At 73.5% G+C, this 56,049-nt stretch carries 49 protein-coding genes, 1 pseudogene and 1 riboswitch (1 of these 51 running past the window's edge); of the genes and pseudogenes, 18 read left to right on the forward strand and 32 right to left on the reverse strand.

Features of this window, described 5'->3' with window-relative positions; genetic code table 11:
• A riboswitch (cyclic di-AMP (ydaO/yuaA leader) is annotated at positions 1-84 on the reverse strand; it reaches 75 nt to the left of the window's first position.
• Positions 85-509: 425 nt separating this feature from the next.
• Positions 510-1,322, forward strand: coding sequence for a tyrosine-protein phosphatase (locus ACZ42X_RS02535; protein ID WP_468283460.1), 813 nt, complete (start codon positions 510-512; stop codon positions 1,320-1,322).
• Positions 1,323-1,346: 24 nt separating this feature from the next.
• Here ACZ42X_RS02535 and ACZ42X_RS02540 read toward each other — a convergent pair whose 3' ends face one another.
• From ACZ42X_RS02540 to ACZ42X_RS02625, 18 genes are all read right to left on the reverse strand, one after another.
• Positions 1,347-1,463, reverse strand: coding sequence for a DUF6126 family protein (locus ACZ42X_RS02540; RefSeq protein ID WP_361415316.1), 117 nt, complete (start codon positions 1,461-1,463; stop codon positions 1,347-1,349).
• Between the two features lie 25 nt (positions 1,464-1,488).
• On the reverse strand, positions 1,489-2,121 hold the full coding sequence (locus ACZ42X_RS02545; RefSeq protein ID WP_468283463.1) for a helix-turn-helix domain-containing protein: 633 nt from the start codon (positions 2,119-2,121) through the stop codon (positions 1,489-1,491).
• A gap of 60 nt (positions 2,122-2,181) precedes the next feature.
• Complete coding sequence (locus ACZ42X_RS02550) at positions 2,182-3,567, reverse strand: aspartate aminotransferase family protein (protein ID WP_468283465.1); 1,386 nt, start codon at positions 3,565-3,567, stop codon at positions 2,182-2,184.
• On the reverse strand, positions 3,564-5,468 hold the full coding sequence (gene dxs, locus ACZ42X_RS02555; RefSeq protein ID WP_468283467.1) for a 1-deoxy-D-xylulose-5-phosphate synthase: 1,905 nt from the start codon (positions 5,466-5,468) through the stop codon (positions 3,564-3,566). Before dxs ends, ACZ42X_RS02550 begins: the two co-directional genes overlap by 4 nt.
• Positions 5,469-5,528: 60 nt before the next feature.
• Complete coding sequence (gene hpnH / locus ACZ42X_RS02560; RefSeq protein ID WP_361415324.1) at positions 5,529-6,551, reverse strand: adenosyl-hopene transferase HpnH; 1,023 nt, start codon at positions 6,549-6,551, stop codon at positions 5,529-5,531.
• 5 nt (positions 6,552-6,556) lie between these two features.
• Positions 6,557-7,249: a 5'-methylthioadenosine/S-adenosylhomocysteine nucleosidase family protein gene (locus ACZ42X_RS02565; RefSeq protein WP_468283469.1), complete on the reverse strand. Its 693-nt coding sequence runs from the start codon at positions 7,247-7,249 to the stop codon at positions 6,557-6,559.
• A complete protein-coding gene (shc, locus tag ACZ42X_RS02570; protein WP_468283471.1) occupies positions 7,249-9,291 on the reverse strand; it encodes a squalene--hopene cyclase in 2,043 nt (680 codons plus the stop codon). Before shc ends, ACZ42X_RS02565 begins: the two co-directional genes overlap by 1 nt.
• Before the next feature lie 155 nt (positions 9,292-9,446).
• Positions 9,447-10,547 carry a polyprenyl synthetase family protein gene (locus ACZ42X_RS02575; RefSeq protein ID WP_468283473.1) on the reverse strand — a complete coding sequence of 367 codons (1,101 nt, stop codon included), beginning with the start codon at positions 10,545-10,547 and terminating at the stop codon, positions 9,447-9,449.
• Positions 10,544-12,061, reverse strand: coding sequence for a hydroxysqualene dehydroxylase HpnE (hpnE, locus tag ACZ42X_RS02580; protein ID WP_468283475.1), 1,518 nt, complete (start codon positions 12,059-12,061; stop codon positions 10,544-10,546). The genes ACZ42X_RS02575 and hpnE overlap by 4 nt, the downstream gene beginning before the upstream one ends.
• 22 nt (positions 12,062-12,083) lie before the next feature.
• Positions 12,084-13,022: a presqualene diphosphate synthase HpnD gene (gene hpnD, locus ACZ42X_RS02585; RefSeq protein ID WP_468283477.1), complete on the reverse strand. Its 939-nt coding sequence runs from the start codon at positions 13,020-13,022 to the stop codon at positions 12,084-12,086.
• Positions 13,023-13,030: 8 nt separating this feature from the next.
• Positions 13,031-13,936, reverse strand: a complete 906-nt coding sequence (gene hpnC, locus ACZ42X_RS02590) for a squalene synthase HpnC (protein WP_468283479.1) — start codon at positions 13,934-13,936, stop codon at positions 13,031-13,033.
• 317 nt (positions 13,937-14,253) lie between these two features.
• Positions 14,254-15,072: an ABC transporter ATP-binding protein gene (locus ACZ42X_RS02595; protein ID WP_468283481.1), complete on the reverse strand. Its 819-nt coding sequence runs from the start codon at positions 15,070-15,072 to the stop codon at positions 14,254-14,256.
• Positions 15,065-16,003: an ABC transporter permease gene (locus tag ACZ42X_RS02600; protein WP_468283484.1), complete on the reverse strand. Its 939-nt coding sequence runs from the start codon at positions 16,001-16,003 to the stop codon at positions 15,065-15,067. Before ACZ42X_RS02600 ends, ACZ42X_RS02595 begins: the two co-directional genes overlap by 8 nt.
• A 96-nt stretch (positions 16,004-16,099) precedes the next feature.
• Positions 16,100-16,972, reverse strand: coding sequence for a glycosyltransferase family 2 protein (locus ACZ42X_RS02605; RefSeq protein ID WP_468284104.1), 873 nt, complete (start codon positions 16,970-16,972; stop codon positions 16,100-16,102).
• Between the two features lie 14 nt (positions 16,973-16,986).
• Entirely contained in the window at positions 16,987-17,766 is a 780-nt protein-coding gene (locus tag ACZ42X_RS02610; RefSeq protein ID WP_361415341.1) for a CDP-alcohol phosphatidyltransferase family protein, read from the reverse strand.
• On the reverse strand, positions 17,744-18,805 hold the full coding sequence (locus tag ACZ42X_RS02615) for an iron-containing alcohol dehydrogenase family protein (RefSeq protein WP_468283487.1): 1,062 nt from the start codon (positions 18,803-18,805) through the stop codon (positions 17,744-17,746). Before ACZ42X_RS02615 ends, ACZ42X_RS02610 begins: the two co-directional genes overlap by 23 nt.
• On the reverse strand, positions 18,793-19,542 hold the full coding sequence (locus tag ACZ42X_RS02620; protein WP_361415344.1) for a phosphocholine cytidylyltransferase family protein: 750 nt from the start codon (positions 19,540-19,542) through the stop codon (positions 18,793-18,795). The genes ACZ42X_RS02615 and ACZ42X_RS02620 overlap by 13 nt, the downstream gene beginning before the upstream one ends.
• Positions 19,539-21,476, reverse strand: a complete 1,938-nt coding sequence (locus tag ACZ42X_RS02625; protein WP_468284106.1) for a DUF5941 domain-containing protein — start codon at positions 21,474-21,476, stop codon at positions 19,539-19,541. Before ACZ42X_RS02625 ends, ACZ42X_RS02620 begins: the two co-directional genes overlap by 4 nt.
• 309 nt (positions 21,477-21,785) lie before the next feature.
• On the opposite strand from ACZ42X_RS02625, the gene galE reads away from it, so the two are divergent.
• The 4 genes and pseudogenes from galE (at position 21,786) to idi (ending at position 25,817) form a co-directional block, all read left to right on the forward strand.
• Positions 21,786-22,769: a UDP-glucose 4-epimerase GalE gene (gene galE, locus ACZ42X_RS02630; RefSeq protein WP_468283490.1), complete on the forward strand. Its 984-nt coding sequence runs from the start codon at positions 21,786-21,788 to the stop codon at positions 22,767-22,769.
• Positions 22,770-22,929: 160 nt separating this feature from the next.
• Positions 22,930-23,871 carry a cation diffusion facilitator family transporter gene (locus tag ACZ42X_RS02635; protein WP_468283492.1) on the forward strand — a complete coding sequence of 314 codons (942 nt, stop codon included), beginning with the start codon at positions 22,930-22,932 and terminating at the stop codon, positions 23,869-23,871.
• Positions 23,872-24,020: 149 nt separating this feature from the next.
• Positions 24,021-25,152, forward strand: a pseudogene (locus tag ACZ42X_RS02640) (methyltransferase domain-containing protein).
• Between the two features lie 71 nt (positions 25,153-25,223).
• The gene (idi, locus tag ACZ42X_RS02645) at positions 25,224-25,817 is read left to right on the forward strand and encodes an isopentenyl-diphosphate Delta-isomerase (RefSeq protein ID WP_355355111.1); all 594 of its coding nucleotides are present in this window, start codon (positions 25,224-25,226) and stop codon (positions 25,815-25,817) included.
• Between the two features lie 21 nt (positions 25,818-25,838).
• Here the strand turns inward: idi and ACZ42X_RS02650 are convergent, their stop codons facing one another.
• Entirely contained in the window at positions 25,839-27,818 is a 1,980-nt protein-coding gene (locus tag ACZ42X_RS02650; RefSeq protein ID WP_468283494.1) for an AfsR/SARP family transcriptional regulator, read from the reverse strand.
• 285 nt (positions 27,819-28,103) lie between these two features.
• Here ACZ42X_RS02650 and ACZ42X_RS02655 point away from each other — a divergent pair, with 285 nt between their 5' ends.
• From ACZ42X_RS02655 to ACZ42X_RS02680, 6 genes are all read left to right on the forward strand, one after another.
• The gene (locus ACZ42X_RS02655; protein ID WP_468283496.1) at positions 28,104-28,718 is read left to right on the forward strand and encodes a D-sedoheptulose-7-phosphate isomerase; all 615 of its coding nucleotides are present in this window, start codon (positions 28,104-28,106) and stop codon (positions 28,716-28,718) included.
• 167 nt (positions 28,719-28,885) lie between these two features.
• Complete coding sequence (locus tag ACZ42X_RS02660; protein WP_468283498.1) at positions 28,886-30,304, forward strand: trehalose-6-phosphate synthase; 1,419 nt, start codon at positions 28,886-28,888, stop codon at positions 30,302-30,304.
• Positions 30,301-31,080, forward strand: a complete 780-nt coding sequence (locus ACZ42X_RS02665; protein WP_468283500.1) for an HAD family hydrolase — start codon at positions 30,301-30,303, stop codon at positions 31,078-31,080. Before ACZ42X_RS02660 ends, ACZ42X_RS02665 begins: the two co-directional genes overlap by 4 nt.
• On the forward strand, positions 31,067-32,119 hold the full coding sequence (locus ACZ42X_RS02670; RefSeq protein WP_468283502.1) for an NAD-dependent epimerase/dehydratase family protein: 1,053 nt from the start codon (positions 31,067-31,069) through the stop codon (positions 32,117-32,119). Before ACZ42X_RS02665 ends, ACZ42X_RS02670 begins: the two co-directional genes overlap by 14 nt.
• Entirely contained in the window at positions 32,116-33,375 is a 1,260-nt protein-coding gene (locus tag ACZ42X_RS02675; protein WP_468283504.1) for an MFS transporter, read from the forward strand. Before ACZ42X_RS02670 ends, ACZ42X_RS02675 begins: the two co-directional genes overlap by 4 nt.
• Positions 33,372-34,403, forward strand: a complete 1,032-nt coding sequence (locus ACZ42X_RS02680; protein ID WP_468283507.1) for a Gfo/Idh/MocA family protein — start codon at positions 33,372-33,374, stop codon at positions 34,401-34,403. The genes ACZ42X_RS02675 and ACZ42X_RS02680 overlap by 4 nt, the downstream gene beginning before the upstream one ends.
• A 113-nt stretch (positions 34,404-34,516) precedes the next feature.
• On the opposite strand, the gene ACZ42X_RS02685 is transcribed toward ACZ42X_RS02680, so the two are convergent.
• The gene (locus tag ACZ42X_RS02685; protein WP_361415356.1) at positions 34,517-35,257 is read right to left on the reverse strand and encodes a class I SAM-dependent methyltransferase; all 741 of its coding nucleotides are present in this window, start codon (positions 35,255-35,257) and stop codon (positions 34,517-34,519) included.
• A gap of 190 nt (positions 35,258-35,447) precedes the next feature.
• Positions 35,448-35,948 carry an ATP-binding protein gene (locus ACZ42X_RS02690; protein WP_468284108.1) on the reverse strand — a complete coding sequence of 167 codons (501 nt, stop codon included), beginning with the start codon at positions 35,946-35,948 and terminating at the stop codon, positions 35,448-35,450.
• 198 nt (positions 35,949-36,146) lie between these two features.
• On the opposite strand from ACZ42X_RS02690, the gene ACZ42X_RS02695 reads away from it, so the two are divergent.
• Together ACZ42X_RS02695 and ACZ42X_RS02700 are read left to right on the forward strand one after the other, a co-directional pair.
• Entirely contained in the window at positions 36,147-36,896 is a 750-nt protein-coding gene (locus ACZ42X_RS02695; RefSeq protein ID WP_468283509.1) for an enoyl-CoA hydratase/isomerase family protein, read from the forward strand.
• Between the two features lies 1 nt (position 36,897).
• Positions 36,898-38,379 carry a PE-PGRS family protein gene (locus tag ACZ42X_RS02700; RefSeq protein WP_468283511.1) on the forward strand — a complete coding sequence of 494 codons (1,482 nt, stop codon included), beginning with the start codon at positions 36,898-36,900 and terminating at the stop codon, positions 38,377-38,379.
• Between the two features lie 28 nt (positions 38,380-38,407).
• Here the strand turns inward: ACZ42X_RS02700 and ACZ42X_RS02705 are convergent, their stop codons facing one another.
• Together ACZ42X_RS02705 and ACZ42X_RS02710 are read right to left on the reverse strand one after the other, a co-directional pair.
• Positions 38,408-39,058 (reverse strand): DJ-1/PfpI family protein, encoded by a 651-nt coding sequence (locus ACZ42X_RS02705; RefSeq protein ID WP_468283513.1) that lies wholly within the window; start codon positions 39,056-39,058, stop codon positions 38,408-38,410.
• A 5-nt stretch (positions 39,059-39,063) separates the two neighbouring features.
• Positions 39,064-40,044, reverse strand: coding sequence for a GlxA family transcriptional regulator (locus ACZ42X_RS02710; protein ID WP_468283515.1), 981 nt, complete (start codon positions 40,042-40,044; stop codon positions 39,064-39,066).
• A 100-nt stretch (positions 40,045-40,144) separates the two neighbouring features.
• Between ACZ42X_RS02710 and ACZ42X_RS02715 the strand changes: the two genes are divergently transcribed.
• Positions 40,145-41,359: a glycosyltransferase gene (locus tag ACZ42X_RS02715; protein ID WP_468283517.1), complete on the forward strand. Its 1,215-nt coding sequence runs from the start codon at positions 40,145-40,147 to the stop codon at positions 41,357-41,359.
• Between the two features lie 163 nt (positions 41,360-41,522).
• On the opposite strand, the gene ACZ42X_RS02720 is transcribed toward ACZ42X_RS02715, so the two are convergent.
• The 3 genes from ACZ42X_RS02720 to ACZ42X_RS02730 form a co-directional block, all read right to left on the reverse strand.
• A complete protein-coding gene (locus ACZ42X_RS02720; RefSeq protein WP_468283519.1) occupies positions 41,523-41,906 on the reverse strand; it encodes a DUF6069 family protein in 384 nt (127 codons plus the stop codon).
• 23 nt (positions 41,907-41,929) lie between these two features.
• The gene (locus ACZ42X_RS02725; RefSeq protein WP_468283521.1) at positions 41,930-42,541 is read right to left on the reverse strand and encodes a TetR/AcrR family transcriptional regulator; all 612 of its coding nucleotides are present in this window, start codon (positions 42,539-42,541) and stop codon (positions 41,930-41,932) included.
• Between the two features lie 123 nt (positions 42,542-42,664).
• Positions 42,665-43,387 carry a VOC family protein gene (locus tag ACZ42X_RS02730; protein WP_468283523.1) on the reverse strand — a complete coding sequence of 241 codons (723 nt, stop codon included), beginning with the start codon at positions 43,385-43,387 and terminating at the stop codon, positions 42,665-42,667.
• 173 nt (positions 43,388-43,560) lie between these two features.
• Between ACZ42X_RS02730 and ACZ42X_RS02735 the strand changes: the two genes are divergently transcribed.
• The 4 genes from ACZ42X_RS02735 (at position 43,561) to ACZ42X_RS02750 (ending at position 47,365) form a co-directional block, all read left to right on the forward strand.
• On the forward strand, positions 43,561-44,424 hold the full coding sequence (locus ACZ42X_RS02735) for an SCO6745 family protein (RefSeq protein ID WP_468283525.1): 864 nt from the start codon (positions 43,561-43,563) through the stop codon (positions 44,422-44,424).
• Between the two features lie 76 nt (positions 44,425-44,500).
• Complete coding sequence (locus ACZ42X_RS02740) at positions 44,501-44,632, forward strand: LPFR motif small protein (RefSeq protein ID WP_260604312.1); 132 nt, start codon at positions 44,501-44,503, stop codon at positions 44,630-44,632.
• An 85-nt stretch (positions 44,633-44,717) separates the two neighbouring features.
• Positions 44,718-47,102: a Tex family protein gene (locus ACZ42X_RS02745; RefSeq protein WP_468283528.1), complete on the forward strand. Its 2,385-nt coding sequence runs from the start codon at positions 44,718-44,720 to the stop codon at positions 47,100-47,102.
• 83 nt (positions 47,103-47,185) lie between these two features.
• Entirely contained in the window at positions 47,186-47,365 is a 180-nt protein-coding gene (locus tag ACZ42X_RS02750; RefSeq protein ID WP_468283530.1) for a hypothetical protein, read from the forward strand.
• 11 nt (positions 47,366-47,376) lie between these two features.
• Here ACZ42X_RS02750 and ACZ42X_RS02755 read toward each other — a convergent pair whose 3' ends face one another.
• The 6 genes from ACZ42X_RS02755 to ACZ42X_RS02780 all read right to left on the reverse strand — a co-directional run bounded on the left by ACZ42X_RS02755 (position 47,377) and on the right by ACZ42X_RS02780 (position 55,930).
• Positions 47,377-49,017, reverse strand: a complete 1,641-nt coding sequence (locus ACZ42X_RS02755) for an ABC-F family ATP-binding cassette domain-containing protein (protein ID WP_468283532.1) — start codon at positions 49,015-49,017, stop codon at positions 47,377-47,379.
• A complete protein-coding gene (locus tag ACZ42X_RS02760; protein ID WP_468283534.1) occupies positions 49,014-50,147 on the reverse strand; it encodes an oxidoreductase in 1,134 nt (377 codons plus the stop codon). The genes ACZ42X_RS02755 and ACZ42X_RS02760 overlap by 4 nt, the downstream gene beginning before the upstream one ends.
• A gap of 222 nt (positions 50,148-50,369) precedes the next feature.
• On the reverse strand, positions 50,370-50,663 hold the full coding sequence (locus ACZ42X_RS02765; RefSeq protein ID WP_468283536.1) for a hypothetical protein: 294 nt from the start codon (positions 50,661-50,663) through the stop codon (positions 50,370-50,372).
• Positions 50,664-50,744: 81 nt separating this feature from the next.
• Positions 50,745-52,532, reverse strand: coding sequence for a BCCT family transporter (locus tag ACZ42X_RS02770; protein WP_468283538.1), 1,788 nt, complete (start codon positions 52,530-52,532; stop codon positions 50,745-50,747).
• Positions 52,533-52,601: 69 nt separating this feature from the next.
• The gene (locus ACZ42X_RS02775) at positions 52,602-53,900 is read right to left on the reverse strand and encodes a M14 family metallopeptidase (protein ID WP_468283540.1); all 1,299 of its coding nucleotides are present in this window, start codon (positions 53,898-53,900) and stop codon (positions 52,602-52,604) included.
• Positions 53,897-55,930, reverse strand: a complete 2,034-nt coding sequence (locus tag ACZ42X_RS02780; protein ID WP_468283542.1) for a Xaa-Pro dipeptidyl-peptidase — start codon at positions 55,928-55,930, stop codon at positions 53,897-53,899. The genes ACZ42X_RS02775 and ACZ42X_RS02780 overlap by 4 nt, the downstream gene beginning before the upstream one ends.
• Positions 55,931-56,049 lie beyond the last annotated feature (119 nt).

The following is a 56,049-nucleotide window of genomic DNA, read 5'->3' on the forward strand; positions in this document are numbered from 1 at the left end:
AACCCCGAGCCGGTCCCGGAATTCCGGGCTCGGCGGACTTACCTTGGGTCCCCCGCTCCTGCCACACGTGGGTGGGTGCTGAATTCCGGGCCGGCGGCAGGATTCGGCGGTCCGGCCGGATTGCGGTGACCGTAGGACAGCCGGGTCGGCGCGAACAAGCCGCCGCTTTCCCGCGTGCATTCCTTTGCGCCGTACCGCTACGGAATACCGGTCACCCTCCGTGGATTACGGATCATGAATTCCCGCCGGGTGCAGGGGAATTGTGGAAGAAGCCCGGCCACGGACGGTCACTTTTATGACGCTGCTCACGTGCCGGGGCCCATCTCCCTTTCTATCGGGGCACGTTATGCCGAACATCCCAATACGGACAGAAGCGTCATACCTCGACGAGCCGTCGCGGCGGCCGCGGCCACGGCCGCGCGGATGATTGCCCTGGGAACCCAATGTCGTATCGTCGGATCGCGACATCGTCGGCGGCCGGCGCCGACGTCAGACGCGGAGGAGTCCCCGTGACGCAGCAGGTGCCGCAGGCCCCGTCGAGCGAGCCCGATCTGTCCGGTGTGCGCAATTTCCGGGACGTGGGCGGGCTGCCGACGGTGGACGGGCTCCGCGTCCGGCACGGGCGGCTCTATCGCAGCGGGCACCTGGCGCACGCCACCGGTGAGGACGCCGTGTTCCTCGGCTCCCTCGGGCTGCACACGATCTTCGACTTCCGCAACGCCGCCGACCAGAAGCTCGAAGGCCCCGACATCGAGCTCCCCGGCGTCCGGAACGTGAACATCCCGCTCACCGACCCGGCCGACGGCGCCGAGTTCTGGCGGATGGTTCGCGACGGCGACCTCGACCAGCTGCGCTCCATCCTCGCGGACGGCCAGGCGGCGGCGCGGATGTCGGAGTCGTACCGCATGATCATCAAGGAGCGCACGGCGGAGCACAGCCGCGTGCTGCACGCCCTCGCCGAGGACAGCGTCCCGGCGCTGATGCACTGCGCGGCGGGCAAGGACCGGGCGGGGCTGTCGATCGCGGTGACGCTGCTCGCGGTCGGCGTGGAGCGGGAGGCCATCGAGGCGGACTACCTCAAGTCCAACGACCCGCACCGCCGCTACAAGGTGCACCGCAGCGACAGCTCCCCGGCCGGGATGTCGCCCGAGGTGATGGAGCTGCTCAGCCCGCTCTTCGACGCGCGCCTGGAGTACCTGGGGGCGGCCTTCGCGACGATCGAGGAGACCTGGGGCACGACCGAGCGGTACCTCTCCGAGGGCCTGAAGCTGGCGCCCGAGACGCGGGAGCGGCTGCGCGAGCGGCTCGTCGACGCGGGCTGAGCCCCGGGGCCGGGCGGGCCGCCGTCAGCCGGTGCCCAGCGCGAAGAGCAGGTACAGGAACGCCGCGAAGAGGTGGCCCGCCACCAGGTAGGCGAAGAGCCGGATGACGAGCCCGCGCGGGAACTTCACTTCGTAGGACATGGGGTTCTCCCTCTCCGGGGGTTCGTCAGCGGTGGGCGCCGGTGCCGCCGAGGCACAGGTCGGCCGCGGCGCTCCGCAGCAGCGTGTGGACGAAGAGCAGCTCGGCGCCGCGGCGGCCGGCCGCGGCGATGCGGTGCGGGGTCAGCGAGTCGAAATGCGCGCTGTCGCCCGGGTCGAGGACGTGGGCCACGTCCCCGAGCACCAGCCGCACGCGGCCCGTGAGGACGTACAGCCACTCCTCCCCCGGGTGGACGCGTACGAGATCGCCCTGCCCGGCGGCGTACGGCACCTCCACGCGCAGGGCCTGCAGGGCGCGGCCCGCGCCGCCGGCCTGGTGGTACGTCCAGCCGTCCGCCTCCACGGGCTCGGCGCGCCCGGCGCGGACGATCGGGTCGCGCTCGGGCGGCACCTCGCCGAGCAGCTCGGACACCGTCGTACCGTAGACACGGGCGAGGCCGAGGAGCATGGGCAGCGAGGGCTGGCGCCGACCGGTCTCCAGGCGGGAGAGGTGCGCGGGTGACAGCTCCGCGCGCCGGGCCGCGGACTCCAGGGTGAGGCCGCGGCGGCGGCGCAGCTCGCGCAGCCGGGGCGCGACGTCCTGCAGCGGCTCGCTCCGGTCTTCCGGTTCCGGGGACGGAGCCCCGGCAGGGGTGGTCATGCCCCCATTGCGCCAGGAAGGGACCCGAGAGGCAATTTTCTTGCCTCTGAGGCAAAAAGATCAGCGGTTGGCGACCGCCTGCTTCATCAGCGTCTTGCCGAAGTCCCACATCAGGCCGCCGCCCGCGTGGGCCTCGTCCATGACGGCGGTGAAGGCGGCCACGAACCGGTCCACCTCCCGCTCCCCGATGATCAGCGGCGGGATCAGCTTGATCACCTCCAGGCGGTCCCCGGAGACCTGCGTGAGGATCCGGTGGCGCTGGAGCAGCGGGACGACGACCATCTGGGCGAACAGCCCCTTGCGGGCCGCCTGCAGCATGGTCCAGCGGCTGCGCAGACCCAGTGAGGACGGGCGGCCGAACTCCAGGCCGATCATCAGGCCCCGGCCGCGTACGTCGTGCAGCAGCTCGTAGCGGTCCACCAGCGCCGAGAGCCGGGTCTTCAGCTGTTCACCGGTGAGCCGAGCGTTGGCCACGATCTCCTCGTCCTCCAGGACGGACAGGACTGCGAGGCCGGCCGCCATGGCCTGGGCGTTCGAGCCGAAGCTGGCCGAGTGGACGACCACCCGGTCCATCGACGAGAACACCTTCTTGAAGATCCAGTCCTTGCCGAGGGTGGCGCCGACCGGCACGTAGCCGCCGGACAGCGACTTGGCGACGCACAGCAGGTCCGGCTCGACGCCGTCCTCGTGCTGGTACGCGTAGAAGTCGCCGGTCCGGCCGAGCCCGGTCTGCACCTCGTCGGCGATGAGCAGCGCCTTGTGGCGGTGGAGCAGCTCCTGGGCGGCGCGCAGGAAGCCGGGCGGCGCCTCGTGCACGCCCTTGCCCTGGATGGGCTCGACGATCAGGGCGGCCACGTCGCCCCGCTTCAGCTCGCGCTCCAGCGCGTCCAGATCGCCGAGCGCGATCGCGGTGTCGGGCAGCAGGGGCGCGAAGCCGTCCCGGAAGCACTCCTCGCCGTTGACGGAGAGGGAGCCGGTGGTCAGGCCGTGGAAGGCGTGCGCGCAGTAGACGACGCGCGGCCGGCCGGTCGCGTACCGGGCGAATTTGAGCGCGGTCTCCACCGCCTCCGTGCCGCTGTTGGAGAAGAACGCGCGGTCCAGGTGCGGCGAGTACGACAGCAGCCTCTCGGCGAGCAGGCCGGGCAGCGGGGCGCAGTCGAAGCGGGTGAGGTCGGGCAGCTCGGCGTCGAGGACGTCGTGGAGGGCCTTGCGGACGACGGGGTGGTGGCGGCCGACGCCCATCACGCCGAAGCCGGCGAGCATGTCGAGGTAGTCGTTGCCGTCGGCGTCCCAGAAGTAGGCGCCTTCGGCCCGCTCGTAGACCTTGTCGAAGCCGAGGGTGTGGAGCATGCGCGGCAGCTGGTGGTTGAGGTGCCGGGCGTGCAGGTCGTAGCGCTCGGCGCCGCGGTCGGCGAGCAGCGCCGCCAGATCGAACTTCTTGCTCATGCTTCGCTCTCCTTGCGTGCCGGCGCGGTGCTGCTGCCCAGCGCGGCGCTGATCCGTCCGGCGATCTCGACGGGGGTGAGTCCGACATCGGCCAGCACCTCGCCGCGCTTGGCGTGCGGCAGGAACTGCTCCGGGATGCCGAAGGTGCGCAGTGGTACGTCGATCCCGGCGTCGCGCAGCGCCTGCCCGACCGCGCTCCCGACGCCCCCGGCGCGGCTGCCGTCCTCGACGACGGCGACGAGGCGGTGCGCCTCGGCCAGCGGCGCGAGCTGGTCGTCGACCGGCTTGACCCAGCGCGGGTCGACGACGGTGGCGGGCAGCCCGCGTTCGGCCAGCAGCCCGGCGACCTGGAGGCAGACGGGGGCCATGACGCCGACGGCCACCAGCAGCACGTCGGCTTCGCCGTGGTCGGGCCGGTACAGGACGTCCATACCGCCGACGCGCCCGACGGCCGGGACCGGCGGACCCGCCGCCTCCTTCGGGAAGCGGACCACGGTCGGCGCGTCCGGCACGTCGACCGCCTCGCGCAGCTGCGCCCGCAGCTGGGCGGCGTCGCGCGGGGCGGCGATCCGGAGGCCTGGCACGACCTGGAGGACCGACAGGTCCCACACGCCGTTGTGCGAGGCGCCGTCGGTGCCGGTGACGCCCGCCCGGTCCAGGACGAAGGTGACGCCCAGCCGGTGCAGGGCGACGTCCATCAGCACCTGGTCGAAGGCGCGGTTGAGGAAGGTGGCGTACACGGCGACCACCGGGTGGAGTCCGGCCGTGGCGAGCCCGGCGGCGCAGACGGCGGCGTGCTGCTCGGCGATGCCCACGTCCCAGACCCGGTCGGGGAAGCGCGCGGCGAACGCCGCGAGCCCCACCGGCTGGAGCATCGCCGCGGTGATCGCCACGACGTCGGGCCGCTCGGCCCCGATGGCCGCCATCTCGTCGCCGAAGACCGACGTCCAGGAGGGTCCGCCGGCCGGGGCGAGCGGCGCGGCGGTCAGCGGGTCCATCGCGCCCACCGCGTGGAAGCGGTCGGCCTCGTCCTCCAGGGCGAGCGGGTAGCCGCGCCCCTTCTCGGTCAGGCAGTGCACCAGCACGGGGCCGTGGAAGCGCTTGGCGCGGCGCAGCGCCGCTTCGACGGCCTCGACGTCATGGCCGTCGATCGGGCCGACGTACTTCAGGCCCAGGTCCTCGAAGAGTCCCTGCGGGGCGATGACGTCCTTGAAGCCCTTCTTGGCGCCGTGCAGCGACCCGTACAGCGGCTGCCCGATGACGGGCGTGCCGCGCAGGACGTCCTTGCCCCAGGCGAGGAAGCGTTCGTAGCCGTCGGTGGTGCGCAGGGTGGCGAGGTGGCTGGAGAGGCCGCCGATGGTCGGGGCGTAGGAGCGCTCGTTGTCGTTGACGACGATGACGAGGGGGCGGTCCTTGGCGGCGGCGATGTTGTTGAGCGCTTCCCAGGCCATGCCGCCGGTGAGCGCGCCGTCGCCGATGACGGCGACGACGTGGTCGGTCCTCCCCCTCAGCTCGTTGGCCTTGGCGAGGCCGTCGGCCCAGCCGAGGACGGTGGAGGCGTGGCTGTTCTCGATGACGTCGTGCTCGGACTCCGCGCGGGACGGGTAGCCGGACAGGCCGCCCTTGCCGCGCAGCTTGGAGAAGTCCTGGCGGCCGGTGAGCAGCTTGTGGACGTAGGACTGGTGGCCGGTGTCCCACAGGACGCGGTCCGCGGGCGAGTCGAAGACCCGGTGCAGGGCGATGGTGAGCTCCACGACGCCCAGGTTGGGCCCCAGGTGCCCGCCGGTCCTGGCCACCGCCTGGATGAGGAACTTCCTGATCTCGTCGGCGAGTTCGCCGAGCCGTGTACGGTCCAGCGCCTTGAGGTCTTGCGGCCCCCGGATGTTCTCCAGCAACGTCACGCTTCGGACCCCCTCTCTGGTCGGTTCAGCCGGCGGTGTCGGCGGGCACTCCCGGGGGGCTCACCCCCGGCCGCCGGAGACCGTCTCGCGGGTCGCGCGCAGCGACTCCTTCAGCGAGCTCATGGTGGCGAGGACGGCGGTCGGCTCGTAGCCGCAGTGCGCCATGCAGTTGGCGCAGCGCGGGTCCTTGCCGCGGCCGTACTTGTCCCAGTCGGTCTCCTCGATGAGCTGGCGGTACGTCGGGACGTAGCCGTCGGCCATCAGGTAGCAGGGCCGCTGCCAGCCGAAGAGCGAGTAGTTCGGGATGGCCCAGGCGGTGCAGGGGAAGTCGGCCTTGCCTTCCAGGAAGTCCAGGAAGAGCGGCGAGTGGTTCAGCCGCCAGCGCCGCCGGTTGCCGCCGGCGAACGCCTTCCGGAACAGCTCGCGGGTCTGCTCGACGCCGAGGAAGTGCTCCTGGTCGGGCGCCTTCTCGTAGGCGTACGCGGGCGAGATCATCATCTCGTCGACGCCGAGGTCGTCGTTGAGGAAGTTCAGCACCTCGATGACGGTCTGCGGGGTGTCGGTGTTGAAGAAGGTGGAATTGGTGGTGACCCGGAATCCGCGCCGTTTGGCTTCCTTGATGGCCGCCACCGCCTCGTCGAACACGCCCTCCTTGGCGACGGACTCGTCGTGGCGTTCGCGCAGTCCGTCGATGTGCACGGCGAAGGCGAAATACGGCGACGGCCGGAAGTCCTCGATCTTCTTGCGCAGCAGCAGGGCATTCGTGCAGAGGAACACGTATTTCCGGTGGGCCACCAATTGCCGCACGATTTCGTGGATCTGCGGGTGCATCAGCGGCTCGCCGCCCGCGATGGAGACCATCGGCGCACCGGACTCCAGGACGGCCCCGACCGCCTGGGCGACCGGCATGCGCTGCTTCAGGACCCCGGCCGGGTGCTGGATCTTCCCGCAGCCCTCGCACTTCAGGTTGCACGCGTAGAGCGGTTCGAGCTCGACGATGAGGGGGAACTTGTCGCGCTTGCGGAGCTTCTGCTGGAAAAGATAGGTCCCGACCCGGATGGTTTGGCGGAGCGGCATGGCCATCTGGCTCACCTCCTGGGGAGCAGCAAAGAACGGTGCCATTCAAGAAAAGCAGGCGATACGGCACGAAGAACGCGGAATGCTGATATTCCCCCGCGCACTGTGCCGATCCGGACCAGTTCGTGTTCGGGGGCGTCCACGACCACCCGGACGGCCGCAACCGGGCGGGGCCGGACGCCGACGCTGAGGGCGCTGCGCAGGGTGGCGGCCGACTCCATGTCGACCGCGATCGCCCCCGTCGCCCACAGCTGCGCCCGCTCCTGCCCCCGGACGACGTGGTCGGATCCGATCAGCGGGCCGGTGTGCACGGTGCGGCCGGGAACGGCCCGCCTCAGCGCCTCGGCCAGCAGCTTCGTGCCCGTGCAGAGAGTGGAGCCGCCGGGGCCACGGGTCTCCTCGGCGACCACCAGGTCGCCCGGGCGCATGCCCGGCTCCAGCCCGGCGCAGAATCCGGACGCGACGACCGCGGCGCCGTCCAGCGCCCCGTCCCGCAGCGCCCGGGTGACAGCCAGCTGGGCGTTCAGCGGGCCCATGCCCGTACGCACCACGGTCACCTGACCGGCCGGCGGGCTGCCACCGTGGCGACGGCGGCGGCTCAGCGCGAGCCGCTCGATGCCGAGCGCGCAGGCGATCACCATCGGCGCCGCCGCCGGCGCCCCGGAAGCGTGAGCGAAACCGGAATGCTCCGGTTCTGCCGCCATCAGGCCCCCTTGTCGAGCGCGCCGGAGCGGCCGAAGGAGGGCTCGCCGTGCACGTACCGGCCGAGCGCGGTGAGCGGGAAGACCTGCCGGTACAGGTGGTAGTTGATGGAGAAGTCCCACGGGAAGCCGGTGCCGGTGAAGTACGGCTCGTCCCAGGAGCCGTCCTCGCGCTGGGTGGCGGTCAGCCAGCGGACGCCGCGCTCCACCGCCTGCGAGTCGCGCTCCCCCGCCGCGAGGAGCGCCATCAGCGCCCAGGCGGTCTGGGAGGCGGTGGAGGCGCCGTGACCGATCCACTTCTCCTCCCGGTAGGAGCGCAGGTCCTCGCCCCAGCCGCCGTCGTCGTTCTGGACGGACTCCAGCCAGGCGACGGCGCGGCGGATCGCCGGGTGCGAGCCGGGCAGGCCGGCCGCGGTGAGCGCGGGCACCACGGACCCGGTGCCGTACACGTAGTTGACGCCCCAGCGTCCGAACCAGGCGCCGTTCGCCTCCTGTTCGGCGAGCAGCCACTCGATGCCCCGGCGCGTACGGGGGTGGTGGGCCTTGCCCTCGTGCGCGAGCATCTCCACCACGTGCGCGGTGACGTCGGCGGACGGCGGGTCGATGACCTCGCCGAAGTCGCAGAACGGCAGCCGGTTCGGGAAGGGGCTGGTGTTGTCGGCGTCGAAGGCGGCCCAGCCGCCGTCGCGCGACTGCATGCCGACGGTCCAGTTGGCACCGCGCCGGACCGCCGCCTCGATCTGCTCCGGGTGGGGGTGCTTGACCCGGCGCAGCGCGAGGATCACCTCGGCGGTGTCGTCGATGTCGGGGTAGGTGTCGTTGTGGAACTCGAACGCCCAGCCGCCGGGGGCGAGTCCGGGGCGCTGGACGGCCCAGTCGCCGGGGCGGACGATCTCCTCGCCGAGCATCCAGTCGGCGGCCTTGACCAGCGCCGGGTGGTCGGGGCGCAGGCCCGCGTCGACGAGCGCGATGGTGGCGAGGCAGGTGTCCCAGACGGGCGACTGGCAGGCCTCGATCATGCGGGCGCCGTCCTCGCGCCAGACGGCGAACCGGTCGAGGGACTCCAGGCCCGCTCGCATCACCGGGTGCTCCAGGTCGTAGCCGAGCAGGTGGAGCGCGATCAGGGAGTAGACGGCGGGTGGTTGGATGCCGCCCCAGCAGCCGTCGTTCTCCTGCCGTTCGATGATCCAGCGGGCGGCGGTGTTCATCGCGGCCTTGCGCAGCCGGCGGGGGGCGACCCGGTGGTAGGCGTGCAGGGCCCTGTCGAGCCGCTGGAAGGCTCCTTCCCAGGTACCGACCGGGGCGAGGGGCTTGGCCGGATGGGGCACCCGGGGGTCGGTGTGCAGCTCGTCGAGCGCGAACGGCGCGGGGCGGACGGGCCGCTTCGCCGACACGATGGTGAGCGGCACGATGGTCTGCCGGGCCCAGCAGCCGAAGTCGTAGATGTTGAGGGGGAACCACCGGGGCAGGAAGATCAGCTCGGGCGGCAGCTCGGGCAGGTCCTCCCACTTCCACCAGCCGAACAGGGCCAGCCACATGCGGGTGAAGACGCGGGCGGCGGCGATACCGCCGCGCTCCCGGATCCAGGCCGCGGCGCGGGCCATGTGCGGGGCGTCGGGCGGGTCGCCCGCGAGCCGCAGGGCGACGTACGCCTCGACGGTGGCGGAGAGTTCGCCGGGTCCGCCGTAGAAGGTGGCCCAGGTGCCGTCCTCGCGCTGTTCGCCGCGGATGTGCAGGGCGGCGGCGCGGGTGATCGTGTCGTCCTGGATCCCGAGGAACTGCCGAAGCATGAGGTCCTCGGCGTCCATGGTGACGTTGGTCTCCAGGTCGCCCTTCCACCAGCCCTCGGCGTCCTGCCGTTCGAGGAGGTGGGCGATGGACCGTTCGGCGGCCCGGGCGGCGGCTTCGTGGACGTCGCCCGCCGCCGGGGGCGCCGGGCTCGTGGGCGGCGTGGGCGTCGTAGTCGTCGTAGGAGTGGTGGTCGTGGTGGCCGAGGCGGCGCGGGGGTCGAGGGCCCCGGTGCTTCCGTCGGTCGTCGCTGTCATGGCTTCCCCTTCGTGCAGTGGATGTGCTGCGGCTACGGGTGGGCCGTCGGCCGGTGCACGCGGGGGCACCGGCCGGCGACTAGCGATTCATATGGTGCGGATGGTGGTGGGGACGGAGGTGCGGACGGGGGTGGTGATGTCGGTCCCGATGGCGGTCATCGCTTTCGTACGACGACGAAGTCCGCGAGCGCGATGAGCTGGGCGCGGACCCGTTCCGGCATGTCGACCCGGTACAGGGCCTCGATGGCGACGGCGTGCTGGCGGCGGGCCTCCTGGGAGGTCCACTCGCGGCCGCCCGCCTCCTCGATGAGGGCCGCCCGCATGGCGAACTCCTCCTCGGAGAAGCTCTCGAGGTCGGCGCTCTTGGCGTCGGCCGTCAGCAGCTCGCCCAGGCGCTCGGAGGCCGGACCGCCCGCGGCGAGGGCGGCGACGACCGGCAGGGACTTCTTGCGCTGGCGCAGATCGCTCCAGGTCTGCTTCCCGGTGGCCTCCGGGTCGCCCCAGATGCCGAGCAGGTCGTCGATGGCCTGGAAGGCGAGGCCGAGGTGGTAGCCGTACGCCTCCAGCGTGTCGGCGGTGCGGTCGTCGGCGCCGCCGAGGACGGCCCCGATGGAGCAGGCGCAGGCGAGCAGGGCGCCGGTCTTGTTGCCCTCCATCTCCAGGCACTCCTCGACGGTGACCCGCTCGCGGTGCTCGTAGGAGATGTCCTGGGCCTGGCCGTCGATGAGCTTGCGGGTGGCGGTGGTCAGCCGCCGCGTGGCGCGGCCGGCCTCGACGGTGCCGAGCTCCAGCAGCAGCTCGTTGGCGAGGGCGAAGAGCGCGTCGCCGACGAGGATGGCCTGGGCGGGGCCGTGGACCTTCCACACGGTGTCGCGGTGGCGGCGCTGCTCGTCGCCGTCCATCAGGTCGTCGTGCAGGAGCGAGAAGTTGTGCACGAGCTCGACGGCGACGGCGCCGGGTACGCCGGTCTCCGGTGTCGCGCCGGCCGCCTCCGCGGACAGCAGGGCGAGCGCGGGGCGTACGGCCTTGCCGCTGTCGCCGTCGGCGGGCAGGCCGTGGGCGTCGATCCAGCCGAAGTGGTACGCGGCGACGGTGTCCATGGGCGGCGCGAGCCGCTTCACGGCCTCGCGCAGAACCGGGGTGGACATGGTCCGCCCGCGCTCCAGCAGGGCGGTGACGTCCACGGTGTCGACGGCCGGATTCACCGGGGGCACAGTCGGCACGGTCTCTCCTCTTGTTCCAGTACTCAGGCTCATGCCGCCTCCTCGAGCGGATGTACATGGGGGCGGCCGAGTGCCGAGAGGGCGGCGCCCGCGGCGCTGAGGCCGCTGCGTACCGCTCCCTCCATGGTGGCGGGCCAGCCGGTGGCGGTCCACGCGCCCGCCAGGTACAGGCCGGGTGCGCGGGTGTGGACGGTGGGGCGCAGCCGTCCGACGCCGGGCGTGGGGGCGAACGTCGCCGTCCGCTCCCGGGTGACGAAGAAGTCGCGCACCTTCGCGCCGCGCGCGGCCGGCAGCAGCCGTTCCAGCTCCGGCAGGTAGCGCTCGCGCAGGACGGCGACGGGCTCGTCGATCTCGTCGCCCGCGGCGGACTGGGACAGCGCCAGGTACTGGCCGTCGGTGTATCCGGAGGCGTCGGTGCGGTCGAAGACCCACTGGACCGGGGAGCCGAGCGCGGTGAAGAAGGGTTGGCGCAGCACCTTGCGGTCGTACAGGACGTGGACGTTCAGGATCGGTGCGGTGCCGATGTCGAGGAGGGCGCCGGGGTCGTCGAGCGCGCCGTTCGGAAGCAGGCCGTGGGCCTCGTACTGCGGTACGGCGAGGACGACGGCGTCCGCCTCCAGGGTCTCGCCGGGCAGCCGGACGTGCCAGCGGCCGCCCGCGGCGCGGGAGACGGCGGTGGCCTTGGCCCGCAGCTCGGTGCGGACGCCGGCGGCGTCGAGGGCCTTGCGGGCGAGGGTGTCGTGCAGGTCGCCGAGCGGGACGCGGGCCCAGCCGATGTCGGCGGCGCCGGGGTCGGTCAGGAGGGCGGTCTTGAAGACCATCGCAGCCAGGCCCATGGACGCGTGCGGCGCGGTGGCGTTGAGGGTGGCGACGCCGATCAGGTCCCACAGGGCCTCGACGGCGCGGGGCGACTGGCCGTGGCGGGTGAGCCAGGTGGCGAAGTCGACGCCGTCGAGGGCGGGATCGGCCGGGTCGAGCTTCTTCAGGGCGAGGGCGGCGCGCCCGACGCTCGCGCGCTCGGTGAGCGAGAGGTGCGGGTAGGTCGCCAGGCTCGCGGCGAGGTGGAGCGGTACGGGCAGGGCGGTGCGGCGCAGCCGGCCGAGGCGGGGTCCGCGCGGGTGGGCCACGTCGAGGACGGGCACGTCGAGCCGCGGCTGCAGCGGGGCGAGGTGGGCGCCGCCGACGCGGTCGAGGAACCAGCGGTAGGCGGTGCAGCAGCGGAGGTAGACGTGCTGGCCGTTGTCGACGGTGAGGTCGCCGCGCTTGAAGGAGAAGGCGAGGCCGCCGAGGCGGGGCCGCCCTTCGAGGAGCGTGACGCGGGTGCCCGCCTCGGCGAGGCGCAGCGCGGCGGTGATCCCGGCGAGCCCGCCGCCGACGACCACGGCGTGCCGCTCCCGTGCCGGGTCGGCGCCGTCGGGCACGGCGCGCGGTGCCGACGGCCCGGCGGCCGGGGAGCGCCGGCGCGCCGGGGCGCCTGTCGTACGCGCCTCGTGCGCCGCCGACGGGTCGGCGGCCGCGGGGCGCGGTGCCGGTTCGTCGCCGCTCATGCGCCCTCCTCGGATGCGGTCATCAGGCGTGCCTCCTGACGGTCTGCCGGGAGATGGTCCGGGCATCCAGGCCGGACAGGCCGCGCACGGCGACGTACGCCTTCTCCCGGCCGGGCAGGGAGACGCGGCCGCGCAGCACGGCGAGCGGGTCGCGCTCGATGCGGTCGAGGAGGCGCCGGTAGATGCCGGCCATCGCGGCGACGCAGGCGCCGCTGCGCCGGTCGAGCATGGGCAGCAGCCGGTAGCCCTCGGCGAACAGCGCGCGGGCGCGGCGGACCTCGTAGTGGACGAGCCCGGTGAAGTCGGCGCCGGGCCTCGGGGTGGCGGCGCGGAAGCCGTCCGTGCAGCCGAACCTGGCGAGGTCGTCGGCGGGGAGGTAGGTGCGGCCGTTGGCCGCGTCCTCGCGGACGTCCCGGAGGATGTTGGTCAGCTGGAGCGCGAGGCCGAGCGTGTCGGCGTACTCGGCGGCGCGTTCGGTGGAGCGGGCGCCGGGGGTGGTGCCGAAGATGGAGAGCGAGAGCCGCCCGACGGCGCCCGCGACGCACCGGCAGTACACCTTGAGGCCGTCCCAGGTCTCGTACGTCTCACCGCGTACGTCCATCAGGACGCCGTCGATGAGCTCGTCGAGCGCGCCGAGGGGCAGCGGGAAGCGGCGCGCGGCGTCGCTGAGGGCGACGGCGACCGGGTCGGTGTCGTCCTCGTCGACGGCGTCCTTGCGGATCCGGTCGAGCAGGCAGCGGGTGGCGTCGAGCCGGTCCTCCTTGGCGACCGGGTCGAGCCGGCCGTCGCCGATGTCGTCGACCCGCCGCGAGAACGCGTACAGCGCCGACATGGCCTGGCGCTTCTCGGTCGGCAGCAGACGGATGCCGTACGCGAAGTTGCGGGCCTGCCGGCCGGTGACGGCCTCGCAGTAGCTGTACGCGGCCTGCACGGGCGCGGACATGGGCGTCTGTCCTTCCATGATCCCGCTCACCCCTCTCTGCGCGCGCTTCGCAGGACGGCTCCCGTTCGGCGCAGCAGTCGCGGCTTGGTGGCCCTGGGCGGCCCGGGCAGTACGTCGTGGCCGGCGGCCGCGATCGCGTCGAGCTGGGCGTGTCCGCCGCCGACGAAGCCGGCGAGCAGCAGGCGCAGCCTGCCGTGGACGCTGCCGACGAGGGGGGCGCCCTCGTCGAGGAGGCGGCGGGCGCGCTCCGCCTCGTAGGCGATGAGCGCGCGGACGGAGGCGCCGGCGGTGGGGCGGGCGAGGTCGTCCTCGGTGACGTGGAACCGCTTCATGTCCTCGGCGGGGAGGTAGATCCTGTCGCGGGCGAGGTCCTCGGCGACGTCCTGGAGGTGCTCGACGATCTGGAGCGCGGTGGAGACGGCGTCGGAGTGGCGGACGCGCTCGGGGGTGGTGGTGCCGGTGACGCCGAGGACGAGGCGGCCGACGGGGTTGGCGGAGAGCTCGCAGTACGCGACGAGGTCGTCGTACGTCTGGTAGCGGCGTACCAGCTGGTCCTGGCGGTTGGCCGCGATCAGGCCCAGGAACGGCTCGGGGGGCAGGGCGTGGCGCCGCACGGTGGGCTGGAGGGCGCGCAGCAGCGGGTGGGCGGGGACGGAGTCGAAGACGCGGTACAGGTCCGCCTCGAAGGCGTCGAGGAGGGCGAGCCGGTCCGTCTCGCCCTCGGCGCCCAGGTGGCGGGCGTCGGCGCCGCCGGGGGCGAGGTCGCCGTCGCCGATGTCGTCGACGAGCCGGGCGTAGCCGTAGATCGCCATCAGGTCGTCCCGCCAGGCGGCGGGCAGGAAGAAGGGGGCCACGGGGAAGTTCTCGTGCGCGGCCTTGTCGAGTGTGGTGCGCGAGGAGGCGTCGGGGCGCACCTGCCGGGTGGCTGTCACCGCGGACTGCCCGGCGCGGGGACGGCGGCACTCTCGCGGAGCTGGAGATCTTCCGTCAATGCCGTCACGTCTCCCGTTCTACACTGCCGACCCAAAACATCCCATTTCGGACACGCCGCCGGACCTCCGGAGTGGCGGGACCCGGGCGGTATCGCCCCACTTGCCGTGAATCGGCACCGGCACAGCTTACGTTGTACAACGGCCGGGCCCCCGTCGGGGCGTTCCACACGGGGGAACACACGCACGAACGGCGCGGCGCGGGCCGCCCGCCGGAAGGGCCCCCGCCGGCTGCTGCGGCAGGGGCCCTTCCGGCGGGATCACGGCTTGCTCGTCTCCTTCTCGTACGCCTGGAGGACCTCTTCGGTCGGGCCGTCCATCAGGAGCTCGCCCTTCTCCAGCCACAGGACGCGGTCGCAGGTGTCCCTGATCGACTTGTTGCTGTGGCTGACGAGGAAGACGGTGCCGGCCTCCTTGCGCAGCTCGCGGATGCGCTGCTCGGAGCGGATCTGGAACTTCCGGTCACCGGTGGCGAGGGCCTCGTCGATCATCAGTACGTCGTGATCCTTGGCCGCCGCGATGGCGAACCGGAGGCGGGCGCCCATGCCGGAGGAGTACGTCCGCATGGGGAGGGTGATGAAGTCACCCTTCTCGTTGATGCCCGAGAAATCCACGATGTCCTGGTAGCGCGAACGGATCTCCTCGGGCGACATGCCCATGGCCAGGCCGCCGAGGATGACGTTGCGCTCGCCGGTCAGGTCGCCCATCAGCGCCGCGTTCACGCCGAGCAGCGAGGGCTGGCCGTCGGTGTAGACCTTGCCGCTCTCACAGGGCAGCAGGCCGGCGATGGCCCGCAGCAGGGTGGACTTGCCGGAGCCGTTGGTGCCGATGAGGCCGATGGCCTCGCCCCGGTACGCCGTGAAGGAGACGCCGCGCACGGCGTGCACCTTGCGCACGCCGCGCGACTCGCCCTTGTCGCGCCGGATTATGCGGTTCAGCGCGGCGGTGGCGCTGCCCTTGCCCGACGAACCGCCGTTGACGCGGTACACGATGTGCACCTCGTCGGCGATGACCGTGGGGACGCGGGCACCGGCCGCGGCGCCGCCCCGGGTGTCCTCAGCCTTGGTGTTCTCAGCCACGGCCGTACCGGTCCTCTGCCTTCCAGAAGTACACGAAGCCGCCGACGCCGACGAGGACCGCCCACAGCAGGGCCGCGAGCCAGACGTGCGACGGGAGGTTCTCGGCGCCGTAACCGTCGATCAGCGCGAAGCGGATCAGGTCCATGTAGATCGCCGCCGGGTTGTACATCAGGACGTTGGCGATCCACTCCGGCTTGTCCGCGAGCATCACCCGGATCGAGAACATCACGCCGGACGCGTACATCCACGTCCGCAGGATGAAGGGCATCAGCTGGGCGAGGTCCGGCGTCTTGCTGCCGAGACGGGCCAGGACCAGCGCGAGACCGGTGTTGAACACGAACTGCAGGGCCAGCGCGGGCAGGATCAGCAGCCAGCTCAGCGAGGGGTAGCTGCCCATCGCCGCCACGATGACGAACAGCACGATCATCGAGTACAGCAGCTGCTGGAGCTGCTGCAGGGCGAACGAGATGGGCAGGGAGGCACGGGGGAAGTGCAGTGCCCGCACCAGTCCCAGGTTGCCGGAGATCGCGCGTACGCCCGCGATCACGCAGCTCTGGGTGAAGGTGAAGACGAACACACCCGTCACCAGGAACGGGATGTACACCTCCTTCGACATGCCCTTCGCGGCGTTCAGGATCAGGCCGAAGATCAGGAAGTAGATCAGCGCGTTCAGCAGCGGCGTGACCACCTGCCACAGCTGCCCGAGCTTGGCCTGGCTGTACTGGGCCGTGAGCTTCGCGCGGGAGAAGGTCAGGATGAAGTGGCGCCGGCCCCACAGCTGCCGGACGTACTGGGGCAGGCTGGGCCGGGCACCGCTCACCGAGAGGCCGTACTTGGCGGCCAGTTCCGCCGGGGACAGACCGTCGTCCGGAGATGGCGGGGCGGAGGCCGCGGTCACGGCGATCGCTCCGTCATGGGTTGTCTCACTCACCAGTTGAAACTTTCGTGTTCAAGATGCGCGGCGGGGGTGGGCGCGGGGCGGCCGGCGGGCCGCCCGGTGCGCCCGGGGTTTGTCGGTACGAGCTTGTCAGATGACGGGGGGCCGGCCCAGTCTGGTCAGCCGCCATACCGTACGCCACTTCATGGGCCGCCGGGGTCCGCAGGGGCTGGTCCAGCCTTCCTTGAACCCGCCGAACCAGGCCTTCAGCGCCGGGACGGAGGGGCGCCGCGCCAGCGTGAGCAGCAGCCAGACGCCGAGGTAGAGCGGCACCAGGGGCGCGGGGAGGTTCCGGCGGGCCAGCCAGACCCGGTTGCGGGCGACCATCCGGTGGTAGACCGCGTGCCGGGAGGGCGCGGTCGCCGGGTGGAGCAGCACCATGTCCGAGCGGTAGTCGATCATCCAGCCGGCGTCGAGCGCCCGCCAGGCGAGGTCCGTCTCCTCGTGCGCGTAGAAGAACTCGCCGGGCAGCTGTCCCGCGTCGGCGAAGACCTTCGTACGGACGGCGTTGGCGCCGCCGAGGAAGGTCGTCACCCGCGAGGAGCGCATCGGGTCGGAGGCGCGCAGCCGGGGGACGTGGCGGCGCTGGGTGACGCCGGTGTCCGGGTCGGCGATCCGGAAGCTGATGATGCCCAGCTTCGGGTCGGCGGCGAACGCCGCACGCACCAGCTCGGCCGTGTCCGTGTGCGGCAGCAGGCCGTCGTCGTCCAGGAAGAGCAGGGCGTCGACGTCGGAGCCGTTCGGGCCGAACGCCTCGATGCCGACGTTGCGGCCGCCGGGGATGCCGAGGTTCTCCGGGAGGTCGACGGTGCGTACGCCCTCGGGGACGCCGGTGACGGGGGCGCCGTTGCCGACGACGACGATGTCGACCGGGTCACCGTCCTGCTTGCGGACGGAGTCGATCAGGGCGCGCAGGTCGTCGGGGCGGTTGCCCATGGTGATGATGACGGCGCCGAGCTTCATCGCGGTCACGGCGCTCACCTCAGCCTGCTGGAGGCGAGGACCGACACCAGGTGCAGCAGCGTCTGGAGCAGCGCGATGCCCGCCAGTACCGCCACCCCGAGGCGGGAGAAGAACAGGTCGCCGCGGACCTGGTCCACGACCGCCAGCACCAGGATGAGCAGGGACGCCTCGATGCCGAGGACCAGCCGGTGGAACTTGAGCGCGGCGGCGGCCCGGCGGGCCAGCGCCATGCCGGAGGAGCGCGGCTCGGCGGCCGCGTCCTTGACCGGCGGCAGGCCGCCCTGGTGGCGGGCGACGCCGACGAGGTCGGTCTCCGCCTTGATCAGGATCGCGCCGAGCGCCGCGAGGGTGCCGAGGAAGGCCCACAGCCAGTCGATCCGGCCGCCGCCCCACAGGTCCGCGGCGCGCAGGCCGAAGCCGACCAGGACCGCCGCGTCGCACAGGTAGGCGCCGACCCGGTCCAGGTACACGCCGGAGAGCGAGAACTGCTTCTTCCAGCGGGCGACCTCGCCGTCGACGCAGTCGAGCAGCAGGTAGAGCTGGACCGCGACCACACCGAGGACCGCGCCCCAGACGCCCGGCACCAGCAGCGCCGGGGCGGCCAGCACGCCGGCGAGGGTCATCACGTACGTGAGCTGGTTCGGCGTGACCCGGGTGGTGACCAGGAGCCGCGTGACGCGCAGCGAGATCTCGCGCATGTAGAGGCGGCCGCCCCAGTGCTCACCGCTGCGCCGGTCCTTCACTCCCTCCGGGTGAACGACCGGGCGGAGTTCAGCTACGGATGGTCTTGGCATAGTCGGCGTACGCGTCCCTGATCTGGTCGGTGGACAGGTCGAGGTGCTCCAGGATGGTGAAGCGACCGGGGCGGGTCTGCGGCGCATACTCCACGGCCGCGACGAACTCGTCCGCGGAGAACCCGATCTCCTCGGGCAGCACCGGCAGGCCGTGCCTGCGCAGCACCTCGGCGAAGAGCCCGGACTGCTCGTGGGCGCCGCGCAGGTGCATCGCGAAGGCGGCGCCGAGCCCGACCTGCTCGCCGTGGAGCGCGGAGCGTCCCGGGTGGAGCAGGTCGAAGGCGTGGGAGATCTCGTGGCAGGCGCCCGACGAGGGGCGGGAGTCGCCACTGATCGACATGGCGATGCCGGACAGGACCAGCGCCTCGGCCAGCACGATGAGGAACTCGTCGTCGCCGACGCCGCCGGGGTGGCGCAGCACGGACTCGCCGGCCGTCCGGGCCATGGCGGCGGCCAGGCCGTCGACCTGCTCGCCGGTGTGGCGGTGCGACAGCTCCCAGTCGGCGATCGCGGAGATGTTGGAGATCGCGTCGCCGATGCCGGAGCGGACGAACCGGGCCGGTGCCTCGCGGATCACGTCGAGGTCGATGACCATGGCGATCGGCGAGGGGACGCCGTAGGAGCCGCGGCCGTTGTCGTTGTCGAGGATCGAGACCGGCGAGCAGATGCCGTCGTGCGAGAGGTTCGTCGCGACGGCGACCATGGGCAGGCCGACGCGCGCCGCGGCGTACTTCGTCACGTCGATGATCTTGCCGCCGCCGACGCCGACGACGGCGTCGTACCGCTTGCCCTTGATCTCGTCGGCGAGACGGACGGCGGAGTCGATGGTGCCGTCCGCGACGTCGTACCAGTCGGCGTCCGGGAGCAGCGGCGCGAGCTTCTCGCGCAGCGCCTGCCCGGAGCCGTTGCTGACCGCCATGGCGAGCTTGCCGGAGGCGGAGATGCGCTGGTCGGCGAGGAGGCCGGCCAGGTCGTCCATCGCGCCCCGGTGGATGTCGACGACGACCGGCGACGGGATGAGCCGGGTCAGTACAGGCACGCGATCTCACGGCCCTTCGCGAGGTCGTCGTGGTTGTCGATCTCGACCCACTTGACGTCGCCGATGGGCGCCACGTCGATCTGGAAGCCGCGATGCACGAGCTCCTGGTAGCCGTCCTCGTAGTAGAGGTCGGGGTCGCGCTCGAAGGTGGCCTTCAGCGCGTCGGCGAGGTCGGCGGCGGCCTCGGGCTCGATGAGGGTGACACCGATGTACTCGCCGGTGGCGGTGGCCGGGTCCATCAGCTTGGTGATCCGCTGGACGCCCTTGCCGTCGGCGGTGACGACCTTCATCTCCTCCTCGGCGAGGGTCTTCACCGTGTCGAGGGCGAGGATGATCCGCCGGCCGTCGCCGCGGGCGGCGAGGAGGGTCTCCTCGACGGAGACCGGGTGGACGGTGTCGCCGTTGGCGAGGATGACGCCCTGCTTCAGGACCTCACGCGCGCACCACAGGGAGTAGGCGTTGTTCCACTCCTCGGCCTTGTCGTTGTCGATGAGCGTGAGCTTCAGGCCGTACGTGGCCTCCAGCTCGGCCTTGCGCGCGTACACGGCCTCCTTGCGGTAGCCGACGACGATGGCGGCCTCGGTGAGGCCGACGGCGGCGAAGTTGGCGAGGGTCAGGTCGAGGACCGTCTTCTCACCGGTTCCCGCCGGGTCCACGGGCACGAGGGCCTTCGGGAGCGTGTCGGTGTAGGGGCGCAGACGCCGTCCGGCACCGGCTGCCAGTACGAGGCCGATCATGCGGGTTCTCCTTCGTCGTGTACTGCGGGTGCTCCGGAGGACACCCAGAAGCGGATGGACTCCACGAGCACGACCAGCGCGACTGCCACCGCGAGGACGGTGAGCGCGAGGCTGAGGTGGTCGCCTGCCGTCAGGGTCGCGGCGAGGACCGCGACCACGAGCGTGCGGCCCTCGTGGCCGCCGATCGTCCGCACCAGCCACGCGGGCGGCGCGCCGGTGCCGCCGCGGATGCGGTAGACCGTGTCGTAGTGATGGTAGGCGACGGCCGCGACCAGGCCGAATGCGGCGGGCAGGGCTCCCGGGGCCTCGGAGCGGGCGGCGAGGACGAGGATCGTGACGTACTCGGCGGCCCGGAAGACGGGCGGAACGAGCCAGTCGAGGGCGCCCTTGAGGGGGCGGGCGACGGCCCCGCCCGCGCACACGGCGTACACGACCGCGGCCATGACCGTGAAGGGGCTGCCGAAGGGTTCCAGGCAGACGAACGCCAGCAGGAACACCGCGCCGATCAGGCTGATGAGCGCGGGCGAACGGAAGACCGGGCGGATCCCCGGCCGCCGGCCGGCCCGGGCGACCAGCTCGGCGATCGGGCCGGAGTCGGCGAGGTCCGCGAGCGCCCGGGCGGCACGGTCGGTGCGGCGGGCCTTGCGGGTGACCGAGCGCAGGAGGCGGCCGGCGGTGGTGTAGCAGGCGGCGAAGGCGCAGCCGACGAGGAGGGCGTAGAAGACGATGCGAGGCGTGGCGACGGCCGTGAGGACGGCGATCATGGCCCATCGTTCACCGATGGGCAGGACTATCATCCGGCGCGCCCAGACCGTCCAGCCGCGGCTGTCGAGCTTGTCGGAGAGCGCGGCGGTGGGGCTGGTGTTGGCGGTGGCGTCGTGGTTCGCCTCGTTGAAGGAGAAGTCCACGACGTGGCGGCAGGTCTGCAGGACCATCGCGCCGAGGGCCAGGGCCCATACGTCGTCCCCGCCGCGGGCGGCGCCGAGGGCGAGGCCCGCGTAGTAGGCGTACTCCTTGGCCCGGTCGAAGGTCGCATCGAGCCAGGCGCCCATCGTGGAGTACTGCAGCGAGTAGCGGGCGAGCTGCCCGTCGGTGCAGTCCAGCACGAAGGAGAAGAGGAGCAGCACGCCGGCCGCGACGTACCCGCCCCGGGTCCCGGTCGCCGCGCAGCCCGCCGCGATGAGCGCGGTGAGCAGCGAGGCGGTGGTGACCTGGTTGGGCGTGAGGCCCCGGCGGGCGCACCAGCGGGCGAGGTAGCGCGAGTACGGGCTGATGAAGAAGGTGGTGAAGAACCCGTCGCGGGCCTTCACGGCGGAGCGCAGCCGTACGGCTTCGTCGTCGACGGCCTCGACGGCGTCCCGCGTTTCCTTACGGCTCTGCGGGTCGGCCGGTACGGCGGCGACGAGCGTGCCGAACTCGGGCCGGTGGACGGCGACGCCGTCGGCGCTGAGCGCCTCCGCGAGGCGGTCGGGAAAGGTGAGGACACCGCCGTGGGCGTCGTCGCCCTGCGGGCGGCCGGCGCCCGGGGCCTGGGCGGGGTCCGAAGCCGCCGAGCCGGCGGGGCCGGACTGCGGCGCGGCGCCGGACGTGGCGCCTGCGGTGGCAGGGGCCGTGTCTGCGGCTGTGCCGGTGCCGTGCGCGGCAGGGCCGTCGGCCGAACCGGGCACGGCGTCGGCGCCGGGGGCGCCGGGCGCCGGGGTGGCGGTGGCGCCCGCGGCAGCGGCCGGGGAGGCGCCCGCCTCCGCCGCGGCGCTCAGCGTCGTCAGGGCGCGGCTCAGGGCCGGGCGGGCCTCGGGCTGGGCCGTCAGAGCGCCGGGGGCCGTGGCCGCCGGGAAGCGGGGGTCCGTCAGGGTCAGGCGAAGGGCGTGGACGTGGCCCACGAAGCGGGGGTCCACGACCGCGACGCGCTCGGCGGCCGGGACGGCGGCGAGCAGTGCGGCGGTCTCACGCGGGTCCGTGGCGACGCGGACGTCGAAGCCCAGCGACCGCAGATCGCCCTCGAGCGGCGATCCGGGTACCGGAGGACCGGTGAGGATGGCGGTCGACAGACGAACTCACTCCTTGGAGCCGAACGGGGACGGGTGCGGCGCGGCGGCACGCCGGGTGAGGCTATCCGATGAACGGAAGAGGAAGTTCACCGAGGCGTGACGCGGGCCCGCGGCGGCGCGGGGGGCCGAGATCATCATGGTGGATCCGCGCCTCGGCCCACAAACCGCGGCCGGCCAGGGCATAGGCTGACCGTCATGACTTGGCTGATCACAGGCGGAGCGGGATACATCGGCGCCCACGTGGCGCACGCCATGGCGGACGCCGGTGAGCGCGTCGTCGTGCTCGACGAGCTGTCCTCCGGCGTGCCCGCGCGGCTACCCGCCGGGATCCCCCTCGTCCGGGGGGCGGTCGCGGACCGGGAGCTGCTGGACCGGACGCTCGCCGAGCACGCCGTCACGGGTGTGGTGCACCTGGCGGCGAAGAAGCAGGTCGGGGAGTCGGTCGAGCGGCCGCTCCACTACTACCGGGAGAACGTCCACGGGCTGACCGTGCTGCTGGAGGCCGTGGTGGCCGCCGGGGTGCGGCGGTTCCTCTTCTCCTCGTCCGCCGCGGTGTACGGCGTCCCGGACGTGGAGCTGATCGGCGAGGACGCGCCGACCGCGCCCATCAACCCGTACGGCGAGACGAAGCTCGCGGGCGAGTGGCTGGTCCGCGCGACGGGGCAGGCACACGGCATGGCCACGGGCTGCCTGCGCTACTTCAACGTGGCGGGGGCCGCGCGCCCCGAGCTGGCGGACACCGGCGTGTTCAACATCATCCCGATGTTCTTCGACCGGATCACGCGCGGCGAGGCCCCGCGGATCTTCGGCGACGACTACCCGACGCCGGACGGCACCTGCATCCGTGACTACATTCACGTCGCGGACGTCGCCGACGCGCACCTCGCCGTCGCCCGCCGCCTGGCCGACCAGGACGGCCCCGGGGACCTGACCGTGAACATCGGCCGCGGCGAGGGCGTCTCCGTGCGGGAGCTGGCGCGGGTCGTCGCCGAGGTGACCGGGCACACCGCCGAGCCGGTGGTGGGCCCGCGCCGCCCGGGTGACGCGGCCAAGGCCGTGGCGTCGGTCGAGCGGATCACCAAGGAGCTCGGCTGGACGGCGTCGTACGGCGTGCGCGCGATGGTCGAGTCCGCGTGGGAGGGCTGGTGCCTGCGCCACCCGGAGGCGCGCGGCCACTGAGCCCGCGCGGCGGCCACAGGTACGCCCACCGCTCTGACCTGCGGGCATCACCGCAGGTCAGAGCATATGACAACGGTGTTCAGTCCCGGCTTGCACATACCCCCCACCCGTAGTTCACTGGCCGCTCGAACGAGGTTTCGCGAGCGGCTGGAGGCATGGCATGGGGGCTGGGCACGACCACGGGCACACGCACGCGGGCCCGCCGCCGACGGGCACGGCGGCCGCCGCCTACAAGGGGCGGCTGCGGATCGCGCTGGCGATCACGCTCTCGGTCATGGTGGCGGAGGTCATCGGCGGTGTGCTGGCCGACTCCCTCGCGCTGATCGCCGACGCCACCCACATGGCGACGGACGCGGTGGGCCTGGCGATGGCACTGATGGCGATCCACTTCGCCGGCCGCCCGGCCACCGACAAGCGCACCTTCGGATACGCCCGGGCCGAGATCCTCGCCGCGCTCGCGAACTGCCTGCTGCTGCTCGGCGCCGGCGGCTACCTGCTGATCGAGGCGGTACAGCGGTTCATCACGCCGGCCGAGACCAAGGGCGGGCTGGCGATCGCGTTCGCGCTCTTCGGTCTGGTCGCCAACATGATCTCGCTCTCCCTGCTGGTACGGGGGCAGAAGGAGAGCATCAACGTCCGCGGCGCCTATCTGGAGGTGCTCGCCGACGCGCTGGGCTCCGTCACCGTCCTGGTCTCGGCGGGCATCATCCTGGCCACCGGCTGGCAGGCCGCCGACCCGATCGCGTCCCTGCTGATCGGCCTGATGATCGTCCCGCGCACAGTGAAGCTGCTGCGCGAGACGCTCGACGTGCTGCTGGAGGCGGCGCCCAAGGGCGTGGACATGGCGCAGGTGCGCGCCCACATACTGGCGCTGCCGAATGTGGAGGACGTCCACGATCTGCACGCCTGGACGATCACCTCGGGGATGCCGGTGCTGTCGGCGCATGTGGTGGTGACCCAGAGCGCGCTGGATTCGGTGGGGCACGAGAAGCTGCTGCACGAGCTCCAGGAGTGCCTGGAAGGCCACTTCGACGTCGAGCACTGCACCTTCCAGCTGGAGCCGAGCGGCCATGCGGCCCATGAGGCGCGGCTGTGCCACTGATAGGGTGCGGCCGTCCGTGCCTGTGAGAGGAGCTGAGGTTGATGACCGTCGCGGTGGCGTCCCGCTCGACCCGCAACCTCATCCCGCGGGTTCTCGGCTGACCTGACTCGTACGTCGGCCGGGCCCGCCCTCACACAAGGGTTTCCACGTTGTCCGACAACGCTCTGTACGACGCCTTCTTCGCCCTGCACCACGGTCTTCCGCGGCAGGGCCCCGGTTCCGACGACACCACCCGCCGGCTGCTCTCCCTCGCCGGCCCCCTGCCTTCGCGTCCCCGCGTGCTCGACCTGGGCTGCGGTCCCGGCCGGGCCGCCCTGCTGCTGGCGGCGGAAGCCGGCACGGCCGGCGCCGAGGTGACCGCCGTCGATCTGCACGAGCCGTTCCTCGCCGAGCTACGGCGGGCCGCCGACGCCCGCGGGCTCGGCGCCTCCATCCGTACCGTCACCGCCGACATGGCCGAGCCGCCGTACGCCGACGGGTCCTTCGACCTCGTGTGGGCGGAGAGCTCGGCGTACGCCATCGGCTTCGACCGCGCGCTGCGCACCTGGCGGCGGCTGCTGGCGCCGGGCGGGACGCTGGTCCTCACCGAGTGCGAGTGGACCGGCGGTGAGCCGTCCGCCGAGGCGCGGGCGTTCTGGGACGCGCACTACCCGCTGCGTACCACCGAGGCCAACACCGCCGCGGCCGTCCAAGCCGGCTACCGCGTGGTCGGCACGTACGCCCAGCCCGAGAGCGACTGGGACGAGTACTACGGCCCGCTCGGCGAGCGCGCCGACGCGACCGATCCGACGGCGCCCGGCATGGCCGAGGCGCTCGCCGCCACCCGCGCCGAGATCGCCCTGCGCCGCGAGCACGGCGCGGAGTACGGCTACCGGGGCTACGTTCTGCGGCCGGCCGACGGGCGCTGACCCACCCGGCTGATCACCCGGTGCCGGGGTGGGCGGTACCCCGGCACCGGCGCCGGCCCCGGTCGCGGCGGCCGCGTACCAGCGGCAGGGCGCGGGGCGGGCGTTGGTCCGCGCGGTGCTGGACTTCGCGCGGCTGCCGGGGAGCGGCTGGTGCCGGCCCTCGGTCATCCGGAGTACTCCCCCCGCTGCGGTTTCGTACGGGCGTCGCGGTACGGCGTCGCGGCGCCCTTCGAGGCCCAGGCGAGGCGATGACGGCGCTGGTCATGGACGTCTCCGGGGCGGTCGCCGGGGCCGGATCGCGTATCCGCCGGCCTTGGGGGCTGACCGCCCGTCACCCCGGTGGAGCAGACATCCCGGGCGCGGGGCGACGTGAGCCGACAAGCGGCTTTTGTGCGGCAGACTGAGACTGCCCCACAGGGCCGGTAACCGAAGCGAAGGATGGTCATGCCGATCACACCAGCCACGGCGGCGAGCAGCTCGTCGAACGGAGTCAAGCCATCGATCATGCTCGAACTGGTCGACGAGGACGGCACCACGATCGGCACCGCGGAGAAGCTGGCCGCCCACCAGCCGCCGGGGCAGCTCCACCGGGCCTTCTCGGTGTTCCTCTTCGACGAGGCGGGGCGCCTGCTGCTGCAGCGGCGGGCGCTGGGCAAGTACCACTCCCCCGGCGTCTGGTCGAACACCTGCTGCGGGCACCCGTATCCGGGTGAGGCGCCGTTCGCGGCGGCCGCGCGGCGCGTGCACGAGGAGCTGGGCGTGTCGCCGTCGCTGCTCGCCGAGGCGGGCACGGTCCGCTACAACCACCCGGACCCGGCCTCGGGTCTGGTGGAGCAGGAGTACAACCACCTCTTCGTCGGGATGGTGCAGGCCCCGCTGCGGCCGGACCCGCAGGAAGTGGAGGAGACGGCGTTCGTGACGGCACGGGAGCTGGCCGAGCGGCACGCCGCGGAGCCGTTCTCGGCGTGGTTCATGACGGTGCTGGACGCCGCGCGTCCGGCGGTCAGGGAGCTGACCGGGGAGAGTGGCGGCTGGTGATCCCCGGCCTGGGTCTGGGGTTCAGCCGGGAGGCAGGTCGCGGGCGTAGAGGCGGAGCAGCTCGTGGAGCTCGTACCCACCCGTCGGCGTCTGCTGGACCAGGCACTCGTCGAGCAGCTGGTCGAGCAGTTCCTCCGCCTCCCCCGCCCGGCGGGCACCGCCGAGGGCGCCGCCGGGCACGCCGGCCAGGCAGCGCAGCGTCCGGCGGCGGTGCGGTGGCAGCCTGCGGTACGACGTGTCGAACGCGGCCCGGACCGAGCGGCCGCCGACGCTGAGCCGGTCCAGCCGGGCGTCCTCCGGCTCCAGGCGGGCCGCCAAGTCGGCGAGCCGCCACAGCGGCCGGGTCCGTAGCCGCAGGGCGGCCAGGGCGACCGCCAGCGGCAGCCGGCCGCACAACGCGGCGATCCGCTCGGCGGCCGCCCGCTCGGCCGCCACGCGCTCCGCGCCCGCCACCCCGGCAAGCAGCGCCACGGACTCCTCGACCGTGAACGGGCCGAGCTCCACCGTGCGCGCCCCGGCCGGCGCCCAGCCGGCGCGGCGGCTGGTCACCAGGACGAGGGACGCCGGATCGCCCGGCAGCAGGGGGTCCGTCTGCCCGGGTCCGGTGACGTCGTCCAACAGGATCAGCGGGGCCCGCCCGTGCAGCCGGTCCCGGTAGAGCGCCGCCCGCTCCTCCACGCTGTCGGGGATCCGGCCCGGCGGAACGCCCAGCATCCGCAGGAACCGGGCGAGCACGGTGGCGGGGTCCATCGGCACCCGGCCGGGCGCATGGCCCCGCAGGTGGGCGAAGAGCTGGACGTCGCCCACGTGGCCCGCCCGCACGAACTCGTGTGCCAGGCGCACCGCGAGCCGGGTCTTGCCGACGCCCGGCATTCCGGTGATGACGCAGACGAGCGGCGCCGTGGCCGCCTCCCGCGCACCCACCGCCTCCCGCACCCACGCGTGCACCCGGGCGCGCTCGGCTGCGCGCCCGGTGAACTCCGCGCTGTCGCCCGGCAGAGCCCGTACGGCGGGGGCGGGGCGGCGCGCGGCCGCCGGTACCAGGGCCGGTGGCCGCACGGTCGGCGGGCCCGGTGGCGGCACGGTCGGCACGGTCGGCGGGGCCGGTGGCGGCGGGGTCGGGGCGGGCGGGGCCGCGAGGGCCGCCGGGGCCCGTCCGCGTACCGGGCGGGAGGCGCGTACCGACGTGTCGTGGCGCGGCTCGTGCGCCAGTACGCGGCCGGGGGCGCGACGGGGCGCCGGCACGGTGCCGGGGCGCGGGCCGTCCAGCAGCCCGCGCCGTACCGCGGTGAGTTCCTCGCCCGGTGCCACCCCCAGCTCGTCGGCCAGCACCCTGTCCGCCTGCCGGTACACCTCCAGCGCCTCCGTGCGGCGCCCGGCCCGGCTCAACGCCCGCATCAGGTACGCCGTCAGACTCTCGTTCAGCGGGTACTCCGCGACCAGCGGGCGCAGCACCGTCACCGCCTCCGCCGAGCGCCCCTGGGCGAGCAGCACCTCGACGTACTGCTCGGCGACCGCCAGGCGCCGCTCGACCAGCCGCGCCGCCTCCGCCTGGAGCGCCGAGCCCAGCGGCAGGCCCTCCAGGGGGCGGCCGCGCCACAGGGCGAGCGCCCGGCCGTAGTGGCGGGCGGCGGCGGCGAGCGCCCCGCCCTCCGCGGCGAGGGTGCCGCGCGCCGCCAGGTCCTCGAAGACCTCGACGTCCACCTCGCCGGAACGGGTGCGCAGTTGGTAGCCGGGGGGCCGGGTGACCAGCAGCCGCGGCTCGCGGCCGTGGTCGCGCAGCCGCCGGCGCAGCCCGTTGACGTACGTGCGGATGTTGGAGCCGGGCGAGGCGGGGGGCTCCTCCCAGGCGGCGTCCATGACGTAGTCGACGCTCACCGTCTCGTTGGCGCGCAGCGCGAGCGACGCGAGGACGGCCCGCTGGCGCGGGCCGCCCAGGGGTAACGGCACCGTGCCGTCGTCCTCGTACACCTCCAGGGGACCGAGCAATCCGTAACGCATCTGGCGGCCTTCCGGTCAGTTGCCTCCGACATGGGCCCGCGTCGAGTCTCATTTTTCGCGCCTTCCACACCTGGGCGGGGAGATTGTCCGGAACTGGGCGATGTGCTGGCGGGAAGGGGGCGCGGGGCCCGCCGCGCCGCCGGGCACCTCGGGGCCGGGCCGCCGCAGGGCGGGATCTGGGCGCTTTCTGTGCGGGGTCCGGTCGGCGGGCGGCGCACGCTGAGGCTCCGTAAGTGACGTACCCGACGTAACCGATGTACGGACATACCGATCCGGAGGTCTGTGGTGCAGCACTACCAGTGGTTGAGCGAGAGGTTCTTCAGCAACACCGTGAACGGTCTGGGCACCGTGTCGCTGCCCGCCGTGGCGGACGCGGTCGAAGCGCTGGACGGCGTACGGCGGCGGGGTGGCCGGGTGTACGCCATGGGCAACGGCGGCAGCGCGACGACCGCCACCCACCTCGTGTGCGACCTGGTGAAGACGGCACGGCGGCCCACCGAGCCGCCGCTGCGGGCGTTCGCGCTCGCCGACAACATCGCCGTGCTGACGGCGTACGCCAACGACGTGTCGTACGCCGACGCGTTCGTCCGGCAGTTGACCGACCACGCCGAGCCCGGCGACGCGGTCGTCGCGATCAGTGCCAGCGGACGCTCGCCGAACATCGTCGCCGCGCTGCGCGCCGCGCGGCGGATGGGGCTGGTCTCCATCGGCATGCTGGGGTGCGGCGGCGGGACGGCCGCCGAGCTGGTCGACATCCCGCTGATCGTGGGCTCCGACGACTTCGGGGTGATCGAGACGGCGCACATCGCGATCGTGCACGCCTTCGCCGATGTGCTGCGGACCGCCGTCCCCGAGCCGGTCGGCGTCGCCGCCGCCTCCGCGACGGCGCGTACGCCGTGACGGGGGCGGCTCCCGGAGCCCAGGACGTCGTCCTGGTCTCCGATCGCGGTCCCGTGCGGTTCACCTCCGGAGACGGGAGGTCCGGGGACGGGAGGTCCAGGGACGGGTGGTCCGGGGACGCCGGGTCTCGGCACGCGGGGCTGCGGCCCGAGCGCCGCAACGGCAGCGTGACCGTCCTGCTGGACCGGATCGGCCGGGCCGTCGACCCGCGCACCGCCACGCTCCGCTGGCTGGCGCCGTCGGACGCGGAGGCCGACGCGCGCGCCGTGCGGCTCGGGCTCTTCCAGGGCCTCGGCGCCGAGTTGGGCTACCGCTACGAGGCCGTGCCGGTCGACCCGGAGGCGTACCGGGGCTACTACGACGACGCCGGGGTCAACCTGCTGTGGACGGTGTGGCACGGCATCGAGGACGAGGTGCCCGTACTCGTCGACCCGCGCGAGCCGCTGCGGTCGCTGACCGGCTACCGGGCCGTCAACGAGACGCTGGCGGCCCGCGTCGCGCGCAGCGCGCCGCCCGGAGCGGTGGTGGCCTGCCACGACTACCAGGTGCTGCTGCTGCCCGGCGCCGTACGCCGTCGGCGCGGCGACCTGTGGATCAGCCACTTCAGCCACACGCCCTTCCCGGCCCGGGAGTCGTGGTCGCGGCTGCCGCACCCGCTGGTCCCGACGCTCGTCCACGGCATGCTCGGCGCCGACCTGCTCGGCTTCCAGCGGCCCGCGTGGGCACGGCGGTTCCTGGAGTGCTGCGCCGAGCTGGGACTGGCGGTCGACCACGACCGCGGGCTGGTCGCGTCGGGGCGGAGCCGCACCACGTGGGTGCGGTGCTACCCGGTGACCGTCGACGGCCCGGCGCTCGCCACCCGCGCCCTGGCGCCGCGCGTGACCGAGTGGGCGGCGCGGACGAGGGACGGCGACCCGCGCGCGGTGATCGCCCGCGTGGACCGCCTCGACCCGGCGAAGAACGCGCTGCGCGGCTTCGAGGCGTACGCCCGCCTGCTGGACCTCCACCCGGGGCTGGCCGAGCGGGTCCGGTTCGTGGCCTGCCTGGTGCCCTCCCGGGAGCGCGTGCCCGCCTACCGCGACTACCGCGACCGGGTCCGGCGTACGGTCGACGCGGTCAACGCCCGCCACCCCGGGGCCATCACGGTCCACGACGGCGACGATCCGGAGCGCGCCCTCGGCGTGCTGCGCGCCCATGACGTGCTGCTGGTCAACGCGGTGGCCGACGGGATGAACCTGGTCGCCCAGGAGGGCGCGCTCGTCAACGAGCGGGACGGCGTGACCGTGCTGTCCACCGGCACCGGCGCCGCCGACCTGCTCCCCCGGGACGGCACCGTGCCCCTGGAGCGGCCGCACAGCGTCGAGGCGACGGCGGACGCGCTGTACACGGCGCTGACCCTGCCGCCGGGGCGGCGGCGGGCCATGGCGGCCCGCGCCCGCGCGGCGGTCGCACACGCCGACCCGGTCGACTGGCTGTACGACCAGCTCGCCGACGTCGCCGCGATCCGGGCCGGGCGGGCGCCCTCGCGGCTCGGCTTCCCCCGCGAGGTGCAGCGGGCCGTGGCCGAGGGGGTGTCCGTGCCGTGAGCGGCGTCACCGGAACTCCTCCCGTCGCGGGCGGCACCGGAACTCCTCTCCTCGCGGTCCTCTTCGACTTCGACCACACGCTCTTCGCGCACGACGACAGCCCGCGGTGGGTGCTCGACGCCTGCCGCGCCACGGGCCGGACGGCCGACCAGGCGGCGGCGCGGGCGCTGTACGCGCGGATGCTCGCGGTACGCCGCACCCCCGGGGTGACGGCCGCGATGCGGGGCTGCCAGCGGTCAGCCGCCGCGCACCGCCGCGCCCACCTGGTGTGGTTCGGGCGGGCCGGGGCGGACGAGGAGCTCGCGCGGGCGCTGTACGCGCGGCTCCTCTCGCCGGAGGCCTGGACCGCGTACGAGGACGTCGGCACGACCCTGGCGGCGCTGCGGGCCCACGGCGTGCCGGCGGGCGTCGTCAGCAACGTCGGCTGGGACATCCGGCCCACCTTCGCCGCGCACGGCCTCGCCGGGTACGTCGACGCCGACGCCTTCGTCCTGTCGTGCGAGGAGGGCGCCGAGAAACCGGATCCGGGGCTGTTCCGGACGGCCTGCGCCCGCCTGGGGGTGCCTCCGGAGCAGGCGCTGATGGTCGGCGACGACCCGGTGAACGACGGCGCCGCCGTCACCGCGGGCCTCCGGGTCCACCTGCTGCCCGACCGGCCGCCGGGCGCCCGCCGGGGCCTGGCCGGCGCGGTCCACCACGTGATCCATGGCGATACCCACATCAGTCGAACTCCGCAGGGAGCAACTCCGCAGGGAGAACCGCATGCCTTCCACTGACCCCGCGTGGGCGCACGTCCCCGAGGACGTCCTCGCCCCCTTCCGTACCGCCGCCGTCACGGGCGGCTCCGGCTTCGTCGGCCGCCACCTGGTCACCGCGCTCGCCCATCACGGCGTACGGGTGCGGGTGGTGGACCTGGTCGCGCCGGAGGTGCCGTTACCGGGCGCCGAGTTCCACCCGGCCGACCTGCGCGATCCGGCCGCGACCGCCGAGGCGCTGGGCGGCGTCGACGTCGTCTTCCACCTGGCGGGCAACCCCAGCGGGACGCGCTCGCTGCTGGACCCGCGTTTCGACTTCGGGATGAACGTCGAGGCCACCTTCAACGTCGCCGAGGCGTGCGCCCGTTCGCGTACCCGCCTGGTCCACCAGTCCGCGGCCTCCGTCTACGGGCCGCCGACGTACAGCCCCACCGACGAGGCGCACGCCAAGGACCCGATCCTGCCGTACGGGGCGCACAAGTTGTGCGGCGAGGCCATCATCCGGGGACTGGTCAAGACGTGGCACCTGCCCGCGTCGATCGCCCGGCCGTTCGTGATCTACGGTCCCGGCGAGGACCCGCGCCGCGCCGAGGGCGAGGTCTCGCAGTTCCTGCGCTGGCACCTCAACGGCAAGCCCATTCCGGCGGTCGGCGACATCGACCGCAAGAGCCGCGACTTCGTCCACGTGGAGGACATGGTCAGCGGACTGCTGTACGTCGCGGGGCGCGCGGATCCGGGTGAGGCGGTCAACGTCGGGTCCGGCACGGACACGTCGCTGCGGCAGCTCGCCCGGACCATCGGCGAGGCGACGGGGAGCGAGGCGGTGCTGGCGGCCGACGCCACCGTCCTGGACGACAGTTACGCCCTCGTCGGCGACATCACCCGGGCGCGTGCCCTCGGGTACGCGCCGCGCGTGACGCTGCACGACGGGATCGCGGCCCTGGCCCGGGAGCTGGGCGAACACCCCGAACTGCCGTCCATCACCTCCAGCTTCCAGAAGGAGGCCCCGGCCCCGGTCCCGCAGGATGCCCGGCAAAAAGTCCCGGAGAGCCGCGGATGATCTCCACGCGTACGGCGGTCGCGGCCGCGTTCGTCCTCAACGGCATGGTGTACGGGTCGTGGGTGGGCCGGGTCCCGGCCCTGGCCCATCAGGTCGGCGCCGACGAGGGCGCCCTGGGTCTGGCCCTGCTGGGCCAGGTCGCGGGGCTCCTCTCCGGCGCCACCTTCGCCGGGTGGGCGTGCGCGGCCCTCGGCACGCGCCGGGTCACGCTCACCGCCCTCCCGGCGATGTGCCTGGCGCTGGTGGTGCTGTCGCTGCCCGGCGGGTACGGCCTGCTGGGCGGGGCGTTCTTCGTCATCGGGTTCACCGTCGGCACGCTCGACGTGGCGATGAACATCTGCGCGGTCTTCGTCACCGCGCAGGTGGGGCGGCCGCTGATGTCCTTCTTCCACGCGGTGTTCAGCGCGGGCGCGGTCGCCGGTTCGGCGGGGGCGGCCCTGGCGGCGTGGGCCGACTGGGAAACGCGTCCGCACTTCCTGCTGGTGGCGGCCGTGGCGCTGGTGCTGGTGGCCGTGTTCGGGCGTCACCTGCCCAAGGTGGGAGCGGAGCGGAAGGCCGCGGGGCGTGCCGCGGAGGACGAGCACACAGCGGCCGGTGCGACGGCCGCGGGGGCGGTGCCTCGTCCGGCGCGGCAGGTGATGCTGTGGCTGATCGCGTTCACGCTGTTCTGCGCCGCGATCGGCGAGGGTGCCATGGCGAACTGGTCCGTCCTCTTCCTCGACACCGAGCGCGGCCTGTCCGCGTCGGCGGCCGCCGCCGGGTACACCGTCTTCTCCGTCACCACCGTCGTCGTCCGTTTCCTGGGCGTCCGGCTGGAGGAGCGGCTGGGCCCGTACCTGCTGCTCAGCCTCTGCGGCGCGACCGCCGCCGGCGGCCTGCTGATCGCCGTCGCCCTGCCGTGGGCGGTGGCCGGGTACGCGGGGCTGGCCCTGGCGGGCCTCGGTTTCGCGCTGGTCTTCCCGGTCGCCATCGGCCAGGCGGGCAAGCACGGCCAGCGCCTCGGCACCAGCGGCGAGCGGGAGGTGGGCTTCGTGTCCTCCGTCGCGTACGTCGGGCTGGTGACGGGGCCGCCCGCCATCGGGGCGCTCGCGCACGCCACCTCGCTGTCGGTGGCGCTGGGGTGCGTGGGCGGGGTGGTGGCGCTGGTCGTGCTGTTCTCGCGGCTGGCCGCCCGGCACGGTGCGCAGACCGCCGTCCCGCCGGGGCCCGGTGACGGGCACGCGGAGCAGACCGTGCCGCAGGGGACGGCACCGTGACCCCGGTCCGGTGGGGCGTGCTGTCCACGGGGCGCCAGGCCGCCGCGTTCGCCGAGGACCTGGCGCTGCTCGGCGACACCGCCGAGCTGGTCGCGGTCGGCTCCCGGACCGCGGCCTCGGCGCGGGCCTTCGCGGCGCGGTACGGGGTGGAGCGGGCGTACGGCTGCCGCGAGGAGCTCGCCGCCGACCCGGACGTCGAGATCGTGTACGTGGCGTCCGTCAACACCGGGCACCACGACGCCGTCCGGACCTGCCTGGAGGCTGGCAAGCACGTGCTGTGCGAGAAGCCCCTGACCACGAACGTCCGGGACGCGGAGGAGCTGATGCGGCTGGCGGAGGCGCGGAACCTGTTCCTGATGGAGGCGATGTGGACGCGCTGCCTGCCCGCCGTACGCCGGGCCGCGCGGCTGGTGGCGGACGGCGCAGTCGGTACGCCGCACCTGCTGCGCGCCGCGACGGGTGGCCACGCCCCGGCACACGCGCTGGGCCGGCTGCGGGACCCGGAGGGCGGCGGGGCGCTGCTCGACTCGGGCGTCTACCCGCTGGCCCTCGCCGACCTGCTGCTGGGCAGGCCGCAGTACATCGGCGCCCGCTCCCTGTCGACCACGCCGCCGGTGGACGACACCACGGCGCTGCTGCTGGGCTACCGCTCCGGCGCGATGGCGGAGCTCGCCTGCTCCTTCGCCACCGAGCTCCCCGCACACGCCGAACTCTCCGGCAGCGCGGGCCGCCTCGAGCTACCGGTCCCCTTCTACGCCGCCGACCGCGTGGTGCTGCACCCGGCCGGGGGCCCGCCCCGCGAGTGGCGATCGGCGCCGGCGGGGCGCGGCTATACGTACGAAGCGCGCGAGGCGATGCGCTGCATCCGCGCGGGCCTGACGGAGAGTCCGCTGGTGCCGTGGTCGGCGACGCTCGGCGTGCTCGCGGTGACGGACGAGGTCAGGGACGCGGGTCCGGCCAGGGCCTTTCCTGGGCCGGACCGTCGGTCTTCTTCTTCGGCGATCCCGACATCGGGAACACGTACGTGATGACGTGCGCGAAGCGCTCCTAACCAAGCCCTTCAACGGCCGACGGCCCCACCTCTGTTCGGGCGAACCTCAGAGGTCGGGCCGTCGGCGTTACCGCGACGTCCGGTCGGGCGTCAGGCGCGGCAGCGCAGCATCACCAGCGGCGGGTTGGCGTGGAAGTCCGCCCAGAAGTCCGCGCCGAACTCGCGCACGCCGGCGTCGGACACCTCCATGGGGACCCAGGTCAGGTCGGTGAAGCCGGCCGCCCGCAGGCACTGCTCGTAGACGTCGCGGCGCGGGCGGTTGGCGACGAACGAGACCGGCGGGTCGAGCAGCGCCGTGGTCCGGACCTGGGGTCCGGTCTCGCCCTCCTCACCCGTGAGCTCGGTGCGGAAGCCGTACTTCTCGGGGGTCGGCCCGTCGAACCGGTAGTCGGGCGACTGGTTGAGCAGGAAGAGCTCGGCGCCGGGCTTCAGGCTGCGGTGCACGTTGCGGCACATCCGCTCCGTGGTGGCGATGTCCTGCGCGTAGTTGAGCAGCTGCACCGCCAGGCCGATGTCGAAAGGCTCCTCGAAGGTGCGCAGTTCGGCCGCGTCGCCCACCTCGTAGCGGATGCCCAGCGGCTCCTGCTCCTCCAGCGCCTGGGACACGGCGACCATTTCACCGGAGATGTCGATGCCGAGCACCTCCGCGGCGCCGCGCCGCTTGAACTCCCGGCTGTAGAAGCCGGTGCCGGAGGCCAGGTCGAGGACCGACTTGCCGCGTACGTCCCCGACCATGGCGAGGAAGCTGGGCACCACCACGTACCGCTCCAGCGTCAGGGCCTTGAAGCCCTCGTACGCCTCACCGATCTCGTCATACTGCTGCACGCTCATTGCGCCGTCCTCCCGTGTGCTTGCTCATGCGCATGGCTCGGCGCAAGTCCCGTTCCCGTTCCCGGGACACGCCGCCGCCTCTGCTGGGCAGTCTCTCCACATCACGACGGACTGTCGTACTGGCAGAAGCCACAAAGATCAGGCCACCGTCCCGGCCTCACGTACGGGCGGGTACCGCCGCACCCTCGCCTCAGGGCAACGGCGGCCCCGGTCTCAGGGGCAGTGCCGCCCAGATGATCTTGCCGCCGTTCGCGGTGTGCTCGACGTCGCACGTGCCGCCCGCCTCCCGGGTGATCTCGCGTACGAGCAGCAGTCCGCGGCCGCCCGTCCGCGCGGCGTCGGACTCCAGCGCCTTGGGGCGGTACGGGTGGTTGTCCTCCACGGACACCCGGATCCACTCCGGGCCGATCCCGACCTCGACCGCGACCTCGGGTGACAGCAGCGCCGCGTGCCGTACGGCGTTGGTCACGAGCTCGGAGACGATCAGCAGCAGCCCGTGCGCGACGTCCTCGCGGATGGGGGCGCATTGACGTTTCAGCAGATCCCTGACGGCGTGCCTGGCCTGCGGTACGGAGACGTCGACGGCGGGCGCGGTGAACCGCCAGACGCCGTCGTACGTCGGTGGCCGCGTCGGCGTGGGCGGGGGCGCCGGTGTCGGCGTCCGCGCCGGTGCGCTCCCACGGGATGCGATGGTCCGGCTTTCACCTTCGTGCTCGATTGTCGCCACGCAACGAGTGTGGGAGCGCCCGGAGCACCGCCCGGCCACTGACCGGAAGTCACCGCGTAGCCGACGCCTTTTGACCGAACGAGTCGCCGGGGATTGTCCTTTGACCGCTTTGTCGACACGCCTGCTCACGGCACGATCCCCGGCGACGGATAGCATCCGGCCATGGAGCAGCAGCCGCAGCTGGAGCACAGCGTCTCGGACGGTGTGGCCACCGTCGTCATCAGCAACCCCGCCAAGAGGAACGCCATGACGGCGGCGATGTGGCGCGCCCTGCCCGGCCTGCTCGCCGGACTGGCCGCCGACCGGGACGTCCGGGCGCTGGTGCTGACCGGCGCGGGCGCCACCTTCTGCGCCGGGGCGGACATCGCCTCGCTCGGCGCACCGGGCGACGAGCAGCAGACGCTGGCGGTCCGGGCCGAGGAGGCGCTGGCCGCCTTCCCGAAGCCGACGCTCGCCGCGGTGCGGGGCTACTGCGTGGGCGGCGGCAGCCAGCTCGCGGCCGCCTGCGACCTGCGGTTCGCCGAGGAGGGCGCGCTCTTCGGCATCACCCCGGCGAAGCTCGGCATCGTCTACCCCGCCTCCTCCACCCGCCGCCTGGTCTCGCTGGTGGGCCCGTCGGCCGCCAAGTACCTCCTCTTCTCGGGTGAACTGATCGACACGGAACGGGCCCTGCGCACCGGCCTGGTGGACGAGGTGCTCGCGCCGGGCGAACTGGGCAAGCGGGTGGCGGAGTTCACCCGGGTCCTGGTGTCCCGTTCGCAGCTGACGCAGGCGGCGGCGAAGGAGTTCGCGACCGGCCGCACGGACCGGGACGCGTACTGGGCGGAGCAGGCGCGTTCCAGCGGTGACACCGCCGAGGGGGTCGCCGCCTTCCTGGAGCGGCGGACGCCGCGCTTCACGTACGGGGTGTGAGATGGCGTCGACGGCCGCACTGCACGGCGCCTGGCTGCACGGCCTGGCCATGAACGCCTCCGCGCCGACGCGCGTGCTCCTCCGGGTACTGGGCATGGCGCCCGACCGTGAACTGCCCTTCAACTGGCGCTTCCGGCGGCTGCCGGCCGAGGTGATCGAGGCCTGGGCGCATCATCCGGACCCGAAGACCCGCCGCGCGGTGGCGGAGCACATCCACCTCACCCCCGAGCAGCGCACCTGGCTGCTCGACGTGGAGCCCCGGATGGCGTACGCCGTGGCGCTGCACGCCGGCTGGGATTCCTCCGCGCTGACCGATGCGGGCTTCGAGCGGCTGGCGACGCACGAGCACTACCTGGTGCGCGGTGAGATCGCCCGCCACCGCCGGCTGCCGCCCGCTCCGCTGCGTCGGCTGGCCATGGACCCGGAGCCGGGCATCCGCCGCGCGGCCTGCCCGAGCGCCTGGGAGCACCTCGACGCGGCGGAGCGGGCGGCGCTGCTGGCGGACGAGGACGACGCCGTACGCTCTGCGGCGCTGCTGAGTCACCACCGGGACGGACCGCCGATGGACCCGGCGGCGTACGCCTCCCTGGTCGACGACGGGCACCGGTACCCGCAGCAAGCTGCCGAGGAGTGCCGGCTCACGCGTGACCTCGCCGAGCGGCTGGTCCGGCACGAGGACTCCGGGACACGGTGCGCCGTGGCCCGCAACCCCCGCCTGGACGCGGACCTGGCGGCCGTCCTGTGCGAGGACCCCGACGACGCGGTACGCCTCAACGCCTCCGTCCATCCGGCGCTCACCGAGGAGCAGCGGGCGGCGGCGCGCGTGGAGGTGGCCCCGCACAACCGCCACTACCCGCTGCGCTGGGTCCAGGACCGGCACGGCGACGCAGACGAGATGCGCCGGTGCGCCGCGTCCGGACATGTGCTGCTGCGCCGCAGCGTCGCGACCGCGCGCAGCCTGCCCGCCGACGTGGTGGAACGCCTCGCGGCGGACGAGGACTTCGCCGTACGGCTCATGCTCGCCGAGCGGTGCGCCGAGGCCCCGGGACACCTGCTGCTGGAGATATGGGAGACCTGGGAGGGCCGCTCCGCCCACCACCTGCCCGAGCACCCGAACTTCCCGCGCGAGGGCCTGCTGCGGTACGCCGACGATCCGCGGCCCCGGATGCGGGAGCTCGCGCTGCTGGACCCGGACTGCCCGGCCGAGGTCGTCGAGCGGCTGAGCCGTGACCCGGAGGAGGCCGTACGCCGCCGTGCGCTGGACGACCCCCGCCTGTCGGCGGAGTCGGTGGTCCGGCTGACCCGCGACCCCGCGTGGTGGGTGAGGAACGCCGCAGTACGCGACCCCCGGCTGCCCGGCGAGGAGTTGGCCGCGCTGCTGGAGGACCGGGAGACCGCGGACGAGGCGGCGGCGAACCCCACCCTGCCCGAGGCCACGATGCACGAGCTCATGGACCGGGCGGGGCTGCCGGACGTCGCCTAGCGTCCGTCTTCCGGATCCTCAGGTCTGATCAGGCCTGATCAGATCCTGGGGTCGGCGACGGGGCTTCGCCGCGCATACGGGCCACGATCTCGGCCGGGGCCTTCTCCGGGGAGCCGGAGTCGTACGGGGGACGCGGGTCGTACTCGGTCATCAGCTGGACGGTCTGCGCGACGGTGTCGCCTGCGATGCGGCCCAGCAGGTGGAGGGCCATGTCGATGCCGGACGAGACGCCGGCGGCCGTGACGTACTTGCCGTCGAAGACGACCCGCTCGCCGGTCGGTTCGGCGCCGAGCTCCTTCAGCCTGTCCATGGCGAGCCAGTGGGTCGTGGCGCGGCGGCCCCCCAGGAGCCCCGCCGCCGCGAGCAGCAGGGAGCCGGTGCAGACGGAGGTGGTCCAGGTGGTGGTGGCGTCGGCGGTGCGGAGCCAGTCGAGGAGCTCCTCGTCGCGCAGGACCGGCTCCCACTCGCCGGTCCCCGGAACGATGACGATGTCGGGGCGCGGGAGCTCGGCGAGGGTGCGGTCGGCGACGAGGGCGAGGTTGCCCTGGTCGTTGCGGACCGGCCCGGTCTCCTTGGCGACGAACCGGGTTTCGGCGCCGGGCAGGTGGCTGATCATCTCGAAGGGCCCGATGGCGTCGAGGCTGGTGAAGCCCGGGTAGAGGAGGATGGCGATCCGCATGGGCGTCAACTGTCCTTTCGTGGGACGGGTACGTGGGGCGCGTGGAAGCGCCGCCGGTATTCGGCGGGCGCGGTCCCGAACGCCTTGACGAAGGCGCGGCGCATCGCCTCGGGCGTGCCGTAGCCGGCGGCCCGGGCGACCTCCTGGACCCCGTCGGGGGTGTCCTCCAGCAGGCGCCGCGCGTGTTCGAGGCGGACCCGGTCGACGTAGCGGCCGGGGGTCGTGCCGGTCTCCGCCCGGAAGGCGCGGGCGAAGTGGCGCGGTGAGAGGCTGGCGCGGGCGGCCAGGGCGTCGACCGAGAGGTCGGCGGCCGGGTGCTCGGTGATGAACCGCTGCAGCTCGCGCAGCGGTTCGCGCCGGGCGGTCTGGGCGGCGAGCTGGGCGCTGAACTGGGCCTGGTTGCCCGGGCGGCGCAGGAAGACCACCAGGTGGCGGGCGATGGTGAGCGCCGTGTCCCGGCCGAGGTCCTCCTCGACCAGGGCGAGGGCGAGGTCGATGCCCGCCGTGACCCCGGCGGAGGTGGCGAGGTTCCCGTCGCGTACGAAGATCGGCTCCGGGTCGACCTCCACCGCCGGGTGGTCGCGGGCGAGGTGGTCGCAGAACGCCCAGTGGGTGGTGACGCGCCGGCCGTCCAGCAGGCCCGCCTCGGCGAGGAGGACCGCGCCGGTGCAGACCGACACCAGGCGTTCGGCGCGCGGTGCGTGCACGCGCAGCCAGTCGATCAGGCGCGGGTCGGGTGCGCGCGTGCCGTCGCCGCCGGGGACCAGGAGGGTGTGCGGCGGCTCGGCGTCGGCGAGCGAGGTGTCGGCGGCCAGCCGCAGGCCGCTCTGGGTGCGGACGGGCTCTCCGTCGAGCGAGGCGGTACGGATCGGGTAGGGGGCGACGGCGCCGAGGTGTGCCGCCCCGGCGAACACCTCCACCGGTCCGGTGACGTCCAGGCTCTGCACGCCGTCGAAGAGGACGACGAGTACGGGTCGCTGCGTCATGTCCCCCATCCTTCGGGGCACGGCCCGGTGGCGGCAATGACGAGAACCCCACCTTTCCTGCCATGCGCCGGGTACTTCGCGTCGCGAGGAGAATCGGGGCATGCGCATTCTGATCATCACCGCCGGTTCACGCGGCGACGTCGCGCCGTTCACGGGCCTGGGGCGGGGCCTGCTGGACGCCGGCCATCAGGTGGCCGTGGCCGCGCACCCCTCCTTCGAGGCTCTCGTCGGCGGGTGCGGCCTCGACTACCGGCCCGTGCCGGGGGACGCTCAGGGGCTGATCCGGGACTGGTCCCGCGCGGCGTCGCGGGAGGAGGTCCAGGCACTGACGAGGGCGTACGCGGACGGGCTCGCCGACGGGGTGGCGGAGGCCGTGGCGGGCGGAGCCGACCTGCTGCTCACCGCCTTCGGCCCGGCGGCGCTCAGCCGGACGGCCGGCGAAGCGCTCGGCGTCCCCGTCATCGGCACCTACCTCGTACCGTCCTTCGCCACCAGGCGCTTTCCGCTGCCCAACGCTCGGAACACCGACGGCCTGGGACCGGAGGGCAACCTCGCCGCGGGCCGGGATGTGCTGAGGCGCGCGGACGGCGTCTTCGCGGGCGCCGTCACCCGGCTGCGCGCCCGCCTCGGACTGCCCGCCGATGCGCCCTCGGCGGCGGCGGACGTGCGGCCGGTCTTCCACGGATTCAGCCCGCTGGTGGTGCCGCGCCCCGAGGACTGGCCGTCCTGGGTCGAAGTGGCGGGCTACTGGTGGCCCGCGCGGCCGGACGGCTGGCAGCCCCCTGCCGGACTGGTCGACTTCCTCCAGGCCGGTCCGCCTCCGGTGTTCATCGGGTTCGGCAGTATGGCGGTGGGCCAGGGGGAGCGGCTCAGCGAGCTGGTGGCCGCGGCGGTGGAGCGGGCGGGCGTGCGCGCGGTGGTGCAGGCGGGGTGGGCCGGTCTGAACGGCTGCGGCGCCGACGTCCTGGCCATCGGGGACGTCCCGCACGACTGGCTGTTCCCGCGCACCGCCGCCGTCGTCCATCACGCCGGCGCGGGCACCACCGCGGCCGGCCTGCGGGCGGGCGTGCCCGCCGTGCCCGTTCCGGTCATGGCCGACCAGCCGTTCTGGGCGTCTCGGCTGCACGAGCTGGGCGTCGCCCCGCGACCTGTGCCGTTCCAGGATCTCAGCGCCGAAGCCCTCGGCGACGCGATCACGGCCTGCCTCTCCGAACCGGCCCACCGCCGTCGCGCGACCGAACTCGCCCGCGGGATCGCCGCGGAGGACGGCACCGCTTCGCTGCTCGCCCACATCGGCTCGCAGGCCACCGGATGAGCGCATGACCGCGCCGCTGTGCCAGGCTCCCGGGGGCGCTTCCGCCGCATCCGGCGCCGGCGAAACGCGCGGTCGACTCGAGCGCCCGGTGCGGGACAGCCTCGTACCGCGCAAGCTCACCCCCTCCATCCGGCGCTGTCTGCGGCGTACTTGGTGCCGGCGGTCAGTCCCTGGCGGCAGCGGCTCCCACCCCGCGGGAGCTGCCGCCCAGCCCCGGGATCAGCACCGCCGCCACCGCCAGGTGCATCACGGCGAGGGAGACCCGGGTGCCGCCGTCCATGCCGTCGCCGGTGAACGGCAGGAAGGACAGAGCCAGTACGGTGCCGGCCGCCCCGGTCCACAGGGCGCGGGCGCGCCGCGTCCCGAACCGCTCCAGGGCGGCCAGCAGTCCCCAGCCGGAGAGCGACGCGAGCAGGGCGACGACCGCCACGGGCGCGGCGCCGAGGTCGAGCGTCTGCTCGCCGTCGGCGATCCGTAACCGGTGGCCCAGCAGTGGGTCCGTCACCAGCCACACCAGGACGGGGGCCAGGACGGCCAGGGCGGACACCGCCAGGCGCCTTCGCCGCGCGCTCACTTGGCGTCCCCGGAGAGCGCCCCGTGCAGGAAGACCTCCACCAGCTCCTGCGGGGTCAGGTCGGGCTCGTCCTCCGTACGCGGCTGGATGAAGAGCAGCCCGAAGAAGAGGGCCGCGATCTGCTCCGGCGGCCGGCGCAGGGCGGCCTTGTCGGGCTCCAGCAGCTCCACGAGGGCCGCGCGGATACGGGTCGTCGACTCGTCGCGGCCCGCGCCGCGCACCGTGCCGGGGTGCTTGCCGCCACGATGCCCCAGCGAGCCGGCGATCGCGCCCATCCTGGACATGTGCGCCTGCAGCGCCTCGGCCGCCTCCGCGAGCCGGTCGGGCAGCGGCTGGGACACGTCGATCGCGTCGAGCTCGCGGACCGCGTGCTCGGGCGAGAGCGCCTCGGCCATGCACGCCTGCAGGAGCTCCTCCTTGTCGGCGAAGACGCGGAAGATCGTGCCCTCGCCGATGCCCGCGGCCCGGGCGATCTTCGCGGTCGTCACCGCGGCGCCGTACTCGGCGATCAGCGGGATCGCGGTCTGGATGATCATTTCGCGGCGCCGCTCCGGCGACATACCGGGGGCGCGGCGGCGGGTGGTCTGGTTCTCCTGAGGCTCTGTCATGACGGCAAGACTACGGAGTGAGTACTCACTCCGCAATGAGTGAGTACTCACTCCGCCCGCTGCACACATGCGTACCGCGGTGACGCCGCGCTCCCGCCGCACGAGGGATCGCGGCCCGGGTGCTCAGGGCTTCGGCCGTCCTCCACCCAGCGAGTGCACACGGAACGTCAGCCCTTCGGGGCTGTGCAGCCTCAGCACGGGCTGGTCGGCCTCCCGGCTCCAGGTGGTGAGGCCCTGGCCACCGGCCACGCGGGAGACGACGCCGTCCACGTCGTCGACGCCGACGCTGAGTTCCCACTGCGGGGTGGCGACGGGGTCGCCCGGCGCGATGAAGGCGGCAGCCTCCAGAGGAGCGCCCGTCACCGCGGAGTAGAAGGCCCGGGCCCGGGCCGGCTGGTCGCAGGCCAGGACCATGTGGTGCGGGGCGCCGGCCAGGCCGGGCGGGAACCCCCACCCGGTGAACCGGTACGACTGCCACAGGGAGAAGGCGGCACCCACCGGATCGATCAGGGTCGCCACACGGCCCTGGTCGCCCGCGTCGAAGGGGGCCACGACGAGACGCGCGCCGTGCGCCGTGGCGGCTTCGGTGCGGCGGTCGACGTCGTCGACGGCCAGGTAGTACGCGACGTGGGCGGGTGTGTCCGGCGGGTAGACCGGGTTCGCGAGGTCGCTGACGCCACCGATCGGGTACCCCTCGATGGTTATCTTGGTGGCCCGGCGCCAGTCCTCCTCGTCCACGGCGGAACGCCAGCCCAGCGCCGCGGCCAGGAAGGCGGCGGTGCCGGACGGGTCACGGGTTTTCAGGTCCATCCAGCAGAACTCGTTCAACGAACCGAGGGTGGTCATGGCGTCCTCCTTGGCTTCCCCGTGCTGGGTATCGACTCGCGGGACGCACGCGCAACCGGGTTTCCGCGCCGCCGGTCTCCGCTGTGCGCATCGCGGACGGCGGGCGAACACCGGCGGCCAGGTTCCGCGCACGGCCTGGCCTGACGTACCGACCAGTCGGTAACGTACTGCTCATGACGACTCTGCCGCCGCGCGCCGGCCGCCGCTGCCACAACGCACTCAACCCGCTCCACTCGACGGTCTACTTCTCCCCCGACTACGCCAAGGAGCTCGCCGGGCTGGGCGTGGAGGACTCCAGCGCCGCGTACTTCGCCGGACGCGCCGCCGCGATGGGGGCGGTGGGCCCCGGCGTGGTCGCGGCCGCGTTCTACAACTTCAACCACGAGCTCGTCGCCCGCCACCTCCCCGCCGTCTGGGACACCGCCTCCCCCGAGACCGTGCTGGCGGCGCGGCTGCGGGCCGCCGACGCCACGCTGCGGCGCCTGCTCGGCGACGAGGCGGTCGCCTCGGAGGCGATGGCCGAGGCCGCCCGGCTCGCCCTGCGCGCCACCGAGGCGTGCACGCGACACGCGCGCCCGCTGTACGCCGCCCACGCCGACCTGCCGGTACCCGAGGAGCCGCACCTCGCGTACTGGCACGCCGCGACGCTGCTGCGCGAGCACCGCGGGGACGCGCACCTGGTCGCGCTGCTGGCCGCCGGGCTGGACCCGCTGGAGGCGCTGGTCAGCCATACGGCGACCGGCAAGGGCATGGCCCCGCGCTGGATCCTCGCCACCCGTGGCTGGAGCCGCGCCGACTGGGACGCGGCGGCAGGCCGGCTCCGCGAGCGCGGCCTGCTGGACGAGGCCGGCGACCTGACGGAGGCCGGCTCCGCCCTGCGCGCGGAGCTGGAGGAGCACACCGACCGCCTGGACGCCGCCCCCTACGAGCACCTCGGCGCGGCGGACGTCGAGCGCCTCACGGAGCTGGGGCGCGGCTTCCTGGCCGCGGCGGTGGCGGCGGGCGCGTTCCCTCAGGACCTGGCCGGCAAGGGCTGACGGCGGAGGGCCGACGTTTCGCGGCGTCGGGCGCGGCAACCCGCAGGGGGCAACCAACAGGACATGGAGGTGTCCCTTGCGTACCATCGCGGACTTCTTCCGCATGATCGGCTCGGCCGTCGCGACCGTGGTGACCCTGCCCTTCCGGCTGCTGGCACGGCTCTTCGGCGGGGCGTCACGGGGCGGGGGCAGGGCGCGCCGCGCCTGACGGCAGGGCAGGCGGACACGTCGCGCGGTGACCCGGCAGAATGCAGGCTCAAGCTGGTAGGCACGAGAAGGCGAGTCGGGACACCGTGACGACGTCCATCGAAGGCAGGATCGCCGAGGAGCTCGGCGTACGGGAGCGGCAGGTGAGGGCGGCCGTCGAGCTGCTCGACGGCGGGTCGACCGTGCCGTTCATCGCGCGCTACCGCAAGGAAGCGACCGAGATGCTCGACGACGCGCAGCTGCGCACGCTCGAGGAGCGGCTGCGCTACCTGCGGGAGCTGGAGGAGCGGCGGACCGCGATCCTCGACTCCGTACGCGAGCAGGGCAAGCTCACCGAGGAGCTCGAGGCGCGGATCCGGGAGGCCGACACCAAGGCGCGCCTGGAGGACATCTACCTGCCGTTCAAGCCGAAGCGGCGCACCAAGGCGCAGATCGCGCGCGAGGCGGGCCTGGAGCCGCTGGCCGACGGACTGCTCGGCGACCCGTCGGTGGAGCCGCTGACCGCGGCCGCCGCGTTCGTCGACCCCGACAAGGGCGTCGCGGACCCGGCCGCCGCGCTGGAGGGCGCCCGCGCGATCCTCACCGAGCGGTTCTCGGAGGACGCCGACCTGATCGGCGAGGTGCGCGAGCGGATGTGGACGCGCGGCCGGCTGGTGGCGAAGGTCCGCGAGGGCAAGGAGGAGGCGGGCGCGAAGTTCGCCGACTACTTCGACTTCGCCGAGCCCTTCACCGAGCTGCCCTCGCACCGGGTGCTGGCGATGCTGCGCGGCGAGAAGGAGGAGGTCCTCGACCTCGTCCTGGAGCCGGAGGAGCCGGTCGAGGGCCCCTCGTCGTACGAGGCGATCATCGCGTCCCGCTTCGGGATCGCGCAGCGGGGGCGACCGGGTGACAAGTGGCTCGCGGACACGGTCCGCTGGGCCTGGCGCACCCGCATCCTCGTCCACCTCGGCATCGACCTGCGGCTGCGGCTGCGCACGGCGGCCGAGGACGAGGCGGTACGGGTCTTCGCCGCGAACCTGCGCGACCTGCTGCTGGCCGCCCCGGCCGGGACGCGGGCGACGCTCGGGCTCGACCCCGGTTTCCGTACGGGCGTGAAGGTGGCGGTCGTGGACGCGACCGGCAAGGTCGTCGCCACCGACACGATCTATCCGCACGTGCCCGCCAACAAGTGGGACCAGTCGCTGGCGGCCCTGGCCCGGCTGGCGAAGGAGCACGCGGTCGAGCTGATCGCCATCGGCAACGGCACCGCGTCGCGCGAGACGGACAAGCTCGCCGGCGAACTCATCGCCAAGCACCCGGAGTTGAACCTGACGAAGGTGATGGTGTCGGAGGCGGGCGCGTCGGTCTACTCGGCCTCCGCCTTCGCCTCGCAGGAGCTGCCGGAGCTCGATGTGTCGCTGCGCGGCGCGGTGTCGATCGCGCGCCGCCTCCAGGACCCGCTCGCCGAGCTGGTGAAGATCGACCCGAAGTCCATCGGCGTCGGCCAGTACCAGCACGACCTGTCCGAGGTGAAGCTCTCGCGGTCGCTGGACGCAGTGGTCGAGGACTGTGTGAACGGCGTCGGGGTCGACGTCAACACCGCGTCGGCGCCCCTGCTGTCGCGCGTCTCCGGTATCGGCGCCGGTCTCGCGGAGAACATCGTGGCGCACCGGGACGCCAACGGCCCCTTCCGGTCGCGCAAGGCGCTCAAGGCCGTGCCGCGGCTGGGCCCGAAGGCGTACGAGCAGTGCGCGGGCTTCCTGCGGATCCGGGGCGGCGACGATCCGCTGGACGCGTCGAGCGTGCACCCGGAGGCGTACCCGGTGGTGCGGCGGATCGTGAAGACGACGGGCGGCGAGGTGGCCTCGCTGATCGGCAACACGTCGGTGCTGCGGTCGCTGCGGGCGGACGACTTCGTGGACGAGACCTTCGGTCTGCCGACGGTCACCGACATCCTGCGCGAGCTGGAGAAGCCGGGGCGTGACCCGCGGCCCGCGTTCAAGACGGCCACCTTCAAGGAGGGCGTCGAGAAGATCGGCGACCTGGAGCCGGGGATGGTGCTGGAGGGTGTCGTCACGAACGTGGCCGCCTTCGGGGCCTTCGTGGACGTCGGTGTGCACCAGGACGGGCTCGTGCACGTCTCGGCCATGTCGCGGAACTTCGTCAAGGACCCGCGCGAGGTGGTGAAGCCGGGCGACGTGGTGAAGGTGAAGGTGCTGGAGGTCGACATCCCGCGCAAGCGGATCTCGCTGACGCTGCGGCTGGACGACGAGAAGCCCGGCGGTCCGGCGGCGCCGGGGCAGAAGGGGCCGAAGCGCGAGCGGGGCGGCGGCGGCCGGCCGCCACAGCAGCGCAGGGGCGGCGCGGGCGCAGGCGGTGGTGGCGGCGGGGGCAAGGCCCAGACGCCTGCGCCGGGCAACAGCGCCATGGCGGACGCCCTGCGCAAGGCGGGCCTGCTCGGCGGCGACGGCGGGGGCAAGCGCCGCCGCTGAGGCGAGGGGCGGGGCCCCGGGGTGCTCCCGGGGACCCGCCCGCCCGGCGTGCGGGCGCTTACGGGGTGTGTGACCCTGGCCGCATGAACCAGGTCGGTGACAAGCCCGAGGAAGTCCGCAAGCACCTCCAGGAGGAGCAGCGGGACGCCCGTCGGAAGGAACGCAAGCCCGGCGACGACCGGTCCGCGAAGACGCCGGGCCCGGTCCGGCGCGACGACGAGCCGTTCGAGGAGCCGTATGAGGAGCCCGAGGACCGCCCGTAGCGGCCACGGGGTCAGACCTCGGTGACCTTGCCGTCCGCCACCTCGACGCGGCGGGTCGTACGCACCGCGTCCAGCATGCGGCGGTCGTGGGTGACCAGCAGCAGCGTGCCCGCGTAGGAGTCGAGCGCGGACTCCAGCTGCTCGATCGCCGGCAGGTCGAGGTGGTTGGTCGGCTCGTCCAGCACGAGCAGGTTCACGCCCCGCCCCTGGAGCAGCGCGAGCGCGGCGCGGGTCCGTTCGCCCGGGGAGAGAGAGGTCGCCGGGCGCAGCACGTGGTGGGACTTGAGGCCGAACTTCGCCAGCAGCGTGCGTACCTCGGCGGGCTCGGTGTCCGGTACGGCCGCGCAGAACGCGTCCAGCAGCGACTCGGTGCCGTGGAAGAGGCGACGGGCCTGGTCGACCTCGCCGACCACGACCCCTGCGCCGAGGGCGGCGTGGCCCGCGTCCAGCGGGAGCCGGCCCAGGAGGGCGGCGAGCAGGGTGGACTTGCCCGCGCCGTTGGCTCCGGTGATGGCCACCCGGTCGGCCCAGTCGATCTGGAGGCTGGCCGGGCCGAAGCGGAACTCGCCCCGCCGGACCTCCGCGTCCCGGAGGGTCGCCACGACGGCGCCGGAGCGCGGAGCGGCGGCAATCTCCATCCGCAGCTCCCACTCCTTGCGGGGCTCCTCGACCACGTCCAGGCGCTCGATCATGCGCTGGGTCTGGCGGGCCTTGGCGGCCTGCTTCTCGCTCGCCTCGCTGCGGAACTTGCGGCCGAGCTTGTCGTTGTCGTTGCCGGCCTTGCGGCGGGCGTTCTTGACGCCCTTGTCCATCCAGGAGCGCTGCATCTGGGCGCGGCCTTCGAGGGCGGCCTTCTTGTCGGCGTACTCCTCGAAGTCCTCGCGGGCGTGGCGGCGGGCGGTCTCCCGTTCCTCCAGGTAGGCGTCGTAGCCGCCGCCGTACAGCCGGATCTGCTGCTGGGCGAGGTCGAGCTCCAGGACCTTGGTGGCGGTGCGGGCGAGGAACTCGCGGTCGTGGCTGATGACGACCGTCCCGGCACGCAGGCCGGTGACGAAGCGCTCCAGCCGCTCCAGGCCGTCGAGGTCGAGGTCGTTGGTCGGCTCGTCGAGCAGGAAGACGTCGTAGCGGGAGAGGAGCAGGGAGGCGAGTCCGGCGCGGGCGGCCTGGCCGCCGGAGAGCGCGGTCATCGGCAGGTCGAGGCCGACGGTGAGGCCGAGGGAGTCGGCGACCTCCTCGGCGCGCTCGTCGAGGTCGGCGCCGCCGAGGTCCAGCCAGCGCTCCAGGGCGGTGGCGTAGGCGTCGTCGGCGCCGGGCGCGCCGTCGACGAGCGCCTGGGTGGCCGCGTCCATCGCCTCCTGGGCCGCGGCCACGCCGGTGCGGCGGGCGAGGAAGCCGCGTACGGTCTCACCCTCGCGGCGCTCGGGCTCCTGCGGGAGGTGCCCCACGGTGGCGGTCGGCGGCGACAGGCGCAGCTCCCCGTGCTCTGGGGCGTCGAGTCCGGCGAGGAGCCGGAGCAGGGTCGACTTGCCCGCGCCGTTGACGCCGACGAGGCCGATGACGTCCCCGGGTGCGACGACGAGGTCGAGGGCGGAGAAGAGGGAGCGTTCGCCGTGGCCGGCGGCGAGGTCCTTGGCGACGAGAGTGGCAGTCATAGCGGATCGATCCTAGGGGGTGCCACGGGTGCGACGAGCACGCTGCCCATGGCCCGGGCCACCAGGTACGCCCGGCCGCCCGCGACGCGGGCGTCCAGCGGGAGGCGGTGCGCGCCCGGCTCCAGTACGCCGTCGAAGAGGTGGTGGGTGCGGGTGCGGCGGAGGCGGTCCAGGCGGTACGCGGTGAGCTGCACGCGGCAGCGGGAGGCGAGCTCGACGACCACCTCGCCGTCGGCCGCGTGCAGGCGGGTCAGCCGCCGCCGCCCGGCGGGGGCGGGGTCCAGGGCGTGCTCGATCTGCGCCACGAGCAGGGGCACGACGGGCGCGAGGCCCTCGACGTACGCGACCTCCTCGACCCCCGCCGCGGTGAAGGCCTCCTCGACGGCGGCGCGCCGTGCGCGGTCCAGGCCCGGGGCGAAGGCGACCGCCCCGTACGCCCGCAGCTCCTGGGGCGGCACGGCGACGGCGTCCTCGGCGATGTCGGCGCCGATGCCGAGGGTGCGCAGGGCGGCGGCGAGCCGGGCGAGGACCGCGACGCGGGCGCCGATCAGCAGGACGCGGCGGCGGGCGGGGGCTCCGGGCAGGAGCCGCTCCAGCGCGCTGCGGTACTCGTCGGCGCGGAAGCGGAAGGGGCCGATGCCGTGGTAGACGTCGAAGGCCGGGTCGACGGTCTCGCCGGTCTGCCAGGCGAAGTCGCGCCAGACGATGTCGCCGCAGCTCTCTCCACCGCCGCCGTCACCACCGCCGGTGCCGCCGTCGTCCCGCTCGATGACGGCGGTGACGGCGCCGCACGCGAGCGCCTCGCACTCGGGGCAGCCGTAGACGACGTACCGCCCGTCCGGTAACGGCGGCTCGGCGTCGAGCAGCAGCCGGCGCACATGGTCGGTGAGGATGGCGGGCGGTACGTCGGAGGCGAGCGGCGACACGGCGTCGAGGTCGGCGAGCCGGTGGAGCAGGGGGCTGCCGTCGATGACGAAGTCCATGTACTCGCGGTGCAGTTGGTAGGAGCCGTCCGCCAGGACCGCCCCGGCCCGGACGGCCGGGGTCAGCGCGAAGGACGCGTAGGCGCGGCCGGCGGCGGGGTCGCGCTGACCGTGAGGCTCGCGGTCGTGCTCCTGCTCGGCAGACATGCCGGGAGTATGCCCGTGACCGGGGCTGGGGCACCGTCCTGGCCGCGGGGCCCGGACATGCCGAAAGGGCCGCGGGTGGCGGCCCTTTCGGGGTTCCCGACCGGTCGGCCGCCCTCGTGGGGAGGTCCGATGCCGGTCGGTGGTCTCGGAGTCGCGCGGGTCACCGGCCCTAAGGCCGGTGACCCGCGGTTCAGTCCGGGACGGACACGGGGGCGACGGGCATCAGCGCGGGAACGGCTTGCTCGCGCTGTTGTCTCCGTCGACGCAGGCCTTCAGCTTGCGCTCGATCGCCGTGGCCAGCGCGCGGGCCTTGGCGGCCTCCGTCTTGCGGCCGTCGCGCTCCAGGCGCTGCGCCTTCTGCCGCAGGTCGGCGATCTGGTTCTCCATCTGGGCGATGTGGCAGGTGCCCGTCTTGGCGACCAGGTCGACCGAGGGCCGGTCCACGTGGGCGCCGCCGATCAGGAGCCCGCCCGCCACCAGGGCGGAGACGGCCAGCGCGGAAATACGTACACGCATAGAAAAGGAGCCTCAACTTCCGGGCTGTGCGGGCCCGTTCGTGGGGTTGATCATTACCGACTGGTAACCATAGCGCAACGATCACCTCTCCCCGGACGGCCGGTCACGCCCCTCCCCCGGCTCCTCGCCACCCTTCGGCCCGGGCTCGGGCCGACGCCCGGCGTCCGGCTCGGCCGGCCCGATGCGGATCTCGAACTCGCCCGCGTACTTCTCGTGGCCCGCGATCACCGCCTCCTCCACGGCCTCCTCGGCGAGTTCGCCGCGGACGATCAGCGGGTCCTGCCGGAGGTCCCGCATGAGGGCCCAGCACATGCCGACCATCACCAGCACGAACGGCGCCGCGACGAGGATCGTCAGGTGCTGGAGGCCGGCGAGCGCGTCGCCCTTGCCCTCGCCGACGAGCAGCATCACGGCCGCGACGGCCCCGGTCACGATGCCCCAGAAGACGACGACGAACCGGGCCGGTTCGAAGGTGCCCTTCTGGGAGAGGGTGCCCATCACGATCGAGGCCGCGTCGGCGCCGGAGATGAAGAAGATGCCGACCAGGATCATGACCACCAGGCTCATCACCCCGGCGATCGGGAACTCCTGGAGCACGCCGAACAGCTGCGCCTCCTGCGTCGCGTCGGCCGCGAGCCGGCCCCGCTCCTCCAGGCGCATGGCGGTGCCGCCGAAGACGGCGAACCAGATCAGGCTCACCGTGCTGGGCACCAGGATCACGCCGCCGACGAACTGGCGGATGGTCCGGCCCCGGCTGATGCGGGCGATGAACATGCCGACGAACGGCGTCCAGGAGATCCACCACGCCCAGTAGAAGACCGTCCAGCTGCTGAGCCAGTCGGCCACGTCACCGCCGCCGGTCGCCGCCTCCGTGCGTCCGGCGAGCTGCGGCAGCTCGCCGAGGTAGGAGGCGAGCGAGGTGGGGATCAGGTCGAGGACCAGGATGGTGGGGCCGGCGACGAAGACGAAGAGGGCGAGTACGACGGCCAGCACCATGTTCGTGTTCGACAGCCACTGGATGCCGCGCTCCACTCCGGAGACCGCCGAGAGGACGAAGCACACCGTCAGCACGGCGATGATGGAGACCAGCAGCCCGGTCCCGGCCTCGCCCAGCCAGCCCACCTCGCGCATGCCGCTGCCGATCTGGAGCGCGCCCAGGCCCAGCGAGGTGGCGGAGCCGAAGAGCGTGGCGAAGATGGCGAGGATGTCGATCACCCGGCCGGGCGCTCCCTCGGCCCGCCTCTTGCCGATCAGCGGGGTGAAGACGGCGCTGATGTTCTGCCGTCTGCGGCGCCGGAAGGTGCTGTACGCGATGGCCAGGCCCACCACCGCGTAGATGGCCCAGGGGTGCAGGGTCCAGTGGAACAGCGTGGTCGCGAGCGCCGTCTGCATGGCGTCCGCCGAGTCCGCCGGGTCGGTTCCCGGCGGCGGCGTGGTGTAGTGCGCGAGCGGCTCGCTCACGCCGTAGAACATCAGTCCGATGCCCATGCCCGCGCTGAACATCATGGCGACCCACGAGATGGTCTTGAACTCGGGCTCCTCGTGCTCCTGCCCCAGCTCGATGCGACCGTAGCGGCTGACGGCGAGCCAGAGGGCGAAGACGACGAACCCCGAGGCGGCCAGGACGAACGCCCAGCCGCCGTTGTGCATCAGCCCGCCGAGCATCGTGTCGGAGAGGCTCTCCAGGGACTCGGTGGCCGTGGAGCCCCAGATGACGAAGGCGAGGGTGAGGACGGCCGCCACGCCGAACACCACCGCGTCGGTCACGGGCGGCTTCTCCTCGTGCGGGTGGCGGCCCGGGAGGGCCGCCTTCACCGGCAACCGCAGCCGTTGCCCCGGTTTGCGTTCGTCCTGCGACACAGGCGGCACCTTTCACGAATCCAGCAGTGATTTCGCTCCTCGGTACCCCCTACCACATGAAAACGGCACAGACCGGGATCAACAGGCGTTCACCGGCTCCCCCGCCATGAGGTGGTACGCGGCCCGTGCGTCGAGGAGCAGCGGCACCAGGGCGCGTGCGGACTGCCGCAGCGGTACGTGTACGGAGCCGTCGCCGCCCGGCGGGGTGGCGCGTACGCCGTGTAGGGCGAGCTCGTCGCGGACGTCGGCGTACTGGGCGGGGCTCAGGCGGTAGGCGCAGGGCGGGTCCTGGATGACCTCCGCCGGCTCGGCCGGGTCGTTGTCGGCGCCGCCGAGGTGGACGGGGCCGCGGTCGCCCAGGCCGGCGAGCCGGGCGGCCGTCGTGGCCGCCTCGATGCGGCCGCGCCGCTCGTCGACGTACCGCATGAGGCCGTCGAGGGCGGTGAGCTGGGTGGTGACGCGGCGGCGGTTGTTGACGGCGGTGTCCCGCTTCTCTTCGTCCGTGAGGGGGGTGACACGCGTCTCGACGAGCAGGCCGACGGAGTGCTTGATGCCGGCCGTGTTGCGCAGGATGCGCTCCTGGCCGTCGCCGGCGACCTGCTTGAGGGGCTCACCGGTGGCGGGGTCGGTCCAGATGCCGTAGACGCCGCTCGTGAACCCGGCGCGCTCGGCGGCGGGGCGGACGTACGACTCGGAGAGCGCGTGCGCCTCGTCGTGGACGCGCGCGTGGGTGTTGAGGTTGCGCGGCCAGAGCGACAGCAGCGCCTTGTCGTAGTACGGCGGCGTGGCGTCGTACTCGTGCAGGTCGTACACGACGTCGGGGCGGTGGTCGCGCAGCACGGCGGCGAGGGCGCGGCCCTCGGCGGTCTTCAGGGCGATGTGGTCGCGGTTGACGTCGACGCCGTCGGCGTTGGTGCGGGTGTGGGCGGCGCGGCCGTCGGGGTTGGCGGTGGGCACGACGAGGACGGTCGTACGGGACAGGAAGCGCCGGGTGCCGGCGTCCCGGGCGTACGCGAGGTCGCGGACGGTGGTGAGGCAGGCTTCGCGGCCGGACGGTTCGTCACCGTGCTGGCTGCAGATGAGGAGCACGGTGGTGCCGGTGTGGCGCCCGGTGCCGATGGTGACGAGCTGGAGGGGCCTGCCCTGCTTCGTCGTACCGATGGTGGACATCGCCACGCGGTCGCTCGCCCGGTCGACGGCCGCGAGGAAGCGCTGCTCCTCGGGCTGGGTGGTCCAGCGTGCGCCCGCGCTCGTCTCGAAGCCGGTGCGCGGCGGCGCCGCGGCGGACGAGGCCCGGGACGCGGGGGCGGTGAGGAGCGGGAGGGCGAGGGCGGTGGCGGTGACGGAGAGGAGGGCGGTGCGTATGCGAGGTCTCATCGGAGGCCGCCTCCACCGGCCGACGGGAACGGGATCGGGGTCGTGGCGCGCGGCTCGGCGACGCCGTCGAGCGGCGCCTTGCGCGGCGTGTGGGGCATCGTGCCGGAGGTGGCGCGCAGATACGCTCCCGCCCCGCCGACGACCGGAAGTTTCGCCCGGGTGCGGGCCAGGTCGAGGGTGAGGGTGGGGGTGGTGGTGCTCGCGGGAGGATCGATGAGGCCCGCGTCGGTGCCGCCGATGATGAGCGCGAGGCGGTGTCCGGCCGGGACGACGTGGTCGGCGGCGGCGAGGTCGAGGGTGATGGTGTGGGCCTTGCCGGGGGTCAGCGGGCGGCCCCGCCGGTCGTCGGCCCAGTTGCCGAGGTCGGCCCAGCCGCGGCTGAAGACGGTGAAGTCGACGTCGGCGGTCTTGGCCTCGGTCTCCTTGAAGCAGGCGCTGTCGCCGCTCGTGCTCGCGCCCCAGCAGCTGCGCTCCGTCAGCGTGGTGATGCCTTCGCCGCGGGCCGCGTAGTCGCGGATGGTGTCGGGGCCGAGGTCGACGAGCACGGCGGTCAGGTGGGCGGCGGTGGTGTTCGGGGTGGCGGTGACCGTGACCGTGGCGGAGCCGGACAGGCGCAGGTCCTTGGCGAGTGGCCGGGAGGTGAAGCCCGCCTTGCCGGGGGTGGAGGTGTCGATGTGGGACGCCCAGTCGATCTCGCTCAGGCTCGGGTCGTCGGTGAACGTCTCCGTCGTGCCCGGCCGCGCCGGGGCGAGGGAGAGGGTGCCGACGCCGGGTGCCGTGCCCGTGCCGGGCCGCAGGGTGGTGGGGGCGGTGGCGCGCGGCGGCCAGACGCGGTCGGTGGACCACCTGTCGGGGGCGCGCTCGATGTCGGCCATCGGCTCGCGGTCGATGCCGTTGTCGTAACCGAGGAGGTGGTGGTCGAACCAGCGGTGGAGCGTACGCACCCACTCGGCGCGGCGGAAGTCGAAGGGGTCGACGTGCCCGGTCTGGGAGAGCCAGATCTTGCGCTCGACGCCGTGCGCGGCGAGGGCGTCCCACCACTGGCCGAAGTGCTTGGCGCGGACGTTGAGGTCCTGCTGCCCGTGGACGACGAAGACGCTGGCCTTCACCTTGCCCGCGTCGGGGACGTAGTCGCGCTCGTCCCACAGGGGGGTCCAGTCGCCGCTGCGCGGCGCGCCGTCGGTGAGCCGCTGCTGGACGTGGCCACAGCGGGCGCGGGCGTCGGGGCTGTTGACGTAGTGCGAGAGCCACTCCGGGCCGGAGTCGTAGAGGGGGGCGCCCTTGGCGAAGTAGTAGTCGTACCAGGAGGAGATGGCGCCGATCGGCACGATGGTCTTCAGGCCCTCGACGCCGGTGGCGGCGACGCCGTTGGCTATGGTGCCGTCCCAGCTCTTGCCGATCATGCCGGTGTCGCCGGTGGTCCAGCCGGTGGCGCGGGCCCGCTCGGAGCCGGTGCGGCTGGTGTAGGCGGGGGCGCGGCCGTTCAGCCAGTCGACGACGGCCTTGGCGGACTGGATGTCGGAGGGGCCGCCGACGTCGTCGCAGCCGTCGGAGCGGTTGGTGCCGGCGAGGTCGACGGCGACGAAGGCGTAGCCGCGCGGCACGAAGTAGTTGTCGTAGAACAGCGGGAACTGGACGGGCCGGCCGTCGGCGTCGTACGTCTTCTTCTGGCTCTCGTTGCCGCGCCCGCAGCAGGAGTAGTACGGGCTGGCGTCCATGATCACGGGGACCTTGCGGCCCTGCGCCTCGGCCTCGCGCGGCCGGATGATGTCGGCGGCGACCCGGTCGGTCCTGCCGTCGCGGTCGCCGTCGAGGCCGGTGTCGACCCAGACGGACTCGCGGACGGCATCGTCGTACGAGTAGACGGGGGCGGACTCACGGGGCGCATGGGGCGCACGGGGTGGCGACGCGGCGCCGGCGTCGCTCCGCGCGCTCGCCATCGGGGTCAGGACGACGGTCAGCAGTACGGCCGAGGCCGCCACGGCCAGGGATCTCCTCGCCGGGCGGGTGCCGCGCAGATGTAGGGGCATGGCCGGGAACGTACACGGGTCAACTGCCGCATAAAAGAGTGCCGGACCGTCACCAATGGGGCATGTGGGACGGCATGGGCGGGCGTGTTCATGTCGGCTGAATGGCGATCGTGTGACGG

This window comes from Streptomyces sp. NPDC030862, from assembly GCF_055571835.1.

What these genes read in the sequence shown, in the direction of transcription:
- hpnE (WP_468283475.1), bottom strand. Translation starts at nt 12,061, where the DNA reads ATGAGCGGCGACGAACCGGCACCGCGCCCCGCGGCCGCCGACCCGTCG.
- ACZ42X_RS02685 (WP_361415356.1), bottom strand. Translation starts at nt 35,257, where the DNA reads ATGAGCGTGCAGCAGTATGACGAGATCGGTGAGGCGTACGAGGGCTTC.
- ACZ42X_RS02550 (WP_468283465.1), bottom strand. Translation starts at nt 3,567, where the DNA reads ATGAGCAAGAAGTTCGATCTGGCGGCGCTGCTCGCCGACCGCGGCGCC.
- idi (WP_355355111.1), top strand. Translation starts at nt 25,224, where the DNA reads ATGCCGATCACACCAGCCACGGCGGCGAGCAGCTCGTCGAACGGAGTC.
- ACZ42X_RS02750 (WP_468283530.1), top strand. Translation starts at nt 47,186, where the DNA reads ATGAACCAGGTCGGTGACAAGCCCGAGGAAGTCCGCAAGCACCTCCAG.
- hpnH (WP_361415324.1), bottom strand. Translation starts at nt 6,551, where the DNA reads ATGGCCATGCCGCTCCGCCAAACCATCCGGGTCGGGACCTATCTTTTC.
- ACZ42X_RS02705 (WP_468283513.1), bottom strand. Translation starts at nt 39,058, where the DNA reads ATGCGGATCGCCATCCTCCTCTACCCGGGCTTCACCAGCCTCGACGCC.
- ACZ42X_RS02650 (WP_468283494.1), bottom strand. Translation starts at nt 27,818, where the DNA reads ATGCGTTACGGATTGCTCGGTCCCCTGGAGGTGTACGAGGACGACGGC.
- ACZ42X_RS02545 (WP_468283463.1), bottom strand. Translation starts at nt 2,121, where the DNA reads ATGACCACCCCTGCCGGGGCTCCGTCCCCGGAACCGGAAGACCGGAGC.
- ACZ42X_RS02730 (WP_468283523.1), bottom strand. Translation starts at nt 43,387, where the DNA reads ATGACCACCCTCGGTTCGTTGAACGAGTTCTGCTGGATGGACCTGAAA.
- ACZ42X_RS02710 (WP_468283515.1), bottom strand. Translation starts at nt 40,044, where the DNA reads ATGACGCAGCGACCCGTACTCGTCGTCCTCTTCGACGGCGTGCAGAGC.
- ACZ42X_RS02695 (WP_468283509.1), top strand. Translation starts at nt 36,147, where the DNA reads ATGGAGCAGCAGCCGCAGCTGGAGCACAGCGTCTCGGACGGTGTGGCC.
- ACZ42X_RS02670 (WP_468283502.1), top strand. Translation starts at nt 31,067, where the DNA reads ATGCCTTCCACTGACCCCGCGTGGGCGCACGTCCCCGAGGACGTCCTC.
- ACZ42X_RS02635 (WP_468283492.1), top strand. Translation starts at nt 22,930, where the DNA reads ATGGGGGCTGGGCACGACCACGGGCACACGCACGCGGGCCCGCCGCCG.
- ACZ42X_RS02605 (WP_468284104.1), bottom strand. Translation starts at nt 16,972, where the DNA reads ATGAAGCTCGGCGCCGTCATCATCACCATGGGCAACCGCCCCGACGAC.
- ACZ42X_RS02755 (WP_468283532.1), bottom strand. Translation starts at nt 49,017, where the DNA reads ATGACTGCCACTCTCGTCGCCAAGGACCTCGCCGCCGGCCACGGCGAA.
- shc (WP_468283471.1), bottom strand. Translation starts at nt 9,291, where the DNA reads ATGACAGCGACGACCGACGGAAGCACCGGGGCCCTCGACCCCCGCGCC.
- ACZ42X_RS02675 (WP_468283504.1), top strand. Translation starts at nt 32,116, where the DNA reads ATGATCTCCACGCGTACGGCGGTCGCGGCCGCGTTCGTCCTCAACGGC.
- ACZ42X_RS02725 (WP_468283521.1), bottom strand. Translation starts at nt 42,541, where the DNA reads ATGACAGAGCCTCAGGAGAACCAGACCACCCGCCGCCGCGCCCCCGGT.
- ACZ42X_RS02620 (WP_361415344.1), bottom strand. Translation starts at nt 19,542, where the DNA reads ATGATCGGCCTCGTACTGGCAGCCGGTGCCGGACGGCGTCTGCGCCCC.
- ACZ42X_RS02715 (WP_468283517.1), top strand. Translation starts at nt 40,145, where the DNA reads ATGCGCATTCTGATCATCACCGCCGGTTCACGCGGCGACGTCGCGCCG.
- ACZ42X_RS02735 (WP_468283525.1), top strand. Translation starts at nt 43,561, where the DNA reads ATGACGACTCTGCCGCCGCGCGCCGGCCGCCGCTGCCACAACGCACTC.
- ACZ42X_RS02610 (WP_361415341.1), bottom strand. Translation starts at nt 17,766, where the DNA reads ATGCCAAGACCATCCGTAGCTGAACTCCGCCCGGTCGTTCACCCGGAG.
- ACZ42X_RS02765 (WP_468283536.1), bottom strand. Translation starts at nt 50,663, where the DNA reads ATGCGTGTACGTATTTCCGCGCTGGCCGTCTCCGCCCTGGTGGCGGGC.
- ACZ42X_RS02575 (WP_468283473.1), bottom strand. Translation starts at nt 10,547, where the DNA reads ATGAGCCTGAGTACTGGAACAAGAGGAGAGACCGTGCCGACTGTGCCC.
- ACZ42X_RS02775 (WP_468283540.1), bottom strand. Translation starts at nt 53,900, where the DNA reads ATGAGACCTCGCATACGCACCGCCCTCCTCTCCGTCACCGCCACCGCC.
- galE (WP_468283490.1), top strand. Translation starts at nt 21,786, where the DNA reads ATGACTTGGCTGATCACAGGCGGAGCGGGATACATCGGCGCCCACGTG.
- hpnD (WP_468283477.1), bottom strand. Translation starts at nt 13,022, where the DNA reads ATGGAAGGACAGACGCCCATGTCCGCGCCCGTGCAGGCCGCGTACAGC.
- ACZ42X_RS02760 (WP_468283534.1), bottom strand. Translation starts at nt 50,147, where the DNA reads ATGTCTGCCGAGCAGGAGCACGACCGCGAGCCTCACGGTCAGCGCGAC.
- ACZ42X_RS02700 (WP_468283511.1), top strand. Translation starts at nt 36,898, where the DNA reads ATGGCGTCGACGGCCGCACTGCACGGCGCCTGGCTGCACGGCCTGGCC.
- ACZ42X_RS02565 (WP_468283469.1), bottom strand. Translation starts at nt 7,249, where the DNA reads ATGGCGGCAGAACCGGAGCATTCCGGTTTCGCTCACGCTTCCGGGGCG.
- ACZ42X_RS02780 (WP_468283542.1), bottom strand. Translation starts at nt 55,930, where the DNA reads ATGCCCCTACATCTGCGCGGCACCCGCCCGGCGAGGAGATCCCTGGCC.
- ACZ42X_RS02540 (WP_361415316.1), bottom strand. Translation starts at nt 1,463, where the DNA reads ATGTCCTACGAAGTGAAGTTCCCGCGCGGGCTCGTCATCCGGCTCTTC.